Below are 57,671 nucleotides of genomic sequence, written 5' to 3'. Positions count from 1 at the left end.
GGCCGACGCGCGCGCCATCATCACGTACTTGGGCATCTCCGAGAACATCTTGAGCGGTTCGATGATGAACTGCGCGAGGCCCACGGCCATGACCAGTTCACCGATGGTGATCCGGCCGCCGAACGCCAGCCATCCCGCCGTCAGGGACACGGCGGCGGCGAGGACCGCGTTGAGGGCCAGTGCGGTGCCCGCGTAGGTGCCGTTCACCCTGGCGACGGTGATCGCCTGGCGCTTCGCGTCCGTGCTGACCTTCCGGTAGGACCGGAACGCCGCGTGGTTGCCGCCGAAGCCGTGCAGCGGGCGCAGGCCGATGATCAGGTCGGCGACCTTCGCTCCCGCCCGCGCCACCCGGGCCTGCTGTTCGCGGGTACTGGCGCCGATCCGCTTGGACATCACGGCCAGGATCGACAGGATCGCGACGGTCCCCACGATCACCAGCAGACCGAGCCGGATGTCGGCCAGGGCCAGTGCGACGGCCGCGACCACCACCGCGACCAGGGAGCTGATCAGCAGCGGCACCACCTCGATGATGTCGGCGGTCTGGTCGGCGTCCTCGGTGGCGATAGTCAGCACCTCGCCCGATTTCAGGTCGACGTCCCTGGCCACCGGCTGGAGCCCGCAGGCGGCCACCCGCACCCGCCAGCGGTGCGCCTCGGTCGTGTTGGCCTTCTGCAGGACGCGCATCCCGAACCGCCACGACAGCGACACCGTCGTGATGATCACGGCCAGCGCGCCGATGGACAGGCCGAGCGCGCCCAGGCTCCGGTCCTGCATCGTGTGTTCGACGATCAGGCCGAGCGCGATGGGGAAGGCCGTCTCCCCCGCCTGGTACAGGCCCATGAGGACGGTGCCCCAGAACATGGCGCCGACGTTGCGGCGCAGTGCGGTCCGCAGGATGTCCGACCCCGGGCGGGGCCGCTGCGTGTCAGGAGTCTTCATCAAGGTGGCGGGCAATCGCTTCCGGGGTTCGCAAGGTGAACAGATCACGGATCGTGATCACAGGACCGTACTCCCGGCGGAGCAGCCCGATCAGCCGCACCGCCAGCATGGAGTGCCCTCCGAGGGACACGAAGTCGCTCACCGCGCTCACCTCGTCGTCGTCCAGGTCCAGTGCCTCGGCGAAGAACTCGCACACCGCGGTCTCGGTCCCGGTCTCCGGGCCGCGTTCTCCCGCCGTGGTCAGCGCGCCGAGCGGCCTGGCCTCCGGCAGCGCCCTGGTGTCGGCCTTCCCGTTCACGGTCAGCGGGATGCTGTCGACCTGGGCGAAATGCGTCGGGCGCAGGAAGTCGGGCAGCCCGGCGCCCACCTCGCCGGCGACCTGCGCCACGTCGGAGTCCTCCAGCACGAGATAGGCGGCCAGCCGGTACGCGCCGTCGACCTGCGGGTCCGGCTGGGCGACCGCGGCGGCGAAACGCACCGCCGGGTGTGCCGCGAACACCGCCTCGACCTCGCCCAACTCGACCCGGTGCCCGCGGATCTTGACCTGCTGGTCGGTGCGGCCCAGGTACGTCAGGTTCCCGTCGGGCCGGCGGACCACGAGGTCGCCGGTGCGGTACATGCGCTCGCCGGGTCCGCCGAACGGGCACGCGACGAAGCGGTGCGCGGTCTGGGCGCTCTGCCCGAGATAGCCGCGAGCGATGCCGATGCCCGAGACGTACAGCTCGCCGGGAACTCCGTCGGGCAGGGGCCGCAGCCACGGATCCAGCACGTACACCTCGGTGTTGTCGATGGCCACGCCCACCACCGGGTCCTGGCATTCGAAGGTGCCGACGCCGAGGGTGTTGATGGTGTACTCGGTGGGCCCGTACAGGTTGTAGCCGACCGTCTCCTCGGTCTCGGCGAGCCGCCGCCACAGCGTCGGGGTGACGGCCTCGCCGCCCAGCAGCACCAGCGCCGGCCGCCGTGCGGGGTTGTCGAGCAGTCCCTCGGCCACCAGCTGCTGCGCGTAGGTCGGGGTCACATTGATGACGTCGATCCCGTGCTCACCGCAGTACTCGACCAGGCGGGGGGCGTCGCGGCGCAGTTCCTCGTCGCAGATGTGGACCTCGTGGCCGTCGGCGAGCCACAGCAGCTCCTCCCACGACATGTCGAACGCGAACGACACCGTGTGCGCGATCTTGAAGACCCGGTGGCCGTGCTCGGCGAGGACCGGCTCGAAGATCCGCCGCTGATGGTTGATCAGCATGTTGGTGAGCCCGGCGTACTCGGTCACCACACCCTTCGGCTTCCCGGTCGACCCGGAGGTGTAGATCGTGTACGCGGGGTGGCGCAGGCGGTCCGGGTCGTCCGGTGCGAACGTCACGTACGGATCGGCCCCGGGCAGGGGCCGGTCCAGCTCGATCAGGTCTCCGTAGAGCCGGGGCGACACGGCGCTCACGGTGAGGATCACCTCGGGCCGGGCGTCCGCGACGATGGTCGCGATCCGCTCGTCCGGGTGGTCCAGTTCCAGCGGTACGTACGCGGCGCCGACGCGCAGCACCGCGAACAGCGCCACGATCGAGTCGAGGGAGCGCGGGATCGCCAGACCCACCGTCGTCTCGGGGCCGATGCCCCGCCGGGCGAGCACACCCGCCACCGCGCGGCTGCGGTCCCGGAGTTGGGCGAAGGTCATGGCCGAGCCGTGGGCGACGAGCGCGACCCGCTGCGGATCACGGTCCGCCGCCCGGTCGAAGCGGTCGACGACGGTGTCCGTGCCGACGTCGGTGCGTCCGGCCGGTTCGGGGGCCGGGCCGAGTCCCGGCAGTGCGCCCACCCGCCCAGTCGATCGGGCCAGGTCCTCCAGCATGCGGAGGTAGTCGTCGAGGAGACGGCGGGCGCCCCCGGGGTCGCCGTCGCGGTGCTCCAGCTTGACCGTGAGCCGGTCGCCGGGCGTGACGACCCAGGTGAACGGGTAGTGCGTGGAGTCGTCGGCCCGCACCGAGGTGATGCCGTGCCTGGCGTTCATCTCGGCGAACGCGTCCAGGTCCAGGAAGTTCTGGAGCACGAACAGGTTGTCGAACAGGGTGCCGTGCCCGCCGGCCCGCTGGATCTCGCCGAGGCCCAGGTGCTCGTGCTCCATCGCCTCGACCCGGGCCGCCTGGACGGCCGACAGGTACGCGCCGACCGTGTCGCCGGGCCGTGCCCGGGTCCACATGGGCACCGTGTTGAGCAGCACGCCGACGATGCCGGAGTGGCCCTCGCCCTCCCGGCCCGAGACGGTCACGCCGAACACGGCGTCACCGCGGCCCGTGCGGGCACCGAGAAGGAGGCCGAACGCACCGGTCAGCACCGTGTTCAGGGTGACGCCGTGCACCCTGGCCGCGTCCCGCAGCAGCTGTGACAGTTCGGCGGAGAACGTGTGCGTGATCGCGCGCGGCAGGCCGTCCGAGAGGGACGGAGCCGGTCCGGCGAGCAGCGTCGGGCCCGGCAGGCCGGCCAGGTGCTCCGCCCAGAAGCGGTTCGACACCTCGGGGTCCCTGGCGTCGAGCATCCGGGCGTAGTCCTCGAAGCCCGGCACGGCCGGAACCGCGACCGGCGGCTCGCCCGCCACGACGGCCTCGTACGCCTCGAACAGGTCCCGCAGCACGATCTCGCGGGACCAGCCGTCCCAGAGCAGCAGGTGGTAGCTGAGCAGCAGGCCGTCCCGGGCGTCGGGCAGCCGCACCACGGTCAGCCGGATCAGCGGCGGTTCGCCCGGGTCGAATCCCGACTCGCGGTCCCGGGTGCGCAGCTCCTCGACCTCCGCGTCGGTCGTCGCGGCGATCGTACGGACGTCGACCCGCCGGCCCGCCTTGAGGACCTGTACGGGGTTTCCGTCGTCGTCGGTGGTGAAGCCGGCGCCCACGACCGGGTGGCGCGCGATCACGTGGGCCATCGCCTCGGCCAGCGCGTCGGTGTCCAGGCGCCGGTCGAAGGTGAACCAGCTCTGCGCGACGTAGTGTCCGGCCGCGCCCGCCATCTGGGCCTGGAAGAACAGGCCCCGCTGGAGAGGGGTGACCGGTGCCGTGCGCTCGGCCGTCGCGGAGGCGTCCGCGATGTGCTCCAGTGCGGTGTGCCAGTGCTCGGTGATCTCGTCGGGTATGCCCTCGGCGAGGGTGAAGGCCGCGTGCAGGCTTCCGGTGGCGTCGTCGGTCCACGCGTTGACCTCGACGGCGTACGGGCTGCCCTGATCGCCGCCGGTGAGGTGCAGCGCCTGGGACTCGCCGCCCCGGCCGAGGTAGTTGAACAGCACCTGCGGGCGGGCGTTCAGCAGCGGGGCCGTCTGCGGGTTGAGGTACCTGAGCCTGCCGTAGGCGACGTGCCCGCACTCGTCCGGCTGGCGTTCGGCGACCTCGCGCGCCGCCGCGACGGGGTCGGTGTGCGCCGTGAGCCGCACCGGTGCAACGGCGGTGAACCAGCCGACGGTACGGGAGTAGTCGTGGTGTTCGAGGGCCGGGACCCGGCCGTGCCGCTCCAGTTCGATCGCGAGATCGGTGGGCGTGGGCTGGATGCGGGTCAGTGCGGTGCGCAGCGCGCCGCACAGCAGCTCGGTGAGACCCACGCCGAGTGCGGCGGGCGCCCTGCGCGTCACGCGGTCGCTCGCCTCGGGCGCGAGCACGACCGTGGTCTCGCGCAGAGCCTGGACCGCGGGCAGCAGCACGGGGGCTCGGAGCGTGGTGACCCAGGGTCCGGGGTCGTCGGTCCCCCGGGCGGACCGGGCCGCCAGTGCTTCGGCGTACTCGCCGTAGGACGTGGTCGGCGGGGCCAGGGCCGCCCCGCTCATGGCGGTGGCCAGGTCGTCGAGGAGGACCAGCCAGGACACCGCGTCGACGGCGAGGTGGTGCACGGTGACCACCAGGGTGCGGCTCGCCTCCAGCCAGGAGAACGCGATGACGTCTCCCGACTCGGGGTCGAGCCGTCCGGCGGCCTCGTTCGCCGCGGCCGTCGCATCGGAAGCGTCCGCCGGCAGGACGGTGACCTCGCGGGCGGGTTCGGTGCGCAGGGCCCACACGCCGTGCTCGATGCGCAGCCGCAACCGGAGGGCCGGGTGTGCGGCCACGACGGCGTTCGCGGCGCGCCGGGCGTCGGCAAGGCCGGTGCCCTCGGCTGCCACCAGCGTCCTGGCCTGGGCGAACCGGGCGAGCGACCCGCCCAGTTCGCGCTGGCGCAGGATGATCGGTGTCGCCGGGAGCGGGCCGTCCTCGCGGCGGGACGGTGCGGACGCCGCGGACTGCGGGGTGTGCGTGGCCAGATGGTCGGCGAGCGCGCGCGGTGTCTTCCACAGGAACACGTCCCGGGGGGCGAGCGGCAGGCCGAGCGCCCTGGCCCGGTTGATCACGGTGATGGAGACGATGCTGTCGCCTCCGGCGCCGAAGAAATCGGTGTCGGCATCCACCGCGGCGCCGGGCAGCGTCCGGGCGAAGATGTCGACCAGTGCGGTGAGCGCGGAGTCGTGCGCGGCCACCGGGGTCTCGTCCTGTGCGGCTCGCTCGGTCAGGGCCGTGCGGTCCAGCTTGCCGTTGACCGTCAGCGGCAGGGAGTCGACCGGCACCACCCGGCCCGGCACCATGTGCACGGGCAGCTTGGCGGACAGCAGGACGGTGAAGTCACCGGGCACCCGGCCCACGACATGCGCGACGAGGTGGTCGCCGCCGTCCGCCACGGTGACGGCCGCATCGACGACGCCGTCGAGTTCCCTGACCGCGGACTCCACTTCGCCGAGCTCGACGCGGAAGCCCTTGAGCTGCACCTGGTCGTCGGCACGGCCGGCGAACTCCAGCTCGCCGTCGAGCGTGCGGCGGGCGAGGTCGCCCGTGTGGTACATGCGGGAGCCGTCGGCCGCGAACGGGTTCGCCACGAACCGGCCCGCGGTGAGCCCCGGCCGTCCCAGGTAGCCGAGCGACACCTGGTCCCCGGCGACGTAGATGGCGCCCACCCGGCCCGGCGGCACCGGCCGGAGCCGGTCGTCGAGCAGGTGGGTCACCAGGCCGGGAAGGGGACCGCCGATCGGGCTGACGTCGTCGCCGGGGCCGAAGTCCTCGTCGGTCAGCACGCGGTGGGTGACGTGGACGGTGGTCTCGGTGATGCCGTACATGTTGACCAGCTCGGGCGCAGCGGTGCCGTGCCGCTCGACCCAGCCGCGCAGCCGCCCGAGGTCCAGCGCCTCGCCTCCGAAGACGATCCGGCGCAGCGTCGTGACCGGTTCACCGGCATGCCGGTCGGCCTCGATGAACTGGTAGAACGCGGACGGGGTCTGGTTGAGCACCGTCACCGCGTGCTCGCGGACCAGCCGGTGGAAGTCGACCGGGGAGCGGGTCAGCGCGTACTCCGGCACCAGCAGTTCGCCGCCGTGCGCCAGCGCGCCCCACAGCTCCCAGACCGCGAAGTCGAAGGAGAAGGAGTGGAACTGGACCCATACGTCGTGCGGGCCGAAGTCCATGCCGGGCCGGGTGTTCGCGAGGAGCGTCACCACGCTGGAGTGCGGGACGACGACGCCCTTGGGCCGACCGGTCGAGCCGGACGTGTAGATGACGTACGCGGGATCGTCCCGGCAGGCATCGGGCCCGGTGGTGTCCTGCGGCAGCTCGTCCCCCTGGACGAGCACGCGGGCCCGCACGCCTGCTCGGACCAGCAGCCGGGTGAAGCGGTCCTGCTGCTCACGGTCCACCAGTACGACCTGCGGGGCGGCGTCGGCGAGGATGTACTCCAGCCGTTCGTCCGGGTACGCCAGGTCCAGCGGTACGTACGCGCCGCCCGCGGTGACGGCCGCGACCAGGGCGACGACCTGCTCGACGGAGCGCGGGACGGCGACGGCGACCCTCTTGCCCGGCCCGGCACCGGCCGCGCGCAGGGCCGAGGCCAGTTCGTTCTTGGCGTCCGCCAGTTCACCGTAGGTCAGTGACCGGGTGGTGCCGTCGAGGGCGCACTGGGTGACGGCGGTGGCTGCCGGGTCGCGGTCCGCGGCGGCGTCGAACAGGTCGCCCAGGGTCGCCGGGGACGTCCCCGCCGGGCTCCGGCCGGCCTCGGGGGCCGGCTCGTCGACCGGGGCGTCCGGCCGGTCGAGCAGGCCGGTGAGGGTCCGGGTGAAGGTGCGCAGGACCGCCTCGGCACTCTCCCGGCGCAGCAGTTCCCCGTCGTAGATCAGATTGAAGCGCGGACGGCCGTCGCGTGCGCGCTCCACCACCAGCGTCAACGGGTAGTGCGGGGCGCCCTCGTTGACGATGCCGGTGATGACCAGCGCGTCGCCGGGCCCGCGCAGTGCGTCCGCATCGGTCGCGACGTCGAACACCACCAGGGTGTCGAACAGGGGGCCGGCGCCTGCCTGACGGCCGATCCGCGCCAGCGAGACGTGCTGGTGCGCCAGCACCGTGCTCTGGTGTTCCCTCACCGAGGCGAGCAGGTCGCGCGCCGTGGTGGCGGCGGTCCACCGGGCGCGCACGGGGATCGTGTTGATGAACAGGCCCACCATGTCTTCGATGCCGGGCACCTCGGCGTCGCGCCCGGACACCGTGGAGCCGAACACGACGTCCCCGCTGCGCAGGATGCCGCCCAGTGTCACCGCCCACGCGCTGTGCACGGCCACGCTCAGGGGCACACCGGCCGACCGGGCGGCCGCGTCGATGTCGTCGGCGGGCTCGACGGCGGTGTCGGCGAACCGTTCGGAGGGGGTGTGCCCCTCGGCCACCAGCGAGGGGCCGGGCAGACCGGCGAGTTCCTCGCGCCACACCCGGTCGCTCTCGTCGTGGTCGCGTCCGGCGAGCCAGCTCACGTAGTCGCGGTAGCCGCCGAGCGGGTACGCGGTCCCCGGCGCGTGGTACTCGGCCAGCAGCGCCCGGAGCATCGGCGGCACCGACCAGCCGTCGGCGATGATGTGGTGCACGGTCTGCACCAGGACGTTGCGGCCGGAGCCGGCGCGGATGAGTGTGTACCGCATCAACGGCCCGGTGGCCAGGTCGAAACCGGCGCGGCGGTCCCGCTCGGCGTGGGCGCGGATCTCGTCGTCGGTGAGGCCGGGGCGGTCCAGCGTGGTGAAGGGCGCCGCCACGCCGCTCTCGACGACGGAGACGACACGGCCGTCGGCGAGGGCCGTGAACCGGGCGGCCAGGTTGGGGTACAGCGTGAGCAGCCGGGTGGCCGCCGCGGCGAGCCGGTCGGCGTCCACCTCGCCGTCCAGCGTCAGGAGTTGCTGCTCGACGTAGCTGCCCGTCGCGTCGTCGTCGAAGACCGAGTGGAAGTACAGGCCCTCCTGCAAGGGGGTCAGCGGCAGGATGTCGCGCAGCGCCGGGCCGTCCAGGCCGTCGACATCGGCCTGGGTGAGCGCCACCAGGGGGAAGTCGCTGGGCGAGTGGCCGCCTTCTTCGAGCGCGGCCAGGGCGGCCAGGGCGGCCCGGAAGTACCGGCCGAGGGTTGCGATGTCCTCGTCGGTGAACATCCCCTCGGGCCAGGAGATGGTGGTGACCAGCTCGTACGCGCCGCTCGCGTCGGGTTCGGCGATCGCGTTGAACTCCAGGGCGCGCGGCATGCGCATCCGCGGGTCGCGCCTCTCGCCCAACTGCCCCGTGGTGCCCGCGAGCTGCCAGTCTCCGGCGGCGCCCGCGTCGAATCGGCCCAGGTAGTTGAACAGCACCTGCGGTGCGGGCTCGGTCGGCCCGGTGTCGGTCAGATACCGCAGGGCACCGTAGGAGACGCCGTTGCCCGGCACCCCGGCGAGGTCCTCCTTGACCGCCTTGAGGGCGGCGGCGAGGTACGCGGGGGCGGTGAAGTCGGCCGCCGCGCCGGGATCCACGGTCACCGGGAACAGGGTGGTGAACCAGCCCACGGTCCGCGACAGTTCCGGCTCGAAGCCGACCGCGTCCGCCACGAATTCCCCCTCGCGGCCGTGTCCTTCGAGTTCGATGCGGGCGAACGTCTGATCCTGCCCGCGGTCGCGGCGCCACCGGGCAAGGGTGACGGCGAGCGCGGTCAGCAGCACGTCGTTGACGCCCGCGTGGAACTTCGCGGGAATCCCGCCCAGCAGTGCGGCCGTGTCCCCGGGCCCGAGGGAGACGGTCTGCGTCCGCTCCCGGGCGACCGTGTCGGCGTCGGTCGGTGCACGCCTGCCCAGCGGTGCGTCCGCTCCCGGCAGGGGGCGCCGGAAGCAGCTGCGGTCCACGTCGGATGCCGCGCGTTGCAGCAACTGCGTCCAGCGCCTGAACGACGTGCCCACCGGGGGCAGTTCGATCGGCGCGCCGGAGGCGAACCGGCGCCATGCCGTGGCCAGGTCGTCCATCAGGATCCGCCAGGACACACCGTCGATCACGACGTGGTGGGCGACCAGGACCAGTTGCCGCGCCTCACGGCGCCACACGGCGCGCAGCATCACACCGCCCGCCGGGTCGAGCCCGTCGGTGGCGAGCGCGACACACTCCGCCGGCGGGCGGTCGCTCTCCTGCCACCCCACGACGGCCTGGCCCGACTCGGGGATGTCGAAGCCCCAGCGGTCGCCGCGCACCAGCCTGGCGCGCAGCATGTCGTGCCGTCCGAGCACGGCGGCGAGGATCTCGTCGAGGGCGTCGGCGGTCAGCTCCGCCGGCGTGTTGAGTACGACCGACTGCACGAAGCCGTCGATCGCGTCCGTGGTCTCACCGAGCCACTGCACGATGGGCGATCCCACCACGGAACCGGTCGCGACGTCGCCGTGGTCCGCGGCGGAGACGTCCTCGCGGCTCGCCACCGCGGCCAGTGCCCCGAGAACGCTGTGGGTGAAGATCTGCCGTGCGGTGACGTAGAGGCCCGCATCCCGCAGTGCGCTCAGCAGTGAGATCGCCAGGATGCTGTCCCCGCCGAGCTGGAAGAAGTCCTGGTCGACACCGGCCTGCTCCAGCCGCAGCACCGCCGCGACGGCCGCGCACACCGCCCGCTCGTCGTCGGTGGCGGGCGCCACGGCGGAGCCGGCGGCGATCACGGGCTCCGGCAGGGCACCCCGGTCGAGCTTGCCGTTCGCGGTGAGCGGGAACTCTTCCATGACGACGAGGTGGGCGGGCACCATGTACTCCACCAGGTGCAGGGCGGCCCACGCCTTGACCTCGTCCGCCTGCAGGTCCTCGTGGCCGGCGGCCGGGATCACGTACCCCACCAGGTAGGTGCCGCCCGCCGTGTTCTTCTTCGCGACGACGCAGGTGTGCCGCACCCCGGGGTGCTCCGCGAGGCCGGCCTCGACATCCTCGATCTCCAGCCGCATGCCGCGGATCTTGATCTGGTTGTCGGCGCGGCCGAGGAAGTCCAGCGACCCGTCCGGGGCGAAACGCGCCAGGTCGCCGGTCCGGTACAGCCGGGACCCGTCCCCGGCGAAAGGATTCGCCACGAACCGGGACGCCGTCAGGCCGGGCGCGTTGACGTACCCGCGCCCCAGGAGGAGCCCTCCCGCGTACAGTTCGCCGCCGACCCCGACCGGGACCGGGCGCAGTTCGTCGTCCAGCACGTACAGCTGGGTGTTGGGGTTGGCCTTGCCGATCGACGTCGACAGGCGTTCGGCCGCACCCCGGTAGATGACGTGGGAGACGCCGATGGTCGTCTCGGCCGGGCCGTAGCCGTGGTACAGGGGGATGTCGAGCCGGGTGCGGAACCGCTCGTACAGCTCCGGGGTCAGCACCTCGCCGCCGCACCACACGTGCCGCAGGCTGTCGAGGCCGCCGGAGTCGCCCGCGATCTCCAGCAGTACGTCCAGCATGGACGACACCAGGTAGGTGAAGGTGACGCGCTGCTCGGCGATCACGCTCAGCAGGTGGTGCGGGTCGCGCTCGCCGCCGGGCCGCAGGATCACCAGTCTGCCGCCGGACACCAGCGGCAGGAAGATCTCGTTGATGGAGATGTCGAAGGACAACGGCGCCTTGAACAGCGACGCGTCGTCGTGGCCGAAGTCCAGGATCTCACCGGCCTGCCACAGCAGGCGCTCGCTGATCGCCTCGTGCCGGATCATGGCGCCCTTGGGCCGTCCGGTCGAACCGGACGTGAAGATCACGTATGCCAGGGCCGTGCCGGGGACGGGGGCCTCGGGCGTCTCGACGGGGTGGGCACCGAACCTCCAGTCGCCGAGGTCGACGGCCACGGCGTCCGGTTCACCCGCTCCGCGCTCACCCGAGTCGTTGAGCTGCAGCACGACCCGGGCGTCCTCGATGACGACGGCCCGTCGCGCGGCGGGCCACTGCGGATCGAGCGGCACGAACGCGCACTTCGCCTGGAGCACGGCGAGGAGCCCGATCACCATCTCGGCGGAGCGGCCCAGCGAGATGCCGACGACCTGTTCGGAGGTGAGACCGCGTTCGATCAGATGATGGGCCAACTGGCCGGCGCATTCGGCCGCCTCACGGTAGGTCAGCGACCGGTGCTCGTCGACGACGGCGACGGCGTCCGGCCTGGTGCGCGCCTGCTCACGGAACATCTCCATGACGGTCGGGCGGGCCCGGTCGGCCCGGGTGTCGTTCCACTCGGCCAGGGTTTCGATCCTGGCCGCCGTGCTGGACGGGCCGATGGTGCCGATGGGCCGGTCCGGGAAGTCGGCCAGGTCGTCCAGTGCGAGCTGCGCGTCGGCCGGGCCGACGCCGTCGGGGACGGTGATGCTCCGGCCGTCCGCGCCGACCTCCCAACCTCCGCTCCCGGCACCGCCGTTGCCGACCCGTCCGAGGACATCGGCGAACAGGGTGCCGGGGGTGAGGTCCAGGCCGTCGGGGCTGTGGCCGCTCGCCCAGTACGAGAGCCCGATGGCGCACGCTTCGGCGATGGTCCGGTCGCCGTAGTCGCCGGTGCGCCTGCGTACGTCGGCCAGGCGGGTGGGAGAAAGCAGTACGCGAGGAGCGCTCGGTTCCATCATCGAAGACTCAGCATCCTTCCAAGGTATGCAGGTCAGCCTAACTTAACCAAGGCTTACCTAACTACCCTCTCGCCAGGCGCGCCAGAGACGCGCGTACCGGCCGCCCAGGGCCACCAACTCCCCGTGCGTTCCCTCCTCCACGACGCGTCCCGCGTCCAGCACGGCGATCCGGTCCGCCGCCATCGCCTGGGTCAGCCGGTGCGCCACGAACAGCGTGGTCCGGCCCGAGCACGCGGCCAGCACGGCCCGCTCCAGCTCGGCGGCGCCCTCGCTGCCCGCCTCCGCGGTCGACTCGTCGAGCACCACCACCGGAGAGCGGCCCAACACCAGCCGGGCCAGGGCGATCTGGGCGACCTTGGTGACGTCCAGGCGCTCACCGCCCTCACCGACCATGGTGTTCAGCCCGTCGGGCAGCAGCTCGAACCACCCGTCGGCGCCGACCGTGCGCAACGCGTCCATCAGCCGGGCATCGCTCGCCTCGGGCGCGGCGAGCCGCAGGTCGTCGGCGAGCGAACCCGAGAACACGTGCGTCTCCTGCGTCAGGATGCTCACCAGGGCCCGCGCCCCGGCCTCGTCCAGACCGGCGAGGTCGTGCGACCCGATGCGCACCGACCCGGCCTGCGGGGTCCCGATGCCGGCGATCAGCGCGGCCAGGGTCGACTTGCCCGCCCCCGTCGCCCCCACCAGGGCGAGCGAGCCGCCGGCCGGGATGGACAGGTTCACCTCCCGCAGCACCGGTTCCTCGCTGTCGGGATAGCTGAAGGTCAGCCCCTCCACCGTCACCGGGTGCGGCCCGGCGTCCGCCGGTGCGACGGACGTGTCGCCCACCAACCGGTCCTCCGCGGGCTCCCCCAGCACCCCGACCAGCCGGGTGAGGCTCGCGCCCGACTTCTGCGCCTCGTCGAAGGTGAACATGATGGCGCCCAGCGGGGTGAACAGCCGGTGGAACATCAGCGGGGCCGCCGACACCTCGCCCAGAGTGGCGGCGTCGGCCTCCAACAGGGCGTACCCGACCACAAGGATCAGGACCAGCCCGATGAACTCGGCGCGGTTCTCCCTGCCGACGAACCGGCCGAAGAACCGGAACACCTCGACGCCGAGCTCGCGCACCCGCCACGACTCGTGGGTGACCTTCTCGCGGACGGCGTCCTCAAGGCGGTACGCGCGGACCGTGTCGATCCCGTTCAGACCGCTGATCAGCGCCTGCGCACGGTCGGCCTGGGCCGCCCGCTGCTTCTGGTAGAGCGGTGCGGACCGGGGCAGATACCAGCGCAGGGCCAGCGCGTACGCGGGCAGCGCGCCTGCGCCGGCCAGGCCGAGCCGCCAGTCCAGTCCGAACATGCCGGCCGTGGCGATGACGACCAGCACGCCCGCCGAGAAGACCGTGGGGACGGCCGTCCGGATGCCCTTGGACAGCACGGCCACGTCGTCACCGACCCGGGACAGCACGTCGCCCCGGCCGACCTGCTCGATGCGTGCGCTCGGCATCCCCAGCACCGCGCGGACGGCGCCTTCCCGCAGCCGTGCGAGCAGATCCGCTCCCAGCCGTCCGATCAGGTACGTGGACACAGCAGTGGCCGCCGCGCCGAGCAGCGCGGCGGCCCCCATCAACACCCCGACCGTGACCAGCACCGAGCGCGATTGGTCCTTGACCACCCCGTCGACCACCCGGCCCAGCAGGAGCACCGGGAGCACCTGGAGCGCCGCCCCGGCCACCGTGGTGAACACGGTGGAGGCCGTCAGCCACGGGGCCCGGCGGCAGTGCGAAGCGACCCAACCGGTGGCCTCGCCTCCGGTCGCCGTGCGCAGAGTTGCCGGGGCGACGCGGGTGTCGGTGTCGCTCACGCCGCGGCCAGGTCTCGCCGGGGACGGGACAGTTCGATCGCCATGTCTAGCCGACCGACTTGACGAGCTCGTCGATCGCGTACGGCAGGGACAGCAGGGTGCCCTGGGACATGGCCGCGCCGACCGCCGGGCCCTCGCTGTCCAGCAGGTACGACACCTTGCCGTTCTTGACGGCCGACAGGTTCTCGAACAGCTTGAACTTCTTCAGCGCCTCCGTGTCCGCCTTGTCGTTGATGACGAAGATGCGGTCGACGTCGACCAGGTCGACGCGCTCGGGGGACAGCACGGTGAAGAACTTGCCGTCGGCGATCTCGTCGATCTTCGTCGCACCCTTGTAGCCGATGCCCGTCACCAGCCGTCCGCGCGCGTCGGTGGTGGTGAACGGCGCGAGCGAGTCCTTGTACCAGGACAGCGCGACGGCGGTCTGGTTCGCGAACTCCGGGTGGGCCTTGCCCGCCGCGTCGAGCTTGTCCTGGATGCCCTGCACCAGCTCGGCGCCCTCGTCCTCCTTGCCGAGCGCCTTGGCGATGTGCACCGCGTTGTCCTGCCACGGCGCGCTGAAGGGCTCCTTCTCGCCCTTGGTGCGGCCCACCGTCGGGGCAATCCTGGAGAGCTTCTCGTAGGCGGCCTGGTCGATCTCGGAGTAGACCGCGACGATCAGGTCCGGCCGCAGGGAGGCGATCTTCTCGTAGTTGGGGCCCGAGTCACCGTTCTTCATGACGACCTCGGGGCGGGTGTCGCCCCACTTGTCCTTCACCCAGGGCCACTGGGTGTTGATGTCGGGGGACTTGCCCGCCGGGTTCGGGTACTGGTCGACCATGCCGACCGGCTTGATGCCGAGCGCCAGGATGGCCTGGTCGTCCGTGTAGCCCACGGAGACGACCCGCCGGGGTGCCTTGGTGACCTTCGTGGATCCGAATGCGTGCTCCACGGTGACCGGGAACGCGCCGGCGGCGGCCGGGGCGTCGTCGCCCTTCTTGTCCGCCGGGTCGGAACCGCATCCCGCGAGGAGGCCGACGCCGAGGGCCGCGGCGGACAGAACCGCCGCCAGCCGCCGCCACGGCTTCACAAGCGTCGTTCGATGGAGAAGCATCCGGAATCCCTTGCCTTCGCGCTGCCCACTGCACCCCTGCGTAAGGGCAGCCAACCTTGTCCTGCGTAAGTAAGGTCAGCCTAGCCTAACCATCAAACTTTCCCTCACCGGGCACGAGTTGGCCCCTCACCCGCCTGCATCGCCCCGTCGCCCCGGTCGCCAGGGATCACGGGACAGCCCTCAGGGGTCGAGCCGGACGTGCGTACGGCCTATCGGCACGATGAGCGGCCGATCGCCCACCGGGTCGTCGATCACCGCGGCGTGCAGCCCGAACGCCTCGTGCAGCAACTCGGCGGTGATCACGTCCCGCGGGTGCCCCTGCGCCAGGATCGATCCCGCCCGCATCACGACGAGGTTGTCGCTGTAGCGCGTGGCCAGATTGAGGTCGTGCAGCACCATGACCACGGTGCACCCCGACTCGTGCAGGTCGTCCACCAGGTCGAGCACGTCGATCGCGTGCGCCAGGTCCAGATAGGTGGTCGGCTCGTCCAGCAGCAGCAGATCGGTGCCTTGGGCCAGGGTCATCGAGATCCAGACGCGCTGGCGCTGCCCGCCGGAGAGCGAGTCGACCGGGCGGTCGGCCAACTCGGACACTCCGGTCATGGCCAGCGCACGCTCCACGACTCCGGCGTCGTCCGACGACCACTGCCGCAGCCAACTCTGGTGCGGATGGCGCCCCCTGGCGACCAGGTCGGCCACCGTCAGCCCCTCCGGCGCGACCGGCGCCTGCGGCAGTAGACCGAGCTTCTTCGCCACGTCCCTGGTCTTCAGCTTGACGATGTCCTCGCCATCCAGCACGACCGTCCCCCTGGCCGGCTTGAGCAGCCGTGTCAGGGTGCGCAACAGGGTGGACTTCCCACAGCCGTTGGGGCCGATGATCGTGGTGATCACCCCCGGGGGAATCGCCACGTCGAGATCGTCGATGACCGTCTGGCCGCTGTATCCGACCGTGACTCCCCTGGCTGCCAGCCGTGAGACGTCCTCGCCTCCGGATTCGCGCCCGGATTCGGCCCCGGATCCGACCCCGGATTCGGCCTCGGTGATGAACTGAGCGGCCACAAGCCCCCCTTGATTAGGTTCGCCTTACTTTTCTACCATCTACCTGAGGTTCGCCCGCACCAGCAGATGGACGAGGAACGGGCCGCCGATCGCGGCCGTGACCACACCGACCGGGAGGGTGATCGGCAGCGCCGTGCGCGCGACCAGGTCCGAGCCGATCAGCAGCAGCGCTCCGACCAGGCCCGAAGCCACCATCGGCGGCGTCGGGTACTTCGCCAGACGCATCGCCACCTGCGGCGCCACCAGAGCGACGAACGGAACCGGGCCCGCCGCGCTCACCGCCACAGCGGCCAGCAGGACCGCGCACAGCAGCAGGATCGCCCGCACCCTCGTGTACCGGACGCCCAGCCCGGCGGCGACCTCGTCGCCGAGGTGCATCGGCTTGAACTGGAACGCGGCAGCGGCCGCGACGACGACGAGGACGAGCGTGCACCAGAACGCCACCCGGACCGCGTCCCACGACCGGTCCTCCAACGAGCCGACCAGCCACGCCTGGGCCCTGGCCACGTCCCTGATGTCGGCCGAGACCAGCAGCCAGGTCGTGATCGCCTCCGTCACGGCGCTCACCGAGATGCCGATGAGGATGAGCCGGAAGCCGTCGATCCCGCGCCGCCACGCCAGGAAGTACACCAGCAGCCCGGTGCCGAGACCGCCCGCGAGCGCCGCCGCGGACAGGCCCACCGAGCTGACGACCGCCGCGGCGGCCCCGCCCGACACCGTCACCAGTAACACCGCGACCGCACCGGCTCCCCCGGTGATGCCCAGGATGTCCGGGCTGGCGAGCGGATTGCGCGCGACGGACTGCGTGATCGCCCCGGACATCCCCAGCGCGATCCCCACGACGAGGCCGGCCAGGGCCCGCGGCATCCGCAGGTCCATGACCACGAACTCGTCGACCTGTTCACCCCGGCCGAGGATCGTGGCGATCACCCGGGACAGGCCGATGGGGAAGTCCCCGACGCCGATGGAGAGGCAGAACACCAGGAAGGTCGCCGCCATCAGCAGCAGCGTGACCAGGACGAGCCAGGGCCGCCATACGAACGACACGTGGCCGAGCCGCACGCCCGGCGCCACCGATGGATTCACGTCTGCCCCGTTCATGCGTTCTTGAACTTTCCCCGCCACACCAGAACCGCGAAGAACGGGGCGCCGAGAAGGGCGACCACGACGCCCGCGTCCAACTCCCCCGGCCGCACCACCAAGCGCCCCACGATGTCGCAGACCAGCAGGACGGCGGATCCGAGCAGACCCGCGTACGGCACCAGCCAGCGGTAGTCCGGCCCGGTCAGGTACCGGGCCACGTGGGCCACCATGAGCCCGAGAAACGCGATGGGGCCGCACGCCGCCGTGGCCGCACCCGCCAGCAGGGTGATGGCGACGATGCCTGTCGTCCGGCTCAGCGCGATGTTCACTCCCAGCCCCCGTGCCACGTCGTCGCCCAGGTTGAGCAGGTTGAGAGCGGGCAGGGTCGTCAGCGCCAGCACCAGTCCGACCGCTATGAACGCGGTCACCGGCCAGATGACGTCGAATCCGGCACCGGCCACGGAGCCCGCGTTCCAGAACCGCAGCGCGTTCAGCGACTTCTGGTCGGACAGCGCGACCGCCGTGGTCATCGCCGCGAGGAACACCGTGATCCCTTGCCCGGCCAGGGCGAGCGTCAACGGGTTGCCCGCTCCCCGGCCGACACTCGCAAGACCGAAGACGACGACACCGGCGACCGCCGCTCCCGCGAAGGCGAACCAGACGTACTGGAACGGGTCGGCGAACCCGAACACCGCGATCACCGACACCACGGCGAAGGAGGCGCCGGAGTTCACCCCCAACAGGCCCGTGTCGGCGATGGGGTTGCGCGTGTACCCCTGGATCAGCGCACCGCCGACCCCCAGGGCGGTGCCCGCCACGATCGCGAGGACCGTCCGGGGCACCCGCACCGTCTGCACGATGAGCCTGATCTCGGTGAGCCGCTGGTCGGACTCGGGCACCGCGAACAGGCCGTGCCAGACCTCGGCGGGACTCAACGCCCGTGCGCCGACGGCCAACGAGACCGCCGCGGCGACCACGAGGATCACCACAAGCATGCCCAACCCCACCACCCGCCGCCGACGGGCTCCTGTCGTGCCCCCGGGCGCGGGGCGCTCAACTGCAGTCGTGCACATGTCGAGGTACGCCATCCCTTTGATCCACCGGGGACGCATGGCCGGTTGGACCCCCGGCCTCGGACGAGGCCGGGGTGCGCCCACACCGCCGCTTGCGCCCCGGTCCCCTTGCGGAGCGTTGCGGAACGGGTGCGCGCTCAGCTCGACCGGTGACGGAACCAGGGCGTGCCGGGCGCTGAACCCGTGGGCGGATTAGGGCCTCTCGCGGACGGTGCCGCCGGTGCCGTCGGCGACCGGCCGGGCCTCGTCGGAGGTGGACTTGACGCCCCGGTCGAGCAGCGAGTCCAGGATCTCGCCGACCCGTATCGCGGTGTTGGACAGCAGGGACGTCGTGATGCCGTGCGTGTGCTCCGTGCCGCCCTGCAGGTAGATTCCGCAGCGCAGGCCCGGGTCCGTCGCGACGCGGTAGTCGCGCTCGACGCGGACGCGGCCCTCGTCGTCGCGCAGGCAGCGGTCGGCGACCTCACCGAGGAGGCCGAGAGGGTCGGCGGGGCTGTAGCCGGTGGCGAACACCACGACGTCGGCGTCCACGTGCGTCTCCTCGCCCGTGACGAGGGACTTCACGGTGGCACGGACGCTGTCGGGCTTCTCCTCGACGCCGGTGACCCGGGACACGTTGAGGAAGCGCAGCCGTTCGGTGCCGAGGACCTTCTCCTGGTACATCTGCCGGTACAGGTCGTCGATCAAGTCGATGTCCACCACGGAGTAGTTGGTGTTGCCGTGGTAGTCCATCAACCGGTTCTTGACGCTCTCGGGCGCGGCGAAGTAGTCGTCGACCGCCCCGGGGTCGAAGATCCGGTTGGCGAAGCTGCTGTCGTCGGCGGGGCTGTAGCCGTAGCGGGAGAAGACCGCGCAGACCTCGGCCCGGGGGAAGCGGCGGTGCAGGTAGGCGACGTTCTCCGCGGCGCTCTGCCCGGCGCCCACGACGATGAACCGCGAGGGCGAGGTGCCCTCCAATCCGCCGACCTTCCGCAGCAGATCGGAGTTGTGCCAGACGCGGTCGCCGCGCTCCACGCCCTCCGGCACGACGGGGCGCAGCCCGGTGCCTATGACGAGGTTGCGGGCCCGGTGGACCTTGAGGCCCTCTCCCGACCTGACGGTCACGTCCAGGTACTCCACCGCACCGTCGTGGACGAACGGCGTGACGGAGACGACCTCGTGGCCGTAGGAGACCATGTCGTCGACCTTGGCCGCGGCCCACTCGAAGTAGTCGTGGAACTCCACCCGCAGCGGGAAGAGGTTCTTGTGGTTGATGAAGTCGATCAGCCGGCCCTTGCTCTGCAGGTAGCAGAGGAAGCTGAACTCGCTGGCCGGATTCCGGAGCGTCACCAAGTCCTTGAGGAAGGACACCTGCATGGTGGCGTCGTCGATCAGCATGCCCCGGTGCCAGCCGAAGCCCGGCTGCTGCTCGAAGAAGTGGGCGGTGACCGGCTCCTGCCTGCCGACGTGTGTGTTGTGCTCGCTGAGCGCGATCGCCATGGCCACATTGGAGGGGCCGAAGCCGATGCCAATGAGGTCGTGGACCAGTGGTGCGTCGCCAGGAAGAACCTGTGACATGTCACTCCCATCGTGCGGGAAAGCCGCCTGTCAGGCGTGGGGGAAGGTGCGAAGAGCGGGTACGCCGACGGAGCGGCCCAGCTAAACTTAGGTGAGCCTAAGCTAATCATTCAATGCTGTCGACAGGGCAAACCGGGAGACCGGGCATTAACACCCCGTCAACCGGGCTTCGACGCCACTCTATTGCAAACTAAGGTAAGCCTTGCTTTACTTGCCGTCGGTCTGTCCCTGCCCTGAGGAGGAACCCCATGCGGGTCGTCATGTTCGGTTACCAGACCTGGGGGCACCGAACCCTGCAAGCCCTCCTGGACTCCGAGCACGACGTGGTACTGGTCGTGACGCACCCCAAGAGCGAGCACGCGTACGAGAAGATCTGGAGTGATTCCGTCGCCGACCTCGCCGAAGAGCACGGCGTACCGGTCCTGATCCGCAACCGCCCCGACGACGACGAGCTGTTCGAGCGCCTCAAGGAGGCGGACCCGGACATCATCGTGGCCAACAACTGGCGGACATGGATCCCCCCGCGAATCTACGGCCTCCCGCGCCACGGCACGCTGAACGTCCACGACTCGCTGCTGCCGAAGTACGCCGGCTTCTCCCCGCTGATCTGGGCCCTGATCAACGGCGAGCCCGAAGTGGGCGTCACCGCGCACATGATGGACGACGAACTCGACGCCGGCGACATCGTCCGGCAGGAGGCGGTCCCGGTCGGGCCGGCGGACACCGCCACCGACCTCTTCCACAAGACCGTCGACCTCATCGCCCCGGTCACCATCGGCGCACTCGGCCTCATCGCCGCCGGACAGACGGAGTTCACCAAGCAGGACCGCTCCCGGGCCAGCTTCTTCCACAAGCGGTCCACCGAGGACATCCGCATCGACTGGACCTGGCCGGCGGAAGACCTCGAACGCCTGGTCCGCGCCCAGTCCGAGCCGTACCCCAGCGCCTTCACCTTCCACAGGGGCAGGCGCCTGGAGGTCCTCGCCGCGGTCGTGTCCCAGAGCCGCTACGGCGGTACGCCCGGCCGCGTCTTCTACCGCGAGGGCGACGGCGTGGTGATCGTCGCCGGAGCCGACGCCCGCACCGGCCGCAACCACGGCCTGGCCATCACGCGCATACGCACCGAGGACGGCCGGGAGATGCCCGCGACGGAGTACTTCACCTCCATGGGCGGCTACCTGGCCAACCGCCCCTGACGCACCGGCACCACCGCGGTCCCGTGGCCGGCGCCGCCTTCACTCGCTCCGGGTCGGTGAGCGGCCCGCAGGCTTCCGGTCAGGGGGTCGCCGCGGAGACGACATAGACGACAGGGTTCATCGGATCGGTCATGTTCACGGTGATGTCCTGGGTGGGCCGCGAACCCTTGTTGGTGTGCGTGGTGCCCGCCCACGCGACGCCGGGGTTGAAGCTCCAGCCCGAGACCTCCTGGTCGCGGGCGCCGATGCTGACCTTGCCCGTCTCCAGCTCGGCCCGGCCGCTGCCCAGTCGGCTCAGGAACCGGTCCAGCCCGGCGGAGGTGGTGCGGAACTCCACGTACAGGCGGCTGGCCTTCCAGTTGTTGGTCTCGTAGTACTGCACGTCCAGCGCGTTGCCGGGCATCGGCAGCTCGAAGATCCGGCGCTGCAGCCGGGACGGCCAGCCCTCCTGGAGCCCCTGCGCGGACGCCTTGGACTCCTTGTTCTGGCCGGAGCGGCGGCTCTGGCCCGCGGAGATCAGCAGGTAACCGGCCGGAATGCCGATGAGCAGCACGATGATGGTCGCCGTGATCAGGCGGCGGCGGATCATCCGGCGCCGGTCCTGCGGCGGCCTGTCGTCGTCGGGCGGCGAGGACTGGCGCGGCAGGACGGGGTGCTCGGCTGCGGTCATGTCTGTGGGGATCCCTAGGAGGTGCGAGTGTTGCGCGTGTTACGGATGGTGCTCGCGGCCTGGTCGTAGATCTGCGCGTACCGCTCGTACCGCTCGACGCGGCGGCGGTTGGTACGGCGGAATCTGCGGGCCACCAGCCTGGCCAGGTCGGCGGCGCCGACCATACCGGCCTCCGGGCCGAGCTGCGCCTTCGCGATCCGGGCCTCGGGGCGGTAGCCGCGGCCGGTGAGGTGGCGCTTGAAGGCGTCCCTGGCGGGGCCGATCAGCAGGTCGTCGGCGGCGCTGACACCGCCTCCGATGACGAAGCAGGAGGGGTCGAGGGCGGCGGCCAGATTGGCGATGCCGACGCCGAGCCACTGGCCGATGTCCTGGAGGAGCTCGACGCACATCGCGTCGCCCTCGCGGGCCAGTTCGGTGATGAGCGGCCCGGTGATGTCGGGGATGTTCCCCTTGACGCGCTCGATGATGCCGTGGGCCACCGGGGAGTCGGCCGCGGCCAGTTCCTTGGCCTCGCGGACGAGGGCGTTGCCGGAGCTGTACTGCTCCCAGCAGCCGCGGTTCCCGCACGGGCAGCGGTGCCCGCCGGGCACCACCTGCATGTGGCCGAACTCACCGGCGACCCCGTACTTGCCGCGCTTGACCTGTCCGTCCTCCAGGATCGCGCCGCCGATGCCGGTACCGAGCGTGATCATGACGAGGTGGTCCTCGCCGCGGCCCGCTCCGAAGCGCCACTCCGCCCAGGCGGCGGTGTTGGCGTCGTTGTCGACCATGACGGGGACGACGAGGCGGGAGGCGAGGGCGTCGCGCAGCGGTTCGTCGCGCCAGGCGAGGTGCGGGGCGAACAGCACCTTGGAGCGGTCCGCGTCGACCCAGCCGGCCGCCCCGATGCCCACGGCGTGCACGTCGTGCCGGTCGGAGAGGTCCAGGACCAGCTCGACGATGGTGTCCTCGACGACCTTGGGGCTCTTGGACTTGTCCGGCGTCTCGGTGCGCAGCTGCTCCAGGATGTTGCCGTCGGCGTCGACGACACCCGCCATCACCTTCGTGCCCCCGATGTCGATGCCGACGGTGGGTACCCGCGGCGCCGTGAGGTGCGAGCGCCGCTCCCGGGTGCCCACCGTCCGCAGGACGGTGGCGCGGGCGGAGCCGCGGTGTGTGAAGTCGCGGTACGTGCTCATCGTCCCTGCGGGGTCTGGGGGGAACCGGGGCGGTGCTCCCGGCGGCGGACGGTGCCCGTCGGGCTCGATTCTGCCACTGCCGGGACACCGCGGTCGGCGGACCCGTTGGCAGGGGCCCGCACGGGCCCGTGGTCAGCGCGGGTCGTCGGTGACCGGGCGGCCGCCCAGATGGGTCGGGCCCGGGGCCCGCTCCAGCTCGTGGCCGAGCTCCTCCAGCTCGCTGCCGCCCGCCATCTGGCGGGTCAGCTCGTCCAGGGTGATGCTCGCCCGGGTGTGGCTGCCGGACATGGCGCCCCGCTTGAGCAGGACGAACCGGTCACCGACGAGATACGCGTGGTGCGGGTTGTGCGTGATGAGGACCACGCCGAGGCCGGCGTCGCGGGCGGCCGCGACGTACTTGAGGACGACGCCGGACTGCTTGACGCCCAGCGCGGCGGTCGGCTCGTCCAGGACGAGGACCTTGGCGCCGAAGTAGACGGCCCGCGCGATGGCGACACACTGGCGCTCGCCGCCGGAGAGCGTACCGATCGGCTGGTCGACGTCGCGCAGGTCGATGCCCATGCGCAGCAGCTCGGAGCGGGTCGTCTCGCGCATCAGCCGCACGTCGAGACGCTTGAAGGGGCCCGCGCCGGTGGTCGGCTCGGAGCCGAGGAAGAAGTTCCGCCAGACCGGCATGAGGGGGACAACGGCAAGGTCCTGGTAGACCGTGGCGATACCCCGGTCGAGGGCGTCGCGCGGGTTGGCGAGGGCGGTCTCCTCGCCGTCGATGAGGAAGCTTCCCGCGTCGTGCCGGTGCAGCCCCGCGATGATCTTGATCAGGGTGGACTTGCCGGCGCCGTTGTCGCCGAGGACACAGGAGATCTCCCCGGCGTGGACCTCCAGCGAGACGTCCTGGAGTGCCTTGATGTTGCCGTAGAACTTGCTGACGTGGTCGAGCTCGACGAGCGCCCGGGGGGTCGTCTCCCGGCCGGCCGGTGCCTGGGGGGCCGTCATGTCGTCGCCTCCGCGCGCTTGCGTACCCATGCGTTGAGCAGGGTGGCCAGGAGCAGCATGGCTCCGAGGAAGAACTTGAACCAGTCCGGGTTCCACTCCGCGTACACGATGCCCTTGCTGGTCATGCCGAAGATGAAGGCACCGACCGCCGAGCCGATCGCGGAGCCGTAGCCGCCGGTGATCAGGCAGCCGCCGATGACGGCCGCGATGATGTAGATCAGCTCGTTGCCGACGCCCTCGCCGGACTGCACCACGTCGTACGAGAACAGCAGGTGCTGCCCGGAGACCCAGGCGGCGAAGGCGACCCCGAGGTAGAGCCCGATCTTGGTGCGGATCACCGGGACGCCGACCGCACGGGCCGCGTCGGCCTCGCCGCCGACCGCGAAGATCCAGTTGCCGAAGCGGGTGCGCAGCAGGATCCAGGTGGCGATCGCCACGAGCACGGCCCACCACAGGATGGTGACCTTGAACTCGACGCCGCCGATGGTCCACTGCGAGGCGAAGACCTGCCGGGCCGAGTCGAAGCCCTCCATGTCGCCGATGGACTTCGTCGACACCGTCCCGCTGATCAGCTTGGTGAAGCCCAGATTGAGGCCGGTCAGCATCAGGAACGTGCCGAGCGTGATGATGAAGCTCGGCAGTTTCGTCCGGGTCAGCATGAAGCCGTTGAACGCCCCGATGGCCAGCGTGACCAGCAGCGACACGAAGACCCCGACCCAGACGTTGGCCGTCATCTGGTAGCTGGACATCGACGAGACCAGCGCGGAGCTGGTGACGAGCACACCGGCGGAGAGGTCGAACTCGCCGCCGATCATCAGCAGCGCCACCGGCGCGGCCATGATCCCGATGGTGGAGGCCGCGTAGAGCACCGTGCCGAGGCTGGAGGCGCGCAGGAAGCTGTCGGCGACGATCGAGAAGAAGATGAAGACGGCCGCGGCGCCGACCACCGAGCCGAGCTCGGGGCGGCCGAGCAGTCTGCGCAGCGGTGAGGTGCGCAGCAGCCGCTCGTCGGCCGCGGCCGGGGCGGGTGGGCCCGTGACGGTGCTCATCGGGTCCCCCGCTTCGTGTACTCCGCCAGCTCGGCGGCGTCCTTCGAGGTGATGATCTGCGGGCCGGTGAGGACCGGGCGCCCGCCGCCGAGGACGTTGCGGTTGTACCGGTAGAGCCAGAGCAGGTCGACGGCCTCGTACCCCTGGAGGTAGGGCTGCTGGTCGACGGCGAAGCCGAGGCTCTTGTCCTGGAGGGCGGTGGCGACCTTGGCGTTCAGGTCGAAGGTGTCGATCTCGGCCTTGCTGCCCGCGGTCTTCTTCGCTTTGACGGCGGCGTCCGCGAACGGCGCCCCGAGGGTGACGACCGCGTCGATGCTCTTGTCGGCCTGGAGCTTGGCCTCGATCGACGCCTGGACGTCGGGCATGTTGGTGCCCTCGACGTACAGGTTCTGCATCTGCCCGTCGAACGCCTTCTTCGCTCCGGCGCAGCGCTGCTCGTGGCCGACGTTGCCCTGCTCGTGCAGGATGCACAGAGCCTTCTTGCGACCGCGCGCGTTGAGCTCGTCGCCGACCGCCTCGCCCGCGATGGACTCGTCCTGGCCGATGTGGGTGAGCGCGCCGAACTGCTTGGACTCCGCGGAGCCCGAGTTCACCGTGATCACCGGGATGCCGGCCTTGGTGGCCTTGGCGACGACGTCCTTCATCGCGTCGGGCTTGGCGAGCGTGACGATCAGCCCGTCGACCTTCTGGTCGATGGCGGCCTGGACGAGCTGGGCCTGCTGCTGCGCCTCGTCGTTGTGCGAGTACAGGAACTTGATGTTGTCCTTGACGGCCGCCTGCTCGGCGCCCCGCTGGACGATGTCCCAGAAGGTGTCGCCGTCGCCCGAGTGGGTGACCATGGCGAAGGTCCACCGGGGCGTGTCCACCGCGGCCCGGCCCTCGGCGGCAGCCCGAGCCGCGCGCTCCTCCGCCCGCTTGCCGCCGGTGCTGCTGCATCCCACGAGGGAGACCCCCAGCACCGCCGCAAGCACGGCGCCCATCGCACGTACCCCTGTCCGAACCCTTGCCACGACGCCGTGCCCTTCTTGTGCTGCTCGCTGTGCTCTTTGGTGGGGCCGGGGACGATTCGTCCCCGGCCCGGCTGGCCAAGTATCCCCGAGTCGCCGACGGCGCCGCCCGGCAGGGGCGGCACACCTCCGCGGGCGCCGGGAGCCCCCGGCGGTGCGCGCGACGGTCCCCGGGTGCCGCGCGCGGTGTATTCCTCCAGCCGCGGTACGTCGGCGGCGGCGGTGGCCGCCGGGCCCATGGGCACCGGTTCTCCGCCGCCGATGGCGGCCGTGGCGATCCGGGGCACTGCCGTGCGCGGGGTACGCATCCGTGGGTCCGCCTTCCCTCCCGGCCGCCCGAGTGCGACTGGAGGAGTTGTAGCGGCGGGCGCACGAGACGTCAACGGGGCCGGGTGGCCGTCGTCACCGCACGAGCAGCTGGAAATCGAAGGAGTAGCGCGAGGCCCGGTAGATGTGGGAGCCGAACTCGACCGCGCGCCCGGTGTCGTCGAAGGCGGTGCGCTCCATCGTCAGCAGGGCGGCCCCTTCCGTCTCGGCGAGTACGGCCGCCTCCGCGGCGGTGGCGAGCCGCGCTCCGACGGTCTGGCGGGCGCTGTGCAGGGTGATGCCGCAGCCGCGCATCATCCGGTACAGGCCGGTGGTCTCCAGCCGGCCGGTGTCCAGGTCGACGGTCCCGAGGGGCAGCTGGTTGCGCAGCAGCGCCAGCGGCTCGTCGTACGCGTACCGCAGCCGCTCGACGAGATGGACGTCGGTGCCCTCCGCGATGCCGAGGGCGCCGGCGGCCTCGGCACCGGCGGGCTCGACGGTGTTGCGCAGCACGCGGGTCGCGGGGTGCCCGCCCGCCGCCTCCAGGTCGTCGTACAGACTGCTCAGTTCGAGCGGGCGCCGGACCCGGCTGTGCACGATCTGGGTGCCGACGCCGCGGCGGCGGACCATCAGGCCCTTGTCGACCAGTGACTGGATGGCCTGGCGGACGGTGGGCCGGGACAGGCCGAGCCGGGCCGCGAGTTCGATCTCGTTGCCGAGGAGGCTGCCGGGGGCGAGTCGGCCCTGCTCGATGGCCGCTTCCAGTTGCTGGGCCAGCTGGTAGTACAGGGGAACCGGGCTGGTGCGGTCCACACCGAGTTCGAGTGCGACGGGGTCGGTGGTGGGTTTGGGCACGCGTGGAGGGTAACCCCCGGGTCAGAAACTCCGGTAGTCAGGTCGTTCTGTTGTCCGGACAGTATGAACATCGAACAAGCCGCACCTTGTCAGGACATATGGTTGACAGCGCAGCCGGGGGGCGGCACGTTGGGTCCATGCGCATCGGACTCATCGGCACCGGCCGGATCGGTTCCTTCCACGCGGCCGTGCTGGCCCGCCATCCCGAGGTGGACGTGCTGGTGGTGGCGGACACCGACCGGGCGCGGGCGGCCGGGGTCGCCGGCCGCATCGGCGCGACGGCCGCGGACAGCGCCGCCGAGGTGTTCGGCTCGGGGGTGGACGCCGTGGTGATCGCCTCGGCCACGTCGGCGCACGCGGAGCTGATCGGGCAGGCCGCGCGGGCGGGACTGCCCGCGTTCTGCGAGAAGCCGATCGCCCTGGACCTGCCGGGGACACTCAGCGCGCTGCGCGAGGTCGAGGAGGCCGGAAGCGTCCTCCAGCTGGGCTTCATGCGCAGGTTCGACGCCGGGTACGGGGCGGCGCGCGCCGCCGTGCGGGCGGGGGTGCTGGGCCGGCTGCACACCGTGCGGGCGATGACGATGGACCCGGCGCCGCCGCCCGCCGCGTACCTGCCGCTCTCCGGGGGGCTGTACCGGGACTGCCTGGTCCATGACTTCGACATGCTGCGATGGGTGACGGGCCGCGAGGTGACCGAGGTGTACGCCACCGGATCGGACGCCGGGCCCGAGATGTTCCGGGCGGCCGGCGACGTCGACACGGCGGCGGCCCTGCTGACCCTCGACGACGGCACCCTGGCCACGGCGACGGCCACCCGCTGCAACGGCGCCGGTTACGACGTGCGGATGGAACTGGCGGGCGAGCTCGGCCAGGTCACGGTCGGCCTGGACGACCGTACGCCGGTCACCTCGGCCGAGCCGCGGGGCCCCGCCGCACCGCGCAGCCCCTGGCCGGGCTTCCTGGAACGGTTCGCCCCGGCGTACGAGGCGGAACTGGACGCGTTCGTACGGGTGGTGCGGGGCGAGCTGCCCAATCCGTGCGACGGCCGGGAGGCGTGGTACGCGCTGCTGGTCGCGGAGGCGTGCGAGGTGTCCCGCCGGGAGCGGCGCCCCGTGGAGATCGCGGAGATCGCCGCGGGCGCCGCCCGTCCGGTGGAACCGGCCCGCCCCGCCTCCTGACCGGCGGCGAGCCCCGGACGGCTCAGGAGGGCGATGTGGCGGACAGTACGGTGCCCTGCGCGACCGCGCAGAGCGTCTCGGCCCCGTCGCCTCCCGCGGCGAACAGCTCGCAGCGGACCACGGCCTGGCGGCGGCCGGTGTGCACGACCTCGGCGCGGGCGACGAGTGTGCTGCCGGTGGCGGGCCGCACGTACTGGATGGAGAAGCCGCCGGTCAGCACGGCGGGGCCGAGCGTCGTCCCGGCGGCGAAGGTGATCGAGTTGTCGGCGGCGTAGGCCAGGACTCCACCGTGCAGAAAACCGTTCTGCTGCTGGAGTTCCTGCCGGATGTCCACTTCGAGGGTGGCCGCGCCGTCCCCGAAGGCGGTGATCCGCGCCCCGACGAGGCCGCTGAACGGCTGGCTGTCGAGAACCTTCTGTGCCATCTGCAAGTCAAGTCCGGTCATGACAGAGGTTCTTACCTCACCAGCGGACGGGCAGTCGGCGCACCCCCCGGATCAGCAGCCCGGGGATCCAGTCGAACTCGCCCTCGTCCGCGTCCAGTACGAGGCCGGGGCACCGCTCCAGCAGTGTACGGATCGCGATCCGGCCCTCCATCCGGGCCAGCGGGGCACCCATGCAGAAGTGGCTGCCGTGGCCGAAGGCCAGGTGCCCTTGGGTGTCGCGGCGGATGTCGAAGGTGTCCGGCCGAGGGTAGCGGCCGTGGTCGTGGTCGGCACCCGCCAGGGAGACCAGGACCGGCTCGCCCGCCGGGATGACCCGGCCCCCGATCTCGATCTGCTCGCGGGGGAAGCGGAACGTGGCGGTCTCCACCGGGCCCTCGTAGCGCAGCATCTCCTCGACGGCGCCGTCCATCAGGCCGGGGTCGGCGCGGAGAGCGGCCAGTTGGTCCGGGTGTCCGAGCAGCGCGCGTACCCCGTTGGAGATCAGGTTGACCGTGGTCTCGTGGCCCGCGACGAGCAGCAGGAACGCCATGCCCACGAGTTCGTCGGGCGACAGGCCGTCCCCCTCCTCGTCCCGCGCCCTGACCAGCGCGCTCATCAGGTCGTCACCCGGTGAGCACCGTTTGTCCTCGATGAGCTCGCCGAGATACCGCCCCATGGCGGCCACCGTCTCGGCCTCCTCCTGCGGCGTGGCCGGATAGATGACGCCGTTCGACAGCCGGCGGAACAGCTCACGGTCCAGGTCCGGCACACCGATCAGTTCGCAGATGACGGTCATGGGCAGGGGGAAGGCCAGCGCGTCGACGAGATCGGCATGCCCCGACGGCACCATCGCGTCGAGGAGTTCGTCGGTGATCTGCTGGACGCGCGGACGCAGGGCCTCGACCCGGCGGGCGGTGAACTCCCGGGCGACGAGTTTGCGCAGCCGGGTGTGGTGCGGCGCGTCGAGCTCCAGCATGTTGGCGAAGATCGGGGAGCTCTCGACGGGCGCGCCGGGCAGCCCGCGCCAGTCCTTGCCGAGCCGCTGATCGGCGAGGGCCGCGCGGGCCTCGTCGTACCCCACCACGAGCCAGGCCCGCTCGATGTCGTCGGTGCGGACGGTGTGCACGGGGCCCGCGGCCCGCAGCTTCGCGTAGTACGGATAGGGATCCGCGGTGAAGTCCTTGACTCCACGCAGATCGACATCGGCACAGCCACTGGCATCGGACATGGGATCGCCCCTCCCGGTCTGAACGGCTCGATCGTCTCGGATCGACCGGCTCAGCCTATGCCGCCGGTTTCCGGAGCGTCGTCGTCGAGCAGGCCCGCGTCGTGCACCAACAGCGCGATCTGGACACGGTTGTTGAAGTCGAACCTGGCCAGGATCCGGGACACGTGCGTCTTCACGGTCGCCACACTGAAATGGAGCGCCGCGGCGATCTCGGCGTTGGAACAGCCATGGGCCACGGCAACGGCGACCTCGCGTTCCCGCTCGGCCAGTGCGGCGATCCGCCGCCGTGCCCGGCCGGCCCGGTCGTCGTGGCCGCTCCCCGGCCGGGTCCCGGCGGCGCGGGCCATGAGCCGGCGGGTCACCGCCGGCGACAGCACCGGATCGCCGGCCGCCACCCGCCGCACCGAGTCGACGATCTGCGCCGGAGGGGTGTCCTTCAGGACAAATCCGGCCGCTCCGGCGCGGATGGCCCGCAGCACCTGCTCGTCGGCGTGGAAGGTCGTCAGGACGATGACCTCCGGAGCGTGGGGGCGGGTACGCAGGGCCTCGGTCGCGGTCAGCCCGTCCATGGCCGGCATCCGGATGTCCATCAGCACGACATCCGGGCGGAGCCGGTCGACGAGTTCCGCCACCTCGGTGCCGTCGGCCCCCTCCCCCACGATGTCGATGTCGTCTGCGCCGCCGAGCATGAGCGCGAGTCCGGCCCGTACGAGCGGGTCGTCGTCGACGATGAGCAGCCGGACGGGCTGCGCCACGGGATCCATGGCGGTCGGGGTGGTCATGACGACAACCGTAGCCAGGGCCGGAGACCCGGCGCGCCGGAGACCGTCGCATCCGCCCGTCAACGCCCGCCGGCCTCGGCGGGCACGGCCGACACAGCGGCCGTGGCAGGACGGGCCGCAGGTCCGTGGCGGGCCTCGCGGCCTCGGCCGTCCATGGCGGTCAGAGCGGCCACGGCAGCCAGGCCCGGATACCGAAACCGCCACCCGGTTCCGCTCCGTGGTCGAGGCGGCCGCCCGCCAGAGTGGCGCGCTCGGTGAGGCCGATGAGCCCCTGGCCCGAGCCGGGGACCTGCTCGAACGGTGCGGTCGGTGCCGGATTGAGCACCTCGATGGTGAGGCCGTCGCCCGGTCCGCCGGCGACCGTGACCGAGACCCCGGCGCCGGGTGCGTGTTTGCGGGCGTTGGTCAGGCCCTCCTGCGCGATGCGGTAGACCGTCCGGCCGGTGGCCGCGGGCGCCGTAGCGGGGTCGGCGATGCGGTAGTCGAGAGCGACGTCCATACCGGCCAGCCGGGACTCCGCGATCAACGAGTCCAGGGTGGCCAGAGTGGGCTGCGGCCGGTTGCCGTCGCTCTCGCTCGGGCTGCGCAGGACTCCGATGATCTCGCGGAGGTCCTGGAGCGCCTCGTGTGCGCTGTCCCGGATGACCCCGGCGGCGCGCGCCACTTCGGCCGGGGGTGCGTCGGGACGGAATTCGAGGGCGCCCGCGTGGACGCTGAGAAGGGTCAGCCGGTGGGCCAGCACGTCGTGCATCTCCCTGGCGATGGCCTCGCGGGCCAGCCGCTGGGCCTGCTCGGCCCGGAGCTCCGCCTCGGTCTCGGCCCGGCGGGCCCGCTCGCGCAGGGTGACGACGAGCTGGCGCCTGGACCGTACGACCATGCCCCAGCTGAGCACCAGCAGGGACAGCAGCACGCCGATGACCGTCGACCCGACGAACGAGGTGTTCGGGTCGGGGCGCAGATACGGCTGCACCGGCGCGACGAGCAGGGCGAGCACGCCGATGGCCGCCACCGGCCGGAACGGGCGGTGCACGGCCACGCTGAACAGGGCCACGAGCACGGCTCCGGCGGCGACCGGCTCGACGGTGGCGAGCAGGGTCAGGCCCACCGCGACACCGACCGGCCAGCGCCGCCGCACCCACAGGGCGCAGCAGGCCGCGGCGCCCACCAGGCAGTCGATGAAGACGACGCCTTCGGGTGCGGTGTGGCCCGCGTCGATCGCCGCCGCGGTGAGCAGGCCGATTCCGGCCGCGCAGAGGAAGGCGGTGAGGTCGACGACCCAGTCCCGCACGGTGCGTCGCGCGCGGCCGCCCTGGTCGCCGGGCAGCTCGGGGTCGGCCATCGCCGAGGGCAGCAGCCAGCGGTACTCCGTACGCGTCATACGACAAAACTACCCAGGTCAGGCAGGTGACCCGACCGTCCGGGCGCGGCGAGCGACCAAAGTCGCGCGACGCGAGACTTTCGGCCGAGCCCCGCAGTCCGGCGGCCGACGCGGTGATGGGACGGCGCCCGCGAGGCTCTCGCCATGAAGAAACTCTGCGAGTCGGCCGGTTTCCTCGTCTTCGCCCAGGGGGTCGCCGGACTCCTCCACGAATGGACAGGGTGGTTCCGGTTCTGGACGGTGGTGCGACGGCTGGACTTCATCGCCCCGCACGCGATCTTCGTCGACATCGTGTTGGTCGTGACGGGGGTGGCGGTGATGGTCGCCGCCGACCGGCTCAAGGAGTAGCCGGAGCCACCGCCCGCCGGCCCCAGCCGGTACCGGCGAGCACCAGCAGGGCACCCATCGCGCCGAGGACGCCGAGTCGCTCACCGCCGATGGCGATGCCCACGGCGGCGGCCCACAGCGGTTCCGTACCGAGGAGCAGGCTGAGCGCCCGCAGCCTGCGCCGGCCGGCCGGCCACCACCAGCACGGGCAGCACCACGGCGAAGCGCAGCACGAGGACGGCGACGACGGTCTGCGCGGTGGTGATGCCCTTGGCCGCGAGGTAGCTGGAACCCCAGACGACGGCCACGAGCAGCACGGGCAGATCGGTGAGCCGGGCCCGGCGGGGCGGGGCGAGGGCGGGCACGGCGATCGAGGAGTTCTCCTGGTTCTCCACGGCGGGTTCCCCACGGCAGGCGGGGGGAACCGTTGCGGACACGCTGTGGAGACCTCGACGGCTCACACGCGGAACGATCAAAGTACCGGTCGGCACCCGCGGCGGCTGCTGTGCCGTTCACCCACCGGTGGAATCGGCCACCCGCCGAACCCCTCCGCCCGAGCCGCCGTCGCCGCCGTCCGGATCGCTTCGGCCGACCCGGCGGGACCCCGCTCGCGACCGCACCGGATTAGGCGTCCGATTCCCGCCGGTTTCCGCCGCTCGGAAGATCTTTCCTTGTCCGTGCCGGAGGACCCGGGCGTCGCAGGACCTGGCGCCACGTCCCCGGACACGCCCGACCGGAACCACGGACCAGGAGACCCTCCATGACCACGAACAGCACGACCACGGCCCCCGGCACGGCCAGGACCGCCCTCGTCACCGGCGGCAGCCGGGGCATCGGTGCGGCGACCGCCCTGCGGCTGGCCCGGGACGGCGCCGATGTGGCGCTGACGTACGTGCGGGACGAGGACGGCGCCCGCACGGTCGTCCAGGAGATCCGGTCGTACGGCCGTCGCGGCATCGCCCTGCGCGCCGACTCGGCGGACCCGGACGCCGCCCCGGCGGCCGTGCACCGTGCCGCGGACGCGCTCGGCCGGCTCGATGTCCTGGTCAACAACGCCGGCATCGGCGTCCTCGGCCCCATCGGGACCCTCACCCCGGACGATGCCGACCGGGTGCTCGCGATCAACGTGCGGGCGGTCTTCCTGGCCTGCCGCGCGGCGGCGGAGCTGATGGGGCACGGTGGCCGCATCATCTCGCTCGGCACGGCGCTGAGCCGTCACGCGGGCGGCCCCGGCTCCACTCTCTACACGATGAGCAAATCGGCGCTGTCGGGCCTCACCAAGGCGCTCGCACGCGAGCTCGGCCCGCGCGGCATCACGGTCAACCTGGTCCAGCCCGGCCCCGTCGACACGGACCTCAACCCGGCCGACGGCCCGTTCGCCGCCGGACAGCGCTCCGCGACCGCGCTGGACCGGTTCGGCACGCCGGAGGAAGTGGCCTCCCTGATCGCCTACCTGGCGAGTGGCGAGGCGGCGTTCATCACGGGTGCGGAGTTGGCGGTGGACGGCGGCCACACGGCCTGATCCTGCTCCGCGAACGGCCCGCCCAACGGCTTCGGACCGGCCCGCACCGGGCCGAACCGGGCCGAACCGGGCCGAACCGGGCCGGCCCGGCGAGGGGCTTCCCGGACGGCGTCGCAGCGGCAAGCGCCGGACGGCGCCCCGTGCCGGTCCGCCGGCGCAATCTCGGGCTGGAGTACGTGGACCTGTACCTCATCCACTGGCCGTTGCCCCGGCTCGATCTGTACGTCGGCACCTGGAAGGCGCTGGTCCGGCTCCGCGAGGACGGTCTCGTGCGTGCGATCGGCGTCTCCGATTTCACCGCGGCCCAGACCGACCGGCTGGAGCGGGAGACGGGGGTGCTGCCCGCCGTCAACCAGATCGAGACGCATCCGCGCCCCCGCAGGAAGAACTGCGCTCCGTGCACGCCGCCAAGGGCATCGTCACGGAGAGCTGGAGCCCGCTCGCCCGGGGCCGGAAAGTGCCGGCCGACCCGGAGCTGGTCGCCATTGCGGAGGCGCACGGTGTGACGCCGGGCAGGCCGTGCCGCGCCGGCACACCCAGCTCGGTGCCGTACCGATCCCGAAGTCGGCCGATCCGGGACGGCAGCACGAGAACCTCGACCTGTTCGGGTTCGGACTGACGCCGGACGGGCCGGCCCGCATCTCGGCCGGGCCGCAGCGGCGGTTCGGCGGCGATCCCGAGGTCCACGAGGAGTTCTGAGAGGGCCGTCGCGCCGATGTGCCCGCGCGGGCATGCGCGGGCACATCGGCGGGGCGCGTCACCGCGAGCGCGGGGTGACCTCCGCCATCCGGGACCAGCCCTCGCCCGGCACCTCGACGTTGATGATCTGCGGGGTCTCGGCGACGAGATCCGCCATCAGGTCCATCGCCGCCGCGAAGTGCTCCGACTTCACATGGGCCTCGCCGGCCTCGGGGGAGGCGAAGGCCTCCAGCAGGACGAACTCGTCGGGGTTCTCGACGCTGTACGACCACTCGAAGAACACGTTGCCCGGCTCCTTCCGGGTCGCGAGCGTGAAGGGCTCGACGGCCGGCAGCCAGTTGTCACGCTCGCCACTGCGAACGGTGAATTTGACGGCGATGAAGATCATGCGTCCAGGGTCGCACAAGCCCCGGACACGGACTCATCGGGCACACCCGGACGATGCCGGACGGGTCGGGCACCGGCCCGTCCGGCACGCGGGCGGGCGGGGAAGCTATCCGCCCAGCTCGCGGTGGCGCGCGGCCAGTCGCGCGGTCCCCTCCTCGGTCGGTGACCCGAACAGCCGCAGCCGGGAGATGCCGCCGTCCGGGAAGATGTCGATCCGGACGTGCGTGGCCCGCACCGCGTCCGGCAGGACGAAGCGGTGGTTGGTGTCGGGCTGCAGCCGGGTCCGGGGCAGTACTTCGGTCCAGTCGCCGCCGTCCCCGTCGCGGGCGGAAAGGCTCGCCCAGCCCGCCGAGTTGCCCTTCAGATACGCGGTGTCGATCTCGACGGCCCGGATCTCCGCCTGTTCGACCAGCCGGTAGCGGATCCAGTCGTTTCCCCTGTCGCGCCGGCGCCGGGTCTCCCAGCCGTCGTCCATCTTGCGGGACCTGCCCGGCTGGATGGTGTGGACGGCCGGGGAGTAGAAGCGGTCGGAGGCGTCCTCGACCGTGCCGCCGTTCTCCAGCGCGACCAGATCGAAGGTGCCGAGCGCGGCCAGCCAGACCGGGTCGGGGGCGACCTCGCCGTGCACCCGGAGCCGGGCTATCCCGCCGTCGGGGTGCTGGTTGACCCGCAGATGGGTGACGCGATGCCCGGCCGCGACGACGAATCCGTTGGCCGCGTGTCCGCCGACGGCCGTACGCGGTACCAGCGTCGTCCACTTCACCCCGGGCGCGAGGAGCTCCTCGGGCGACGGGGAGCCGGGGACGCAGGCCGCCTCGACGGAGACCGCCTGCGGGTAGTTGCCGCGGAAGTGCGCGGTGTCGACGACGATGCCGCGTACGACTCCGGGTGCGCCGAGGCGTACCAGCGCCCAGTCGTGGTCCTCGTCCGCCGGGTGCGGCCGGTCGGCGACCGCACCGCGGCGGCGCCGGGTCTCCCAGCCGTCCATGATCTTGCCCTTGTGGCCGAAGCGCTCGGGGTCGAACTCGGCGGGTTCCGGATTCAGCAGGTTCTCGCGCTCGGCGAAGAACTCGTCGTTGGCGGCGATCACCCCCGCGCCGAGGCGCCGGTCGGCGAGGTCGACGAGGTCGGTGAAGGGGAGATCGGCGGTGCGGTAGTCCGCGTACGGGTCGCCGCCGCCGTACGGATTCGCGTCGCCGGTGAAGCGGGCTGTCGCCGTCATGGTCAGTGGTTCCTTTCGAGGAGGCGGCCGGTGGGTTCGCCGACGGTGCCGTCCGCCGCGATCCGCCGCCCGCGGAGCCAGGTCGACTTCACGACGCCGTGCAGGGTCTTGCCGGCGTAGGCGGTGACCTGGTTGCGGTGGAAGAGTCCGGCGGGGTCGACGGTGAAGGTCTCGTCGGGGGCGAGGACGGCGAAGTCGGCGTCGCGGCCGGCCTCGATGGCCCCCTTGCGGGCCAGCCCGGCCAGTTCGGCGGGGGCGGCCGACATCCAGCGGACGACGTCGTCGAGTGAATGGCCGCGCTTGCGGGCCTCGGTCCAGATGACGGGCAGGCCCAACTGGAGGGAGGAGATGCCGCCCCAGGCGGTGGCGAAGTCCGGCGTCTTGAGGTCGGCGGTGCACGGCGAGTGGTCGGAGACGATGCAGCCGATCGTCCCGTCGGCCAGGCCGTCCCACAGCGCGTCCTGGTTGGCGGCCTCCCGGATCGGCGGGCAGCACTTGAACTCCGTGGCCCCGTCCGGGACTTCCTCGGCGGTGAGGGTGAGGAAGTGCGGGCAGGACTCGACGGTGACCCGTACACCCTCACGCCTGGCCGCGGCGATCATCGGCAGCGCGTCGCCGGAGGACAGGTGCAGCACATGGATCCGGGCGTTCAGCCGCCTGGCGTGCGCGAGGAGTCCCTCGATCGCGGTGTTCTCGGCGTCCCGGGGCCGGGAGGCGAGGAAGTCGGCGTACGCGGGCCCGCGGCGCTGGGGGGCGGAGGCCAGGTGGCGCGGGTCCTCGGCATGCACGATCAGCAGCCCGCCGAAGCCGGCGATCTCGGCCATGGACCGGGCCAGCTGCTCCTGGTCGAGTTCCGGGAACTCGTCGACACCGGAGGGCGACAGGAAGCACTTGAAACCGAAGACCCCGGCCTCGTGCAGCGGACGCAGGTCCTGGGTGTTGGACGGGACCGCCCCGCCCCAGAATCCGGTATCGATGTGCGCCTTGGGGGCTGCCACCTGCTGCTTGGTGCGCAGATGCGGGACGGTGGTGGTCGGCGGGAGGGAGTTGAGCGGCATGTCGAGCAGGGTCGTGATGCCGCCCGCCGCCGCGGCGCGGGTGGCGGTGCGGAAGCCTTCCCACGCGGTGCGGCCGGGGTCGTTCACATGGACATGGGTGTCGACGAGTCCGGGCAGCAGGACGTCGTCACCGAAGTCCTCCAGCCGGGCGCCGGGCGGCACCTCGGTGCCGTACGGCAGGACGGCACCGATTCTCCCGCCCGCGACCGCGACCGCTGCGGGGCGCGTCCCGTCCGGGGTGGCGACACGCGTCGAGCGCAGTACCAGCTTCACGTCCGCACCGGACACCCGTGCTCCTCACTTCGGACTTTCGGCCGCTGACAGATTCAACGAACTGTTGAAGGAGTCTTCACTCGGGATTCAGGCCCGTCAAGACCCCACTCTCCTCGCCGGGACCCCGCCGGACCACCCGCACCCACGACTGGAGGTTTCCACAAAGTAAAAGACAAATTTCGAAGAGCGGAACGTAGCATGGGACCAGTGCGGCACCGCGGAACCGGCCCGCCGACTGCGGACACCGGGACAAAGGGGCTCTGACCGGCCAGGACGCCGCACCCTGAGCAGTGGGCCGATCCGAAAGCGCCCGGTACTCTGCTGACTTGCCCTTACGCCTCGAAAGGACCGTTGACGTGCCGCCGTCCCACGCCAGCACATCCGACTCCAAGCCCGCCGCGTCCAGTGGTGGTGTGCAGTCCCTTGAGCGCGCCTTCGATCTGCTGGAGCGGATGGCGGACGCCGGGGGCGAGGTCGGGCTGAGTGAACTCTCCGCGAGCAGCGGGCTTCCGCTGCCCACCATCCACCGCCTGATGCGCACGCTGGTGGTCTGCGGGTACGTGCGCCAGCAGCCGAACCGCCGCTACGCGCTCGGCCCGCGGCTGATCCGGCTCGGCGAGTCCGCCTCCCGGCTGCTCGGCACCTGGGCCCGCCCGTACCTCGCGCGCCTGGTCGAGGAGACCGGCGAGACCGCGAACATGGCGCTGCTCGACGGCGACGAGGTCGTGTACGTGGCGCAGGTGCCGTCCAAGCACTCGATGCGCATGTTCACCGAGGTGGGCCGCCGGGTGCTCCCCCACTCCACGGGCGTCGGCAAGGCACTGCTGGCGCACACGCCCCCGGAAGAGGTACGGGCGCTGCTCGCCCGTACCGGAATGCCGGCCGCCACCGAGAAGACGATCACCACCCCGGACGACTTCCTCGACGCGCTGGAGCAGGTCCGCAGGGCCGGCTACGCGATCGACGACAACGAGCAGGAGGTCGGGGTGCGCTGCCTGGCGGTCTCCGTTCCCGACTCGCCCACCTCGGCCGCGATTTCGATCTCGGGCCCGGCGGGCCGGGTGACGGAGGCGGCGACGGAGCGGATCGTACCGATCCTGCAGCAGGCCGCGAGAGAGCTGTCCGACACGCTGGCCGGCAGCGGTTCCACCGGCTGAGGCGCCGGGGCCCCGTGCCGTCGGGGCCCCGACCGCCTCAGGCCGGTGCGGGGGCCGTCAGGCGTCCGTCGTCCATCATGACCGTGCGGTCCGCACGCTCCAGATGGGCCCGGTCGTGCGTGACCATCACCGTCGCCGTCGAGCGCTGCCGGGTCAGTGCGACCAGCAGGTCGAGGACGGCCGCCCCGCGCTCGTGGTCGAGCGCGCTGGTCGGTTCGTCGACGAGCAGCACCGCCGGATCATTCATCAGCGCCCGCGCGATGTTGACCCGCTGGCGCTGTCCGCCCGACAGCTGATGGGGCCTGCGGCCGGCCTTGTCCGCGAGGCCGACCGCCTCCAGCAGCTCCAGCGCCCGGCCGCGGGCGCCGCGCACGGCGCCGCCCGACAGATGGGTCATCACCTGAAGCTGTTCGGCCGCGGTGAGGGACGGCAGCAGGTTGGGCTGCTGGAAGACGATCCCGACGCGTTCGCGCCGCAGCTCGGCCTTCTCTGCACGGCCGAGCCCCGCGGTGTCCCTGCCGGCGACGACGACCCGGCCCTCGTCGGCGGTGACCAGGGTCGCGGCCACCGCCAGCAGGCTGGACTTGCCGGAGCCGGACGGCCCGACGACCGCGGTGAGGGAACCGGCGGGCACCTCCAGCGAGACCCGGTCCAGCGCGGTGAGCCGGCCGTCGCCGTCGGGATAGGTGAGGGTGACATCGGCGAGGGTGAGGGTCATCGGGCACTCCCGAGTGCGGTGAGCGGGTCGACGGCGGTGATCCGCCGGATGGACAGGGCCGCCCCGACGGCACCGAGGACGATCATCACGGCAGCCGGGACCAGGACGGTCGTCGCGTCGAGGACGAACGGCACGGCACCGCCGCTGATCACCGCGCCGGCGCCCGAGGCCAGCGCGGTGCCCACCCCCGTGCCGGCGGCGAGCATCACGACGGCCTGCCCGAGCGCGTCGCGCAGCAGATACGGGGTGGAGGCGCCGAGTGCCTTGAGGACGGCGACATCACCACTGCGCTGGATCGTCCAGACGGTGAAGAACGCGCCGATGACCAGGGCCGAAATGGCGAAGAGGAAGCCGCGCATCAGCTGGAGCGAGCCGTTCTCGGCCTGGTAGGAGCCGATCGCGGTGAGGGAGTCCGCGAGGGAGAGCGTGCGGGTGCCCGCCGCTCTGTCGCCCGCGGCGACATCGGCGCCGTCGGCGGTGGTCAGGGCGATCACCGTGGCGTGCCGCGCCGGGTCGCCGTCGGCCCCGCCGAATCGTTGCCAGTCGTCCAGCGAGGTCCACACGACCGGCGTGTGGCTGTACGAGGCGTCTGCCGCGACCGAAGCGACGGTGACCTCGGTGCCGCCGAGCCGCAGCCGGTCCCCGGCCCCGGCCCCCAGGTCGTCGGCGGCCTGTTCGGACAGCACCACCTTCCCCGCGCCGACCGGCGCTCCCCCGGCGGGGGCCAGGCGCCCGCCCGGCCGAACACCGAACGCCGAGACCGCGGCCGTGCGCTTCCCCTCGACAGTGGCGGCGTTGAGCGTACGGATGCCGAGCGGCTCCGCGTCCCGCACGCCGGGCTGCTTCGCCCAGCTCCGCCAGGCTTTCTCCTCGACGGTCGAATCGGTGAAGGACACCGACCGGCCGTCGGGCGGGGCGGCGAACGCGAGGTGGTCGGCGTTCAGCCCCGTGACGGCCGAGGTGTTCTCCCGGGCCAGACCGGCCGTGAGACCGGACAGTAGACCCACGAGCAGCGTGATCAGCACCACGACCGAGCCCATGAGCGCGAACCGGCCCTTGGCGAACCGGAGATCTCTCCATGCGACGAACATGGCTCCAGCCTGGCCGCGCGGACCTGCGGAAACATCGCTCGGCGGTGGGGCCCGGCATCAACCTTTCGATTGACCGGAAGCGGGCACCGCCCGTCTACGCTGGACGAATCATGGATTCACGTGCCCATCCCCCCGTCGTCGCCGCGCTGCGGATCTGTCTGCACGCGCTGCTGGTGGGACTGCTCGCGCTCGCGGCGGTACGGGCCGTCGGTGACAGCGCACCGCACGCCACCGCCGTCACCGTGGTCGCCTGTGTGATGGCGGGGGCGTACGCGGCGGGCGCGCTCGCCCCCGCCGTCCAGCCGCACAACCGCGCCGCCGCCCTGTGGCTGGCACTGCTGGGCGCCGTCTGGCTGGTGCTGCTCGTCCTGTCGCCCGAGGCCCTGTGGGTGGCCTTCCCGCTCTACTTCCTCCAGTTGCATCTGCTGCCGACGCGCTGGGCCCTGCCGGCCGTCGCGGTCACCGCCGCCGCCGCCATCGCCGCCTTCGTTCTGCACGGCCGGGCCGTCACCCCCGGTGCCTTCATCGGCCCGCTGCTCGGCGCGGCGGTCGCGGTCGCGACGGTCCTCGGGTACCAGGCGCTGTTCCGGGAGAGCGAACGGCGCCGCGAGCTCATCGAGGAGCTGATGTCGACCCGGGCGGAGCTGGCCGAGGCGGAACGTTCGGCCGGCACGCTCGCCGAACGCGAGCGGCTGGCCCGCGAGATCCACGACACCCTGGCCCAGGGCCTGTCCAGCATCCAGTTGCTGCTGCGCGCCGCCGAACGCACCCTGCCCACCGGTGCTCCCGCCACCGCGCACGTGCGCCGGGCCCGCGAGGCCGCGCAGGACAACCTCGCCGAGGCCCGCCGCTTCGTCCGCGCCCTGTCCCCGCCCGACCTGGAGAACGGCTCCCTGGCGGCCGCCCTGGAACGCCTCTCGGCCCGCACCACGGGCCCCGGCCTCACCGTGCGGTTCGCGGTCAGCGGCTCACCGGTGGAGCTGCCCACTCCGTACGAGGTGGCGTTGTTGCGCATCGCCCAGTCGGCGCTGGCCAACACGGTGCGGCACGCGGAGGCGGGGCGTGCGGAGATCACACTCAGCTTCATGGAGACGTCGGTTTCCCTGGATGTCGTCGACGACGGCCTCGGTTTCGTCCCGGGGGACGGTGGGCCGGTCGCCGCGGACACCGGTACCGGCGGCTTCGGGCTCCCCGCGATGCGCTCCCGGGCCCGTTCGCTGGGCGGCACGCTCAGTGTCGAGTCGGCGCCCGGTCAGGGCACGGCCGTCGCCCTCACCCTCCCGCTCCCCCTCCCCGACGGCCGGACAGGACTGGATGCCGCATGACACCCCCCGCCCCCGCCCCGATCAGGCTGCTGCTCGCCGACGACCATCCGGTGGTGCGGGCGGGGCTGCGGGCCGTTCTGGACGCCGAACCCGACTTCCGCGTGGTCGCCGAGGCGGCCACCGCCGAACGGGCCGTCGCGCTCGCCGCGACCGGGGAGTTCGACGTCGTCCTCATGGACCTGCAGTTCGGCGCGGGAATGCACGGCTCCCGGGCCACCGCGGCCATCACCGCTGAGGCGGGCGCGCCCCGCGTCCTGATCCTCACCACGTACGACTCGGACGCGGACATCCTGGCCGCGGTCGAAGCGGGCGCCGCCGGCTATCTGCTGAAGGACGCCCCGCCGGAGGAGCTGGCGGCGGCGGTGCGCACCGCCGCGACCGGCCGTTCGGCGCTCGCGCCGGCCGTCGCGCACCGGCTGATGGACCGCATGCGGACCCCGAGGCAGGCCCTGACCAAGCGTGAGCTGGAAGTCCTGCAGCTGGTCGGCGAGGGCCTGTCGAACCTGCAGATCAGCAAGAGGCTCTTCCTCAGCCAGGCGACGGTGAAGTCCCACCTGGTGCACATCTACGCGAAGCTGGGCGTGGACTCCCGTACCTCGGCGGTCGCGGCGGCGACGGCCCGCCGGCTGATCCGCCGCTGATCCGGGGCGTCGTACGTCAGGGGCGCGGCGGCTCGCCGAAGAGGTCCACGGCGACGCGTACGTCCCTGAGCGCGGAGGCCAGCGCGCTGACCGAGCCGATCGCCCCCGCGATCAGCAGCAGCGAACGGCGCAGCCGGGGAATCTCGGGTGCGCCGCTGATCGCCATCGCGTCCAGCGCGGCCAGTTCGTCCTCGGCGATCCCTCGGTCCGGGAACTCCCCGGGATGCCCCGCCAGCTCACGGCGGAGCCGGGAGACGGCCGTGCGCAGCTCCGCGACCCTCGGATCCTCGCCACTGCTGGTCACCCGCGTCTGCCCCACGCTTCGCAACAAAGCACTCCCCCTCGCACGTCCTTGTGCAGGTGTTCCGACCGGGTCCCCGTCTGTGGTCAAGTGTCCGGGGATGCCCGCAAGTTAACGCCATGAAAGGTGCCGAGCGCCACTCCGCGGGCGGAATTCGGGGGTCCCGTACGGGTGATGCGCATGGTCGCTCAATGGACGGGGTCACCCGCCCATCCGTGACCGCGCCGCCGCCGTCCGCTTGCGCGAAGCGGGTGCGCCCGGGGTATCCAGTCCGCATGACTCGAACGACACGGACCCCGGTGGTCGCCGGGCTGCTGCTCGCCGCGGGCGGCGGACGGCGACTCGGCGGGCGGCCCAAGGCACTGCTCGAACACCGCGGCCGGCCGCTGGTGGAGCACGCGGTACGGATCCTGCGGGAGGGCGGCTGCGACCGGGTGCACGTGGTCCTGGGCGCCGCGGCCGAGGAGGTACGCGCCCGCGCCGACCTCGTCGGCTGCGCGGTGACCGTCAACCCCGGGTGGACCGAGGGCATGGGCTCGTCGCTGCGGGCGGGGCTCGGGGCGCTGGCCGGTACGGGGGCGGACGCGGCGCTCGTCCTCCTCGTCGACCAGCCGGGCATCGGCGCGGACGCGGTGGCGAGGGTGCGATCGGCGTACCGCTCCCGGACGAGCCTCGTGGCCGCCTCGTACCGCGGTGAGCGCGGCCATCCGGTGCTGTTCGGGGCCGGACGGTGGGCGGACGTCGCGGCCGGAGCGGTCGGCGACCAGGGCGCTCGGGCGTATCTGCGGACCCACCGCGATGCGATCACGCTCGTCGAGTGTTCCGATGTGGCTCAGGCGTACGACATCGACACGGTGGAGGACCTGAAGCGCCTTGAGTGAGCGGACCGGCACGCCGCGCCGACGCCGTCCCACGTGTGTCGACCCGGAGAATCTCGACATCAACAAACCATTGAACTTCCACCATGAGGAAACTACTATCCACTGGTCAGAAGCCCTCTGCCTCTCAGACGGCGACCACGGCCGTATCCCGGAGTCCTGGCACGCCGTGCCGCTTCAGGCGATCCGGCGACTGTGAGACGCCGCCCGCACCGCCCGCTGAAGGAGTGACAGCTCATGTCCGCACCAGCGCCGTCCCCGCTGGCCATCGTCGATGCCGAGCCCCTGCCCCGGCAGGACGAGGTCCTGACCGACGCGGCTCTCGCGTTCGTGGCCGAGCTGCACCGGCAGTTCACGCCCCGCCGTGACGAGCTGCTCGCCCGCCGGGGCGAGCGCCGCGCCGAGATCGCCCGTACCTCCACACTTGACTTCCTTCCCGAGACGGCGGCGATCCGCGCGGACGACTCCTGGAAGGTCGCACCGGCCCCGGCCGCGCTCAACGACCGCCGGGTGGAGATCACCGGCCCGACCGACCGCAAGATGACCATCAACGCCCTCAACTCGGGCGCCAGGGTCTGGCTCGCCGACTTCGAGGACGCGTCCGCCCCCACGTGGGAGAACGTCGTCCTCGGCCAGCTCAATCTGATCGACGCCTACACCCGCACCATCGATTTCACGGACTCCCGGTCGGGCAAGTCGTACGCCCTGAAGCCGGCCGACGAGCTCGCCACGGTCGTCACCCGCCCCCGCGGCTGGCATCTGAACGAGCGCCACCTCCAGCTCGACGGCACCCCGGTGCCGGGCGCGCTGGTCGACTTCGGCCTCTACTTCTTCCACAACGCCCAGCGCCTCATCGACCTCGGCAAGGGCCCGTACTTCTACCTCCCGAAGACGGAGTCGCACCTGGAGGCCCGCCTCTGGAACGACATCTTCGTCTTCGCCCAGGACTACGCCGGCATCCCGCAGGGCACGGTCCGCGCGACCGTCCTCATCGAGACGATCACCGCCGCGTACGAGATGGAGGAGATCCTCTACGAACTCCGCGACCACGCCTCCGGGCTGAACGCGGGCCGTTGGGACTACCTCTTCTCCATCGTCAAGAACTTCCGCGACGGCGGCGCCAAGTTCGTCCTCCCGGACCGCAACGCGGTGACGATGACCGCCCCGTTCATGCGCGCGTACACCGAACTCCTCGTCCGGACCTGCCACAAGCGCGGCGCGCACGCCATCGGCGGCATGGCGGCCTTCATCCCGTCCCGCCGCGACGCCGAGGTCAACAAGGTCGCCTTCGAGAAGGTCAAGGCCGACAAGGACCGCGAGGCCCACGACGGCTTCGACGGCTCCTGGGTCGCCCACCCGGACCTGGTCCCGATCGCCATGGCCTCCTTCGACGCGGTCCTCGGCGAGAGGCCGAACCAGAAGGAACGCCTGCGCGAGGACGTCTCGGTGGCCGCGGGTGACCTGATCGCCATCGACACCCTCGACGCCAAGCCCACGTACGACGGCCTGCGCAACGCCGTCGCGGTCGGCATCCGCTACATCGAGGCGTGGCTGCGCGGCATGGGCGCGGTCGCCATCTTCAACCTGATGGAGGACGCGGCCACCGCGGAGATCTCGCGCTCGCAGATCTGGCAGTGGATCAACGCGGACGTGGTCTTCGAGAACGGCGAACACGCCACCGCGGACCTGGCCCGCAAGGTCGCCGCCGAGGAACTCGCCGCGATCCGCGCCGAGACCGGCGACGAGGCGTTCGCGTCCGGCAGGTGGCAGCAGGCCCACGACCTCCTCCTCCAGGTCTCCCTGGACCAGGACTACGCGGACTTCCTGACCCTGCCGGCATACGAGCAGCTGGCCTGAGTCCGGCTCGGGCCCGGCTCGGGCCCGGCTCGGGCCCGGCTCGGCCCCGCCGACGGGTCGATCGCGGTGATGTCCCGCACCCACATCCCGGCCGGCCCCGGATCCAGCGCCGTACCGGCCGCCGGGCGGGCACCCCGGGTGCCTGGACGGCCGGCGTCGGGTCCTGGCCGGGTGAGCCGTCACGGTCCCGTGGAGTCTGTGCGCCCCCACGGGACCGTGCGCCTGCGGTCGGCTACTTCAGTCCGGTGTCAAGGGCGTTGAGCAGTGTGCCCTGGGGCGTGTCGCCGGACATCTCCCAGACCATCACCCCCAGCAGGCCCCTGTCCTTCACGTATGCGGTCTTCTTGCCGATGGACCAGATGTCGTCGAAGGACCACCACTGGTTGCCGGTGTAGCCGTACGTGGACACCGACTGCTCGTCGTGGTGGACCGTCATCGTCGGGTACGCGCCGATGAGGTTGGCGTAGCCGCGGGTGCCGGCCTCCTCCGCGAACTGGCCGGGGGCGGCGCCTCCGGCGGACTGCCATTCGCCCGCCGCTCCGCCGTCGGTGACGTTCTGCCAGCCGCGGCCGTAGAAGGGGATGCCGAGGGTCAGCTTGCGGGGTTCGACACCCGCGTCCGTATAGGCCTTGATGGCGGCGTCGGCGCTGAAGTGGAAGTCGTACGGGTCCTGGGCGTCGGTGTAGAGGTTGGCCTGATGGCCGGTGCGGTCGGGTTCCCAGGAGTTGTCGCTGCCGGAGCCGTGGAAGTCGTAGCCCTGGACGTTGGCCACGTCGAGGGAGTCGAAGACCTTGCCCAGGTCCCATCCGTCGCCGATCTTCTGCGGGTCGGCGGGGGTGAAGGCGGTGAGGAGGCGGTGGCCGCCGCCGAGGGCGTCCATCTGCTTGCGGAACTCGGCGAGCAGCAGGGTCAGGTTGTCCTTGTCGTTCGGTGAGTAGTGGTTGCCGGGGTGCCCGGTGCCCGTGCCCGGCCATTCCCAGTCGATGTCGAAGCCGTCGAAGATGCCGGCCGCGGTACCGGGGCCGCCCGCGCCGCTGTACTCGGGCAGGTTGCCCTTGATGTACATGTCGACGCAGGAGGAGACGAACTTCTTGCGGGAGGCGTCGGTGGCCGCCACGTCGGAGAAGTACTTCGAGTACGTCCAGCCGCCGAGCGAGACCACGATCTTCAGGTCGGGGTGGAGCTTCTTGAGCTTCTTCAACTGGTTGAAGTTGCCGCGCAGTTTGCCCCAGCCGTCGTCCGCGACGCCGTCGACGGACTGGGCGGCACTGAACGGGCGGGCGTAGTCGGCGTCGGCGTCTCCGGCGCCGGTGCCCTGTTCGGGGTCCTCGGGGTCGGCGGTGGTTCCCTTGGTGACACCGTTCAGGCAGGTGAGGTTGGCGGGGTCGATGTTGGCGAAGGCGTAGTTGACGATGTCGAGCTTGCCCGCGGCCCCGGAGTCCTGGAGGTTCTTGACGAAGTACTGGCGGCCGTAGATGCCCCACTGGACGAAGTAGCCGACCTTGGCGTAGTTGCCGGTGCCGACGATGTCGTCGGTCTTCACCGTGAGCGCGTTGCCGGCCGGGGAGGCGTTGTCCGCCGCGTCACGGGCCTTGACGGTGAAGGTGTACGAGGTCGAGGGGGAGAGTCCGCCGATGGTGGCGGTGGTCGTCGTGCCGGACACCGTGGTGGCCAGGACGCCGCCCCGGTAGATGTCGTACGCGGCGACCCGCTGGTTGTCCGTCGCGGCGGTCCACGCCAGGGTGACGGACGAGGAGTCGGCCGCCGTGGAGCGGAGCGAGCCCGGGGCGGTGGGCGGGGAGGTGTCGGTGGCCGGGTCGACGGTGGTGACCGCCAGCGGGGCGCTCTCGGCGGAGGTGTTGCCCCGGGTGTCCTTGGCCCGGACGGTGAAGGAGTAGGCGGTGGCCGGGGTCAGTCCGGTGACCGTCGCGGTGGTGGCCGCGGTGGCGGTGCCGACCACCTTGCCGCCGGCGAGGATGTCGTAGGACGCCACGGGGAAGTCGCCCGCCGCGGCCGCCGTCCAGGACAGCGAGGCGGTGCGGGCGGTGACGTCGGTCTGTTTCACCCCGCTCGGCGCGCCCGGCGGCACGTCCGCGGAGCCGTCGCACTTGTCGCCGTTGACCCGGCAGCCGGTCGGTGCGGTGATCGGACCGGTGGCCACGAACCAGAAGCTGTACGGCTCGGTGGTGCTGTGCGCCGCGACGGTTCCGTTGTAGTGGGCGTTGACCGCGGTGATGTGGCTGCCCTGGGTGGTGACGGTGCCGTTGTAGGAGGTGTCGATCGCGACCCCGGCGGGCAGGTCGAATTCGAGGCTCCACCCCGTGACGGCGGTGTCGGTGTCGTTGCGCAGGACGTAGGTCCCCTTCCACCACGACCCGTTGTCGGCGGAAGTGAAGGTGGCTGTCAGCTTGCCCGCCGCGTGTGCGGGTGCCGACTGCAGGGACAGCAGCGCGAGGAGGAGTCCGAGAACGGCGGCGGAGGCGGTCGCCGTTCTCCTTCTGAAGGTCATGTGCTCGAACATGGTTCTCCCTTGAGGCAGGGACCGGTGAGGCGGTCCTGAGGGGGAGCGGGATTCCGTGGTGCCATGGAGCACAGGGGAAACTAAATGGTCTGGACCAACTCGTCAAGAGGTACAGACCATTCTTCAACAACGGTACTGGTGTGCGAATTTGATGCCGCTGCGGTTAGGATCACGTACGGCAAGGCTGTAGCGCAGAGGTCGTCGCGCCCTAGCATCAAGCTGGAGGACGTCGGTTCGAATCCGACCGGTCTTGCCGCCTTTTCGTGGAGAAGAGTCGATGGCGTCGGTTCGTCCCGAGCGGGCGGAGGACGCGGTCGCCCTCTCCTGGCCGGGTACCGGCGGGGGACCTGGGGAGTAGTGATGTTGCAGCCGATGCCCGTGCGCTGTCCCGCGATCGAGCACCCGGACATTCCGCTCGCCGACGCGGCCCTGCTGGATCCGCTGCTGGAGCGGCTGGCAGCGGCGCGCCCCGTCGAGACCGACGAGACCTTCGCGCTCGGCGCGCTGCGGGCGGACGGGCGGGTCGACCTCTGCAAGCAGGGACTCGGGGCGGCGGGCGCGGCCCGGGTGATGCCCGCGGTCGCCGGCTCCCCGCACGCCGCGCATGTGCTGCTCGGCACCAACTCGCTGGGGGACGAGGGCGCGCGGGCCGTCGCCGGCGCACTGGGCCGGGGCGGCCACGGGCTGCGCACGGTCTACCTCGGCTGCAATCGCATCGGACCCGACGGAGTCACGGCACTCGCCGGGGCGCTGAGCGGGGACGACACCGTCAGGGCACTGTGGCTGAAACGCAATCCCGTGGGTGACGCCGGTGTCCGCGCGCTCGTCCCGATGCTCCGCCGCAACACCGTTCTGCGCACCCTCGACCTGGTGAACAGTGGCCTCACCGCCGAGGGCCTCACCGCCCTGCTGGCCGTGCTGAGCCGACGGTCCCGGCCCGTCGAGCGGCTGTTCCTCGGGGGCAACGGCCTCGGCGCCGAGGCCGCCCCGCTGCTGGCCGCGCTGATCCGGGACGCGGGGGTGCGGGAGCTGTACCTTCCGTCCAACCACCTCGGTGACGCGGGGGCCGCCGTGCTCGCGGCCGCCGCCGACCCCGCCCGCCCGGTCCGGCTCGGCCTCGGCGGCAACGGGATCGGGCCCGCCGGGGCGCGCGCCCTGGCCGACGCGCTCGACGGGATCGAAGGACTCGATCTCGGCCGGCCGCCCTCGGAGCGCAGCCTCGGGGCCCCGTCCAATGTCACCGGTGACATCGGGGCCGACGCGCTGGCCGGTGCGCTGCACGGCAGTCCGCTGCGGCGGCTGGAACTGCGCCACACCGGACTCACCGGGCGGGGCGCGAAGACCCTGCTCGCCGCTGTCGACGCCGACTCGTGCCTGGAGTACGTGGGGCTGGGCCCCGGGCTCCCCCGCAAGGTGAAGCGGTCCTTCGCGGCGCGACTGCGCCCGGACCGCGGTGCCCATGCGGACCTGCGCGCGGTCAGGAGCGTCTACCGGTGAGCCCGGACGAGGCGGTCCGGTTCTTCGACCCGGAGGAGATGGCGAGCCTGCGGCAGGTACGCCGGTACGCGGTGCCCCGGTGGATGATCGAGGCGTCCGCCGAACGGCGCGCGGCCGGGGACTGGCGGGGTGCCTGCGCGGCGGCCCGGTTCGACGCGGCGTTCGATCTGCCGGAGGTCTCCGCGCGGTACGGGCCGGACGTGGCCGGAGCGCTTGAGTCCGATCTCCTTCATCTGGTACCCGACCTGGTGCGCTGGCACCTGCCGCGCGTGCTGGGCGGGCGCTCGACGCTCGCCACCGACCTGACCGTAGTCCTGGCGGGCTACGGCGGCACGGCGCAGCTGCCCGGGGCCGCGGCCCCGTACCTGTACCTGCGCACTCCGCCCATGGCCGACGGACCGCAGGGGATCTCGCTCCGGTTCGGGGCGGTGCGGGCCGGCACCGTAACCGGTGCCTTCCGTCCGGGCGTCACGGACTGGCGGGCCCGCCGTTACCTGTGGGACGCGCGCCGCACCGACGAACTGCGTGCACGGGCCGGCGGTGCGGACCGGCTGCCGTTCCTCCACGCCGACGGCACACCGCTCGGAGCGGACGAACTGCCCGACGCGGACCCGGGCGCCGGTGACCCGGTGGCCCGCGCCGAGTGGGCGACGCTGCTGTACCAGCGGGGCCAGGTGACCGCATCGCTGGCGGTGGTCGGCATCGACCTGGATCCGACCGAGCCGGAAACGCCGTCGCGGTACCGGGCGACGCCGGAGTCAGTCCTGGCCCATCTGGCACTCGACGTTCCCCGGCTGGCGTCGGAGGCCGGGCGGTACGCGGAGCTGCACGGGGCGTCGCGCCTTCGGATCGCCGAGGACTGGCGTGCCGACGTCCTGCTGGAGTTCACGGGCCGCGGCAGTGACCGACGTCTGCGGATCAGGCTCGTCCAGCAGGAAGCGGCCGGGGACGTTCTCCCCCTCCCCCCGGCGCTCCGGCAGCGGCCCCCGGACCTCGATCTGCTGCGGGTCGGCGCTCTGACGCCCGCGCAACTGCATCCGCTGGTCGCCGAGTCCCTCTTCCCCGGCCTCGGCGCGGCGGCGGGGCCGCCGGGACCGACGCCTCCCGCGCCGGTGCGGGTCAGGTGCCGTGGTGAATGGCACGAGGTCGTCTTCCGCGACGGAGAACTCGGCTCCCCGCACAGCCCGCAGGAGCGAGCGCGCGAGAACGCGCTGCGGGCCTTCGGCGGCGCCGTCACCGGCTGCTTCGCCGTGGAGCACACCTGCACCTCCGGCACCGGCCGGCTGCCCAAGGCCCTGCGGGTGCAACTGCGGGAGCTGTTTCTGCGCGCCCAGCACGGGGACACACCGGGGGTCCTGGAACTCCTGGACGCGGGCGTCGACCCCCGGGTGCGGGACGGCGGGCAGCGCAGCCTGCTCCATGTGCTGCACCTCCTCGACCACGAGCCCCTGCTGCCCCGGCTCCTGGCGGCCGGTCTCGACCTGGAGGCCCTGGACCACCGGCAACGCACCCCGCTCTGTGTGGCGGTCGGCGACGGCGGTTCGGCGGAACTCGTGACGGCGCTGATCGACGCCGGGGCGCGGATCGATGTCGTCGACCCGATGGAACTCTCGCTGGGCCAGGTGATCCGCAAGTACCGGCGGACGGATCTGGCCTTCCTCAGGGAACGGGTGGAGAAGGAGCATCCGGACATCGGGGCCGAATGGTGGGACGAGTGGGAAGAAGAGAAGGACGACCAGTACGAGGAGGATGAGGACGGGTGAGCACCATCGCCCCCGGCACACCGGGACCGGCGCCCGCACCGCGGCCTCCCGCCGCACCGGAACAGCCTCCCGTACCGCAGCCTCCGGCCGCCGCACCGGGACCGCTGGACGCCGCCGACGAGCTGAACCGCAGGCTGCGGACCTCGCGGACCGAAGCCGCCGCCAATCCGCAACTGGAGGCGCTGGCACTGGCGGTGACGGCGAATCAGCCGGTGCTGCTCTGGGGTGAGCCGGGCATCGGCAAGTCGGCCGGCATGGAGCAGCTCGCCGCCGGGCTCGGCCTCGGTCTCGAGACGGTCATCGCCAGTGTGCACGAGCCCTCCGACTTCGCGGGGCTGCCGGTCGTCGGTGACGACCCGGCCGTGACCGGGGTGCCGATGGCCCCGCCGGACTGGGCGGTCCGGCTCGCGCGCACCGGCCGGGGGCTGTTGTTCTTCGACGAGTTGTCCTCCGCTCCCCCGGCCGTGCAGGCGGCGCTGTTGCGCGTCGTGCTCGAACGCCGCGTGGGCAGCCTGACGTTGCCGGAGTCCGTACGCATCGTGGCGGCGGCGAATCCGCCGTCGAGCGCGGCGGACGGCTGGCACCTCAGCCCACCGCTCGCCAACCGTTTCGTACACCTCCAGTGGACGCACGACCCGCGCACCGTCGCGCGCGGTATGGCCGGTACGTGGCCCGAGGTGGCCGTGCCGGTCGTCGACGCCGCCCGGGTTCCGGGAGCGGCGGCGCGGGCCCGCGGCGCGGTCTCCGGCTTTCTGACCGCGCGGCCGGGGCTCGTCCACCACATCCCGGCCGACGCGGAGAGCCGGGGCCGGGCCTGGCCGTCCCCGCGGGCCTGGGACATGGCACTGCGGCTGCTCGCCACCGGGTACGCGACGGGCGCCGGGCGGGAGGCCGTGGCCGCCGCGCTGACCGGGGCCGTGGGGGACGGCGCGGGCATCGAGCTGCTGTCCTACCTGGAGAACCTCGACCTGCCCGACCCCGATCGCGTACTGGCGAACCCCGCCGCGTTCGCCCTGCCCGAACGCGGCGACCGGCAACTGGCCTTCCTCATCGCCGTCGTCGCGGCCGTCCAGGGCGATCTCACCAGGCGCCGCTGGGAGGCGGGCTGGACGGTGCTGGCGAAGGCCGTCGACGCGGGTGTGCCCGATGTGGCGGCGAGGGCGGCGGTGGATCTGGCGGCGATGCGGGACACCGACTGGTCGGTGCCGGAGGGCATCGACGCCTTCCTGGAGCTGCTGCAGCTGTCCGGCGCCCTGCCGCAGATCGGCTGAGGCGGACACGTCGGTGCCGGAACCGGAAACCGCCCCGGGGCGGCCCCAGTTGGACATGACCAAGCTGCTCGCCGCCCGCTACCGGGCGGCGACCGGCCGGCCCTATCTGGCCTCGGCGCTGTACGCGCTGTCGGTGGTGGCGAGCACCGGCGTGCCGACGATGGGCGTGGACCGGCACTGGCGCTGCTATGTGTCCCCCGCCTTCGTCGACGCGACGCCGGTGGCGGAACTCGCCGCGGTGTGGGTGCACGAGGTGGCGCATCTGCTGCGCGACCACCACGGGCGCGCCGGACGGCTGCCCGCCGCCGACCAGCGCGACCCGCACCGCGTCAATGTCGCCCAGGACTGCGAGATCAACGACGACCTCATCGCCGACGGGCTGCCCCTGCCGGCCGGACGGATGGAGCCGCGGCTCTTCGGCCTGCCGACCGGGCAGCTCTTCGAGGCGTACCTCCCCCATCTGCCGCCGGGTCCGCCCCCGCACGACTGCGGGTCCGGCGCCCATGGACAACCGGTGCCCTGGGAGCTGACCGGGGAGGACGGGCCGAACCGCCTGGGTCCGGTGGAGGCCGAGGCGCTGCGGCGCCACACCGCGGAGGCGATGCGCGCGCACCGGCGCAGCCGGGGCACCCTTCCGGCGGGCTGGGAGCGCTGGGCGGACCAGATCATGGAGCCCACGGTCGACTGGCGGCAGGCGCTCGCGGGCGCCGTCCGGGAGGCGGCCGCCTGGGCCGCCGGAGCGATCGACTACACCTATCGCCGGCCGTCCCGCCGCAGCGCGGCGCTCCAGGGCGTCGTGCTGCCCAGCCTGCGCCGTCCGCTGCCCCGGGTGGCCGTCGTCATCGACACCTCGGGGTCGATGGGTGACGAGGAGCTCGCCTCGGCGCTGGCGGAGGTCACCGGGGTGCTGCGGGAGGTGGGCATCCGGGGCAACCGCGTCACCGTGCTGGCCTGCGACGCCGATGTGCGCAGCGTGTCCCGGGTGACGGCCGCCGCGCAGATCACCCTGGGCGGGGGCGGCGGCACCGACATGCGCGTGGGTATCGCCGCCGCGCTCGCGGCGCGGGACCGGCCGAACATCGTGGTCGTGCTCACCGACGGCTACACGCCCTGGCCGGAGGAGGCCCCCTCCTGCCGGCTGGTGGCGGCGCTCATCGGCCCGGCCGCCCCGCAGCCCCCGGCATGGGTGGAGACCGTCCGCGTCACCGGCTGAGCCCGTCCGGGACAGTGCCCCTGCGCCGACGGACCCTGCGCAGGCTCAGTCGCCGAGGACGACCGTGCGCTGGGCGGAGAAGTCTCCCCACTTACCGTCCGGCAGCTTGGCGCGGATCTTCATCGAGTAGCGGGTGCCGCGCGGGTCGGCGACGGTGAGCCGGTAACCCGCCCGGCCCGTGGGCGGGGTGGAGCCCCACACGATCGTGGTGGTCAGCCGGCCGTCCATGAAGAGCTGGTACGCGGGGATCTCCCCGCCCGTCTCGGGCTGCTTCCAGTCCAGGTCGACGGCGTACTCCTTGCCCTGGACGCGGTTGGTGATCCGCAGGTCGGTGGGGGCGGTGCCGGCGGGTGCGCCCGGTGCGGACGCGGTGGTGAGATCCAGGGCGTTGCTGTCCGGCGAGGAGGTGTCGGCGGCGTCGCGGGCGCGGACGGTGAAGGTGTAGACGGTACCGGGGCGCAGACCGGTCAGATGCGCCGTGGTCCGGGTGCCGGGCACGCTGTGGATCCGGGAGCCCTCCTGGTAGATGTCGTACGAGGTGACGCCGACGTCGTCCGTGGAGCCGCCCCAGGAGAGGTTCGCGGCCCGGCTGCCGTCCGCCGCGCCGCGCAGTTTCACCGGACGCGTCGGCGGCTCGTGGTCGGTGGGGGTGGGGGCGGGTGTGGTGACGGTCGCGGCGGCGCTCGGCCCGGAGAGGTTCCCGGCGGCGTCACGGGCCCGGACGGTGAAGGTGTACGCGGTCGAGGCGGTCAGCCCGTCGACGTCGATCATCACCTTGGCCGCCGGGACCGTCCTGACCCTCTCGCCCCCGCGGTAGACCTCGTAGCCGGTGACCGCCTTGTTGTCGGAGGCCTGTTCCCACATGACGTGCACCGAGGTCGCGCTGCTGGCCTGCGCCGTCACATGGCCCGGCGCCGTGGGTTTGCGGGTGTCGGCCTCGGGGGCGGAGCCGCAGGCGGTGAGCGCGGCGAGGAGCAGAGCGGCGGAACAGGCCAACGCGGCGGTTGCGTGGGGGCGTTGCACGGTCGTGCCTTCCATCCGGCGGGCAATGGTCCAGACCTGTATCGCATGGCGTGGGGGTCGACGACAAGAGGGTGGAGCGGAACGTTCCGCAATGTGCCGGTGTGCGCAGGCGATCGGACGCCGGTGATCCACGGGCGCGGTACGCGGGGTGGCGTGCGGTCGGCCGGTGCCGTGGGGCCGGGTCTCGCTGCCGGAGCGCGGAACAGGATGTTCCGGATCGACGGCGAACCCGCCGTACCGTTCGCGCCGCTGGACCGGATGGCGGCGCGGGGCGCGGCGTTCGCGAGCCGGATCGCCCTTGGGGGACGCGTCGTGCGATGAGCGATGAGTTCCGGGCGCCGGAGCGGTCTGAACTGTATGGACACGCACACGGAGACAACACACACGATCGATCTGGAGCCCGCGGCCCGGCAGATCACGGGCCTGCTCGACGGCATCGACGAGCAGCGGCTGGCGGGCCCGACGCCCTGCCCCGACTACACGGTCCGGGAGCTCCTCGCCCATGTGGCCGGACTGAGCGCGGCCTTCCGCGACGCCGCGCGGAAGAGCTTCGGTCCGACGACCGACACCGCCCCGGACTCCACCCTTCCGGTCCTCGCCGGCGACTGGCGCGAAACGCTGCCGCCGCTGCTCGACGAGCTGGTGACGGCCTGGCGCGATCCTGCCGCCCGACAGGGAATGACCAGGGCGGGCGGTGTCGACATGCCGGGCGAGGTGGCCGCGGTGGTCGTGCTGGACGAACTGGTGATCCACGGCTGGGACCTGGCACGATCGACCGGCCAGACGTACGAGGCGGACGAGGCGGGCCTTCGCGTCTCGCTGGCCATGCTGACGCCGAACGACGCCGTCCCCCGGTCCGAGCGCATCTTCGGCCGGCCGGTCCCGGTCCCGGCCGACGCGTCCCTCGTCGACCGGACCGTCGCCATGAGCGGCCGCCGCCCGGACTGGCGACCGGGCGACTGAACGGGCCGGTCCGAGGCGGTGTGCGGGGCGGCCCATGCGGGCCGAGGCGGGAACCAGCAGGTCCTCCGCCCCTCGCCCGGTCCCGGCGAGCTACGGCACGGCACGGGCCCGACAGGCCCGGCGCGGGCCGGCCGCCGCCGGTTCCTCAGCTGGTGAAGAACTCCGTGATCTGCTGGGCGACCTGGTCGGGATGCACCTCGTGCACCCGGTGACCGCCCCCGATCGTGATCAGCCGGCAGTCCGGGATCAGCGAGGCCATGTCCTGCAGGCGCCCCTGGGGCATGGTGGACTCCGGGCCGCCGGCGATCATCAGCGTCGGCGCGACGATCTCGCCGAGCCCGGCCGCCCACTCGGGGTCGGGGTCGGACACCTCGGCCCGGATCGGAGCGACGGCGGCCCAGTCGTAGTCCACCGGCCCCTCCGGCTCGGCGGCCGGCTCCGGCTCACCCGGGAACGGCGGCGGGGTCTCCACCAGCACCAGTCGCTCCACCCGGTCCGCGTGCTCCTGGGCGAGCAGGTGGGCGACGACTCCGCCCATCGAGTGGCCGACCAGGCCCACCCGGTCGAGCTCGCACTCGTCGAGGAAGCCGAGGACGTCGTCCCGCATCAGCTCGACGGAGTACTCGTCGGGCCAGTCGCTCTCGCCGTGCCCCCGCAGATCGAGGGCGTACACCCGCCACTCCTCGCCGAGCAGGCTCCCGGCCGCCTCCCAGCTCGCGGCGGAGCCGCCGAGGCCGTGCAGCAGGACCACGGGGGAGCCGAAGGGGTCGCCCCAGGTCCGATACGCCAGCCGTACATCGCCGACGTCGACAACAGATTGATCGTCCATGCCCCTGACGCTACAGGCGAACGAGCGGGCACTTGTCCTCGCGGCACCCGTCAAACCCGCGATCGGCGGGCGCGAGGAGCGTCCGGCCCATCAGCCGCGTGCGCCGGTGCACGTGCCATATGACCTGCGCTTTCACTCCCGCCCGACGGGCGCCCCGGGCCCGTGACCCGAGGGACGGCGGCTCCGTTGGGGCTGGTGACCGGCCCACGCTGACGTGGGCCGGACTACGGAGGAGAATCCACATGATGAAGAAGATGATGCTGGCCGCCGCGGTCCTGACCGCCGGTCTGGGACTGGCCTTCAGCCCCGCCGCGCAGGCCGTGCAGAACCCCGCCGCCGTGCAGGCCGCGAAGGCGCCGGCCGCGGTCTGCACCGTCAACGACAACGGGGTGAACTTCCGCGGCGGACCGGGCAACGAGTACCAGGTCCTGGGCCAGGTGAACAAGGGCCAGAACCTCAACTACCGCGGCCGGCAGGGCAACTGGGTCATGGGCGACCTGTGGGGCGGCCCCACCGGCGTCTGGATCCACGTGGCGTACCTCAACTGCTGACGCCGGTCGGCGTTCCGGCCCCGCATCGCGCCTCGCGATGCGGGGCCGTCCCGTGTTCCGGAGCACGGCACGTTCCCGACTCCCTTGTGTCGTAGGGGTGTACGCCGCTCCCTCCACTCTGATAGGAAAGCTTCCTAACAGACCAATGGAACGACGAACTCCCTTTGGAGGACTGGTGCACGCTCCCCATAAGCGCACCGCACGTCGCACTACCCGATCATCCGTGCGCCTCGCGGCCATCGCGGCCGGACTGGCCCTCACGGCGGTCCCCGTGGCGGCCCACGCCGGAGCCCCCACCCACCCGGCGGCACAGCAGACGGCGGAGCAGCGGACCGCGGCGGCTCCGCGGGCCGCCGCCGCGACCGGCCTCGACGATCCGGCGAAGAAGGAGATCGCCATGAAGCTGGTCTCCAGCGCGGAGAACTCCTCGCTCAACTGGAAGTCGCAGTACAAGTACATCGAGGACATCGACGACGGCCGCGGTTACACCGCCGGCATCATAGGCTTCTGTTCCGGCACCGGCGACATGCTCGACCTCGTCGAGCTGTACACCCAGCGCAAGCCGGGCAACGTCCTCGCGAAGTACCTGCCCGCGCTGCGGAAGGTCAACGGCACCGACTCGCACAGCGGTCTCGACCCGAACTTCACGAAGGACTGGGCGACCGCCGCGTCCGACTCGGCGTTCAAGCAGGCGCAGGACGACGAGCGGGACCGGGTGTACTTCGATCCCGCGGTCGGCCAGGGCAAGGCCGACGGCATCGGCACACTCGGCCAGTTCGCGTACTACGACGCCATCGTCATGCACGGTGACGGCGGCGACAGCA

43 protein-coding genes and 2 pseudogenes (2 of these 45 running past the window's edge) are annotated in these 57,671 nt (G+C 72.1%); 17 read left to right on the top strand and 28 right to left on the bottom strand.

What is annotated here, in order from left to right; all coding sequences use genetic code 11:
* The 8 genes from ACFVT1_RS24600 to ACFVT1_RS24565 all read right to left on the bottom strand — a co-directional run.
* Positions 1-939, bottom strand: the 5' portion of a protein-coding gene (locus ACFVT1_RS24600) for an ABC transporter ATP-binding protein (protein WP_389799071.1). 762 nt of this gene lie to the left of the window's left edge; the window shows 939 of its 1,701 coding nt (coding positions 1-939); its start codon is at positions 937-939; its stop codon lies beyond the left edge, outside the window.
* On the bottom strand, positions 926-11,806 hold the full coding sequence (locus ACFVT1_RS24595; RefSeq protein ID WP_389799068.1) for an amino acid adenylation domain-containing protein: 10,881 nt from the start codon (positions 11,804-11,806) through the stop codon (positions 926-928). Before ACFVT1_RS24595 ends, ACFVT1_RS24600 begins: the two co-directional genes overlap by 14 nt.
* 57 nt (positions 11,807-11,863) lie before the next feature.
* Complete coding sequence (locus tag ACFVT1_RS24590; protein WP_389799066.1) at positions 11,864-13,651, bottom strand: ABC transporter ATP-binding protein; 1,788 nt, start codon at positions 13,649-13,651, stop codon at positions 11,864-11,866.
* A gap of 46 nt (positions 13,652-13,697) precedes the next feature.
* Positions 13,698-14,744, bottom strand: a complete 1,047-nt coding sequence (locus ACFVT1_RS24585) for an iron-siderophore ABC transporter substrate-binding protein (protein WP_389799063.1) — start codon at positions 14,742-14,744, stop codon at positions 13,698-13,700.
* A 180-nt stretch (positions 14,745-14,924) separates the two neighbouring features.
* On the bottom strand, positions 14,925-15,803 hold the full coding sequence (locus ACFVT1_RS24580) for an ABC transporter ATP-binding protein (protein ID WP_389799060.1): 879 nt from the start codon (positions 15,801-15,803) through the stop codon (positions 14,925-14,927).
* Positions 15,804-15,842: 39 nt separating this feature from the next.
* Entirely contained in the window at positions 15,843-16,904 is a 1,062-nt protein-coding gene (locus ACFVT1_RS24575) for a FecCD family ABC transporter permease (protein WP_389799057.1), read from the bottom strand.
* Entirely contained in the window at positions 16,901-17,959 is a 1,059-nt protein-coding gene (locus ACFVT1_RS24570) for a FecCD family ABC transporter permease (RefSeq protein WP_389799127.1), read from the bottom strand. The genes ACFVT1_RS24575 and ACFVT1_RS24570 overlap by 4 nt, the downstream gene beginning before the upstream one ends.
* A 192-nt stretch (positions 17,960-18,151) precedes the next feature.
* Complete coding sequence (locus tag ACFVT1_RS24565) at positions 18,152-19,516, bottom strand: lysine N(6)-hydroxylase/L-ornithine N(5)-oxygenase family protein (RefSeq protein WP_389799055.1); 1,365 nt, start codon at positions 19,514-19,516, stop codon at positions 18,152-18,154.
* A 248-nt stretch (positions 19,517-19,764) separates the two neighbouring features.
* On the opposite strand from ACFVT1_RS24565, the gene ACFVT1_RS24560 reads away from it, so the two are divergent.
* Positions 19,765-20,712 (top strand): methionyl-tRNA formyltransferase, encoded by a 948-nt coding sequence (locus ACFVT1_RS24560; protein WP_389799053.1) that lies wholly within the window; start codon positions 19,765-19,767, stop codon positions 20,710-20,712.
* A 79-nt stretch (positions 20,713-20,791) separates the two neighbouring features.
* On the opposite strand, the gene ACFVT1_RS24555 is transcribed toward ACFVT1_RS24560, so the two are convergent.
* The 6 genes from ACFVT1_RS24555 to ACFVT1_RS24530 form a co-directional block, all read right to left on the bottom strand.
* Positions 20,792-21,382, bottom strand: a complete 591-nt coding sequence (locus ACFVT1_RS24555) for a hypothetical protein (protein ID WP_389799051.1) — start codon at positions 21,380-21,382, stop codon at positions 20,792-20,794.
* Positions 21,383-21,396: 14 nt separating this feature from the next.
* A complete protein-coding gene (locus ACFVT1_RS24550; RefSeq protein WP_072486134.1) occupies positions 21,397-22,560 on the bottom strand; it encodes an ROK family glucokinase in 1,164 nt (387 codons plus the stop codon).
* A gap of 132 nt (positions 22,561-22,692) precedes the next feature.
* On the bottom strand, positions 22,693-23,553 hold the full coding sequence (locus ACFVT1_RS24545; RefSeq protein WP_389799047.1) for an ATP-binding cassette domain-containing protein: 861 nt from the start codon (positions 23,551-23,553) through the stop codon (positions 22,693-22,695).
* Positions 23,550-24,602 carry an ABC transporter permease gene (locus tag ACFVT1_RS24540; RefSeq protein ID WP_389799044.1) on the bottom strand — a complete coding sequence of 351 codons (1,053 nt, stop codon included), beginning with the start codon at positions 24,600-24,602 and terminating at the stop codon, positions 23,550-23,552. Before ACFVT1_RS24540 ends, ACFVT1_RS24545 begins: the two co-directional genes overlap by 4 nt.
* Positions 24,599-25,582, bottom strand: coding sequence for a sugar ABC transporter substrate-binding protein (locus ACFVT1_RS24535; protein ID WP_362197330.1), 984 nt, complete (start codon positions 25,580-25,582; stop codon positions 24,599-24,601). The genes ACFVT1_RS24540 and ACFVT1_RS24535 overlap by 4 nt, the downstream gene beginning before the upstream one ends.
* A gap of 429 nt (positions 25,583-26,011) precedes the next feature.
* A complete protein-coding gene (locus ACFVT1_RS24530; protein ID WP_389799041.1) occupies positions 26,012-26,770 on the bottom strand; it encodes a GntR family transcriptional regulator in 759 nt (252 codons plus the stop codon).
* A gap of 137 nt (positions 26,771-26,907) precedes the next feature.
* Here ACFVT1_RS24530 and ACFVT1_RS24525 point away from each other — a divergent pair, with 137 nt between their 5' ends.
* Positions 26,908-27,948 carry a Gfo/Idh/MocA family oxidoreductase gene (locus ACFVT1_RS24525; RefSeq protein ID WP_389799038.1) on the top strand — a complete coding sequence of 347 codons (1,041 nt, stop codon included), beginning with the start codon at positions 26,908-26,910 and terminating at the stop codon, positions 27,946-27,948.
* Between the two features lie 22 nt (positions 27,949-27,970).
* On the opposite strand, the gene ACFVT1_RS24520 is transcribed toward ACFVT1_RS24525, so the two are convergent.
* The 4 genes from ACFVT1_RS24520 to ACFVT1_RS24505 form a co-directional block, all read right to left on the bottom strand.
* Positions 27,971-28,393 (bottom strand): PaaI family thioesterase, encoded by a 423-nt coding sequence (locus ACFVT1_RS24520; RefSeq protein WP_389799036.1) that lies wholly within the window; start codon positions 28,391-28,393, stop codon positions 27,971-27,973.
* Between the two features lie 16 nt (positions 28,394-28,409).
* Positions 28,410-29,600 carry a cytochrome P450 gene (locus ACFVT1_RS24515; RefSeq protein WP_389799033.1) on the bottom strand — a complete coding sequence of 397 codons (1,191 nt, stop codon included), beginning with the start codon at positions 29,598-29,600 and terminating at the stop codon, positions 28,410-28,412.
* A gap of 50 nt (positions 29,601-29,650) precedes the next feature.
* Positions 29,651-30,382: a response regulator gene (locus tag ACFVT1_RS24510; RefSeq protein ID WP_389799031.1), complete on the bottom strand. Its 732-nt coding sequence runs from the start codon at positions 30,380-30,382 to the stop codon at positions 29,651-29,653.
* A gap of 160 nt (positions 30,383-30,542) precedes the next feature.
* Positions 30,543-31,760 (bottom strand): sensor histidine kinase, encoded by a 1,218-nt coding sequence (locus ACFVT1_RS24505; protein ID WP_389799029.1) that lies wholly within the window; start codon positions 31,758-31,760, stop codon positions 30,543-30,545.
* A gap of 144 nt (positions 31,761-31,904) precedes the next feature.
* Here ACFVT1_RS24505 and ACFVT1_RS24500 point away from each other — a divergent pair, with 144 nt between their 5' ends.
* Complete coding sequence (locus ACFVT1_RS24500) at positions 31,905-32,108, top strand: hypothetical protein (RefSeq protein ID WP_389799027.1); 204 nt, start codon at positions 31,905-31,907, stop codon at positions 32,106-32,108.
* Positions 32,109-32,251: 143 nt separating this feature from the next.
* Here the strand turns inward: ACFVT1_RS24500 and ACFVT1_RS24495 are convergent.
* Positions 32,252-32,482: pseudogene (locus ACFVT1_RS24495) on the bottom strand (EamA family transporter); the annotation flags it as partial.
* Positions 32,483-32,847: 365 nt separating this feature from the next.
* Between ACFVT1_RS24495 and ACFVT1_RS24490 the strand changes: the two are divergent.
* Both ACFVT1_RS24490 and ACFVT1_RS24485 read left to right on the top strand, forming a co-directional pair.
* Positions 32,848-33,609 (top strand): SDR family NAD(P)-dependent oxidoreductase, encoded by a 762-nt coding sequence (locus ACFVT1_RS24490; RefSeq protein ID WP_389799025.1) that lies wholly within the window; start codon positions 32,848-32,850, stop codon positions 33,607-33,609.
* A 152-nt stretch (positions 33,610-33,761) separates the two neighbouring features.
* Positions 33,762-34,308: pseudogene (locus ACFVT1_RS24485) on the top strand (aldo/keto reductase); the annotation flags it as partial.
* 58 nt (positions 34,309-34,366) lie between these two features.
* Here the strand turns inward: ACFVT1_RS24485 and ACFVT1_RS24480 are convergent.
* The 3 genes from ACFVT1_RS24480 to allB form a co-directional block, all read right to left on the bottom strand.
* Positions 34,367-34,696 carry a putative quinol monooxygenase gene (locus ACFVT1_RS24480; RefSeq protein WP_389799022.1) on the bottom strand — a complete coding sequence of 110 codons (330 nt, stop codon included), beginning with the start codon at positions 34,694-34,696 and terminating at the stop codon, positions 34,367-34,369.
* Positions 34,697-34,801: 105 nt separating this feature from the next.
* On the bottom strand, positions 34,802-35,917 hold the full coding sequence (gene alc, locus ACFVT1_RS24475) for an allantoicase (protein WP_389799019.1): 1,116 nt from the start codon (positions 35,915-35,917) through the stop codon (positions 34,802-34,804).
* A gap of 2 nt (positions 35,918-35,919) precedes the next feature.
* The gene (gene allB / locus ACFVT1_RS24470) at positions 35,920-37,263 is read right to left on the bottom strand and encodes an allantoinase AllB (RefSeq protein WP_389799016.1); all 1,344 of its coding nucleotides are present in this window, start codon (positions 37,261-37,263) and stop codon (positions 35,920-35,922) included.
* A gap of 341 nt (positions 37,264-37,604) precedes the next feature.
* Between allB and ACFVT1_RS24465 the strand changes: the two genes are divergently transcribed.
* Positions 37,605-38,405 (top strand): IclR family transcriptional regulator, encoded by an 801-nt coding sequence (locus ACFVT1_RS24465; RefSeq protein WP_389799014.1) that lies wholly within the window; start codon positions 37,605-37,607, stop codon positions 38,403-38,405.
* 37 nt (positions 38,406-38,442) lie between these two features.
* On the opposite strand, the gene ACFVT1_RS24460 is transcribed toward ACFVT1_RS24465, so the two are convergent.
* Together ACFVT1_RS24460 and ACFVT1_RS24455 are read right to left on the bottom strand one after the other, a co-directional pair.
* Positions 38,443-39,123, bottom strand: a complete 681-nt coding sequence (locus ACFVT1_RS24460; RefSeq protein ID WP_389799013.1) for an ABC transporter ATP-binding protein — start codon at positions 39,121-39,123, stop codon at positions 38,443-38,445.
* Complete coding sequence (locus ACFVT1_RS24455; protein ID WP_389799010.1) at positions 39,120-40,214, bottom strand: ABC transporter permease; 1,095 nt, start codon at positions 40,212-40,214, stop codon at positions 39,120-39,122. Before ACFVT1_RS24455 ends, ACFVT1_RS24460 begins: the two co-directional genes overlap by 4 nt.
* Positions 40,215-40,324: 110 nt before the next feature.
* Between ACFVT1_RS24455 and ACFVT1_RS24450 the strand changes: the two genes are divergently transcribed.
* Both ACFVT1_RS24450 and ACFVT1_RS24445 read left to right on the top strand, forming a co-directional pair.
* Entirely contained in the window at positions 40,325-41,539 is a 1,215-nt protein-coding gene (locus ACFVT1_RS24450) for a sensor histidine kinase (protein ID WP_389799007.1), read from the top strand.
* On the top strand, positions 41,536-42,180 hold the full coding sequence (locus ACFVT1_RS24445; RefSeq protein ID WP_389799005.1) for a response regulator: 645 nt from the start codon (positions 41,536-41,538) through the stop codon (positions 42,178-42,180). Before ACFVT1_RS24450 ends, ACFVT1_RS24445 begins: the two co-directional genes overlap by 4 nt.
* Before the next feature lie 16 nt (positions 42,181-42,196).
* On the opposite strand, the gene ACFVT1_RS24440 is transcribed toward ACFVT1_RS24445, so the two are convergent.
* On the bottom strand, positions 42,197-42,499 hold the full coding sequence (locus tag ACFVT1_RS24440) for a DUF5955 family protein (protein ID WP_362197384.1): 303 nt from the start codon (positions 42,497-42,499) through the stop codon (positions 42,197-42,199).
* 257 nt (positions 42,500-42,756) lie between these two features.
* Between ACFVT1_RS24440 and ACFVT1_RS24435 the strand changes: the two genes are divergently transcribed.
* Positions 42,757-43,362, top strand: a complete 606-nt coding sequence (locus tag ACFVT1_RS24435) for an NTP transferase domain-containing protein (protein WP_389799002.1) — start codon at positions 42,757-42,759, stop codon at positions 43,360-43,362.
* Positions 43,363-43,596: 234 nt separating this feature from the next.
* Complete coding sequence (gene aceB, locus ACFVT1_RS24430; RefSeq protein ID WP_389799000.1) at positions 43,597-45,216, top strand: malate synthase A; 1,620 nt, start codon at positions 43,597-43,599, stop codon at positions 45,214-45,216.
* Between the two features lie 232 nt (positions 45,217-45,448).
* Here aceB and ACFVT1_RS24425 read toward each other — a convergent pair whose 3' ends face one another.
* Entirely contained in the window at positions 45,449-47,737 is a 2,289-nt protein-coding gene (locus ACFVT1_RS24425) for a glycosyl hydrolase family 18 protein (RefSeq protein ID WP_389798998.1), read from the bottom strand.
* A gap of 360 nt (positions 47,738-48,097) precedes the next feature.
* On the opposite strand from ACFVT1_RS24425, the gene ACFVT1_RS24420 reads away from it, so the two are divergent.
* Genes ACFVT1_RS24420 through ACFVT1_RS24405 form a run of 4 tightly spaced genes read left to right on the top strand, consistent with a single transcriptional unit; the run spans position 48,098 to position 53,481 of the window.
* Entirely contained in the window at positions 48,098-49,234 is a 1,137-nt protein-coding gene (locus ACFVT1_RS24420) for a gala protein (protein WP_389798996.1), read from the top strand.
* Entirely contained in the window at positions 49,231-50,997 is a 1,767-nt protein-coding gene (locus ACFVT1_RS24415) for an ankyrin repeat domain-containing protein (RefSeq protein WP_389798994.1), read from the top strand. Before ACFVT1_RS24420 ends, ACFVT1_RS24415 begins: the two co-directional genes overlap by 4 nt.
* Positions 50,994-52,268, top strand: a complete 1,275-nt coding sequence (locus ACFVT1_RS24410; RefSeq protein ID WP_389798992.1) for a sigma 54-interacting transcriptional regulator — start codon at positions 50,994-50,996, stop codon at positions 52,266-52,268. Before ACFVT1_RS24415 ends, ACFVT1_RS24410 begins: the two co-directional genes overlap by 4 nt.
* 55 nt (positions 52,269-52,323) lie before the next feature.
* Positions 52,324-53,481 carry a VWA-like domain-containing protein gene (locus ACFVT1_RS24405; protein ID WP_389799125.1) on the top strand — a complete coding sequence of 386 codons (1,158 nt, stop codon included), beginning with the start codon at positions 52,324-52,326 and terminating at the stop codon, positions 53,479-53,481.
* 45 nt (positions 53,482-53,526) lie between these two features.
* Here the strand turns inward: ACFVT1_RS24405 and ACFVT1_RS24400 are convergent, their stop codons facing one another.
* Entirely contained in the window at positions 53,527-54,519 is a 993-nt protein-coding gene (locus tag ACFVT1_RS24400; RefSeq protein ID WP_389798990.1) for a fibronectin type III domain-containing protein, read from the bottom strand.
* A 342-nt stretch (positions 54,520-54,861) separates the two neighbouring features.
* Between ACFVT1_RS24400 and ACFVT1_RS24395 the strand changes: the two genes are divergently transcribed.
* The gene (locus ACFVT1_RS24395; RefSeq protein WP_389798987.1) at positions 54,862-55,467 is read left to right on the top strand and encodes a TIGR03086 family metal-binding protein; all 606 of its coding nucleotides are present in this window, start codon (positions 54,862-54,864) and stop codon (positions 55,465-55,467) included.
* 145 nt (positions 55,468-55,612) lie between these two features.
* Here ACFVT1_RS24395 and ACFVT1_RS24390 read toward each other — a convergent pair whose 3' ends face one another.
* Complete coding sequence (locus ACFVT1_RS24390) at positions 55,613-56,296, bottom strand: alpha/beta fold hydrolase (protein WP_389798985.1); 684 nt, start codon at positions 56,294-56,296, stop codon at positions 55,613-55,615.
* Positions 56,297-56,538: 242 nt separating this feature from the next.
* On the opposite strand from ACFVT1_RS24390, the gene ACFVT1_RS24385 reads away from it, so the two are divergent.
* Entirely contained in the window at positions 56,539-56,847 is a 309-nt protein-coding gene (locus tag ACFVT1_RS24385) for an SH3 domain-containing protein (RefSeq protein WP_389798982.1), read from the top strand.
* A gap of 175 nt (positions 56,848-57,022) precedes the next feature.
* Positions 57,023-57,671: the 5' portion of a chitosanase gene (locus tag ACFVT1_RS24380; protein WP_389798980.1), read on the top strand. Its footprint extends 245 nt past the window's final position; only the first 649 of its 894 coding nucleotides appear in the window; the start codon lies at positions 57,023-57,025; the stop codon falls past the right edge of the window.

This window comes from Streptomyces sp. NPDC057963 (assembly GCF_042887155.1).
In the GTDB taxonomy this organism is placed as follows: domain Bacteria; phylum Actinomycetota; class Actinomycetes; order Streptomycetales; family Streptomycetaceae; genus Streptomyces.
Note: the sequence above shows the minus strand (reverse complement) of the source record. Positions and strands in the feature narration are given on the sequence as shown.

Excerpts from the sequence above, each read along its gene's own strand:
- ACFVT1_RS24595 (WP_389799068.1), bottom strand. The coding sequence starts at position 11,806 with ATGATGGAACCGAGCGCTCCTCGCGTACTGCTTTCTCCCACCCGCCTG.
- ACFVT1_RS24585 (WP_389799063.1), bottom strand. The coding sequence starts at position 14,744 with ATGCTTCTCCATCGAACGACGCTTGTGAAGCCGTGGCGGCGGCTGGCG.
- ACFVT1_RS24575 (WP_389799057.1), bottom strand. The coding sequence starts at position 16,904 with ATGAACGGGGCAGACGTGAATCCATCGGTGGCGCCGGGCGTGCGGCTC.
- ACFVT1_RS24570 (WP_389799127.1), bottom strand. The coding sequence starts at position 17,959 with ATGTGCACGACTGCAGTTGAGCGCCCCGCGCCCGGGGGCACGACAGGA.
- ACFVT1_RS24565 (WP_389799055.1), bottom strand. The coding sequence starts at position 19,516 with ATGTCACAGGTTCTTCCTGGCGACGCACCACTGGTCCACGACCTCATT.
- ACFVT1_RS24560 (WP_389799053.1), top strand. The coding sequence starts at position 19,765 with ATGCGGGTCGTCATGTTCGGTTACCAGACCTGGGGGCACCGAACCCTG.
- ACFVT1_RS24555 (WP_389799051.1), bottom strand. The coding sequence starts at position 21,382 with ATGACCGCAGCCGAGCACCCCGTCCTGCCGCGCCAGTCCTCGCCGCCC.
- ACFVT1_RS24550 (WP_072486134.1), bottom strand. The coding sequence starts at position 22,560 with ATGAGCACGTACCGCGACTTCACACACCGCGGCTCCGCCCGCGCCACC.
- ACFVT1_RS24545 (WP_389799047.1), bottom strand. The coding sequence starts at position 23,553 with ATGACGGCCCCCCAGGCACCGGCCGGCCGGGAGACGACCCCCCGGGCG.
- ACFVT1_RS24540 (WP_389799044.1), bottom strand. The coding sequence starts at position 24,602 with ATGAGCACCGTCACGGGCCCACCCGCCCCGGCCGCGGCCGACGAGCGG.
- ACFVT1_RS24535 (WP_362197330.1), bottom strand. The coding sequence starts at position 25,582 with ATGGGCGCCGTGCTTGCGGCGGTGCTGGGGGTCTCCCTCGTGGGATGC.
- ACFVT1_RS24525 (WP_389799038.1), top strand. The coding sequence starts at position 26,908 with ATGCGCATCGGACTCATCGGCACCGGCCGGATCGGTTCCTTCCACGCG.
- ACFVT1_RS24520 (WP_389799036.1), bottom strand. The coding sequence starts at position 28,393 with ATGACCGGACTTGACTTGCAGATGGCACAGAAGGTTCTCGACAGCCAG.
- ACFVT1_RS24515 (WP_389799033.1), bottom strand. The coding sequence starts at position 29,600 with ATGTCCGATGCCAGTGGCTGTGCCGATGTCGATCTGCGTGGAGTCAAG.
- ACFVT1_RS24510 (WP_389799031.1), bottom strand. The coding sequence starts at position 30,382 with ATGACCACCCCGACCGCCATGGATCCCGTGGCGCAGCCCGTCCGGCTG.
- ACFVT1_RS24505 (WP_389799029.1), bottom strand. The coding sequence starts at position 31,760 with ATGACGCGTACGGAGTACCGCTGGCTGCTGCCCTCGGCGATGGCCGAC.
- ACFVT1_RS24500 (WP_389799027.1), top strand. The coding sequence starts at position 31,905 with ATGAAGAAACTCTGCGAGTCGGCCGGTTTCCTCGTCTTCGCCCAGGGG.
- ACFVT1_RS24490 (WP_389799025.1), top strand. The coding sequence starts at position 32,848 with ATGACCACGAACAGCACGACCACGGCCCCCGGCACGGCCAGGACCGCC.
- ACFVT1_RS24480 (WP_389799022.1), bottom strand. The coding sequence starts at position 34,696 with ATGATCTTCATCGCCGTCAAATTCACCGTTCGCAGTGGCGAGCGTGAC.
- alc (WP_389799019.1), bottom strand. The coding sequence starts at position 35,917 with ATGACGGCGACAGCCCGCTTCACCGGCGACGCGAATCCGTACGGCGGC.
- ACFVT1_RS24460 (WP_389799013.1), bottom strand. The coding sequence starts at position 39,123 with ATGACCCTCACCCTCGCCGATGTCACCCTCACCTATCCCGACGGCGAC.
- ACFVT1_RS24455 (WP_389799010.1), bottom strand. The coding sequence starts at position 40,214 with ATGTTCGTCGCATGGAGAGATCTCCGGTTCGCCAAGGGCCGGTTCGCG.
- ACFVT1_RS24450 (WP_389799007.1), top strand. The coding sequence starts at position 40,325 with ATGGATTCACGTGCCCATCCCCCCGTCGTCGCCGCGCTGCGGATCTGT.
- ACFVT1_RS24445 (WP_389799005.1), top strand. The coding sequence starts at position 41,536 with ATGACACCCCCCGCCCCCGCCCCGATCAGGCTGCTGCTCGCCGACGAC.
- ACFVT1_RS24435 (WP_389799002.1), top strand. The coding sequence starts at position 42,757 with ATGACTCGAACGACACGGACCCCGGTGGTCGCCGGGCTGCTGCTCGCC.
- aceB (WP_389799000.1), top strand. The coding sequence starts at position 43,597 with ATGTCCGCACCAGCGCCGTCCCCGCTGGCCATCGTCGATGCCGAGCCC.
- ACFVT1_RS24425 (WP_389798998.1), bottom strand. The coding sequence starts at position 47,737 with ATGTTCGAGCACATGACCTTCAGAAGGAGAACGGCGACCGCCTCCGCC.
- ACFVT1_RS24420 (WP_389798996.1), top strand. The coding sequence starts at position 48,098 with ATGTTGCAGCCGATGCCCGTGCGCTGTCCCGCGATCGAGCACCCGGAC.
- ACFVT1_RS24405 (WP_389799125.1), top strand. The coding sequence starts at position 52,324 with ATGACCAAGCTGCTCGCCGCCCGCTACCGGGCGGCGACCGGCCGGCCC.
- ACFVT1_RS24400 (WP_389798990.1), bottom strand. The coding sequence starts at position 54,519 with ATGGAAGGCACGACCGTGCAACGCCCCCACGCAACCGCCGCGTTGGCC.
- ACFVT1_RS24395 (WP_389798987.1), top strand. The coding sequence starts at position 54,862 with ATGGACACGCACACGGAGACAACACACACGATCGATCTGGAGCCCGCG.
- ACFVT1_RS24390 (WP_389798985.1), bottom strand. The coding sequence starts at position 56,296 with ATGGACGATCAATCTGTTGTCGACGTCGGCGATGTACGGCTGGCGTAT.
- ACFVT1_RS24385 (WP_389798982.1), top strand. The coding sequence starts at position 56,539 with ATGATGAAGAAGATGATGCTGGCCGCCGCGGTCCTGACCGCCGGTCTG.